The organism is Paenibacillus athensensis, from assembly GCF_004514475.2.
Lineage (GTDB): Bacteria > Bacillota > Bacilli > Paenibacillales > NBRC-103111 > Paenibacillus_AL > Paenibacillus_AL athensensis.
Window position 1 is genome coordinate 173,015 of sequence record NZ_MYFO02000009.1, and the last position, 56,051, is coordinate 229,065.

At 53.2% G+C, this 56,051-nt stretch carries 49 protein-coding genes, 1 pseudogene and 1 riboswitch (1 of these 51 cut by a window edge); of the genes and pseudogenes, 35 read left to right on the plus strand and 15 right to left on the minus strand.

Going from position 1 to position 56,051, the window contains the following annotated elements; all coding sequences use genetic code 11:
• The 10 genes and pseudogenes from B5M42_RS17080 to B5M42_RS17125 form a co-directional block, all read left to right on the plus strand.
• Nucleotides 1-2,888 carry the 3' portion of a CheR family methyltransferase gene (locus B5M42_RS17080; protein WP_134757666.1) on the plus strand. Its footprint begins 739 nt before the window's first position, so 2,888 of the gene's 3,627 nt are visible here — the last part of the coding sequence; its start codon lies off the left edge, out of view; it ends in the stop codon at nt 2,886-2,888.
• 76 nt (nt 2,889-2,964) lie between these two features.
• Nucleotides 2,965-3,063, plus strand: a riboswitch (TPP riboswitch).
• A gap of 110 nt (nt 3,064-3,173) precedes the next feature.
• A complete protein-coding gene (locus B5M42_RS17085; protein ID WP_134757664.1) occupies nt 3,174-3,800 on the plus strand; it encodes a thiamine phosphate synthase in 627 nt (208 codons plus the stop codon).
• Nucleotides 3,797-4,975, plus strand: a complete 1,179-nt coding sequence (thiO, locus tag B5M42_RS17090) for a glycine oxidase ThiO (protein ID WP_134757662.1) — start codon at nt 3,797-3,799, stop codon at nt 4,973-4,975. The genes B5M42_RS17085 and thiO overlap by 4 nt, the downstream gene beginning before the upstream one ends.
• Nucleotides 4,976-5,315: 340 nt before the next feature.
• Nucleotides 5,316-5,504 (plus strand): hypothetical protein, encoded by a 189-nt coding sequence (locus B5M42_RS17095; protein ID WP_134757778.1) that lies wholly within the window; start codon nt 5,316-5,318, stop codon nt 5,502-5,504.
• A 230-nt stretch (nt 5,505-5,734) separates the two neighbouring features.
• Nucleotides 5,735-5,938, plus strand: a complete 204-nt coding sequence (gene thiS, locus B5M42_RS17100) for a sulfur carrier protein ThiS (protein WP_134757776.1) — start codon at nt 5,735-5,737, stop codon at nt 5,936-5,938.
• A 5-nt stretch (nt 5,939-5,943) separates the two neighbouring features.
• Nucleotides 5,944-6,711, plus strand: a complete 768-nt coding sequence (locus B5M42_RS17105) for a thiazole synthase (protein WP_134757774.1) — start codon at nt 5,944-5,946, stop codon at nt 6,709-6,711.
• A gap of 175 nt (nt 6,712-6,886) precedes the next feature.
• Nucleotides 6,887-7,678, plus strand: a pseudogene (gene thiD, locus B5M42_RS17110) (bifunctional hydroxymethylpyrimidine kinase/phosphomethylpyrimidine kinase); the annotation flags it as partial.
• Between the two features lie 293 nt (nt 7,679-7,971).
• Entirely contained in the window at nt 7,972-8,643 is a 672-nt protein-coding gene (thiE, locus tag B5M42_RS17115; RefSeq protein ID WP_134757770.1) for a thiamine phosphate synthase, read from the plus strand.
• A gap of 424 nt (nt 8,644-9,067) precedes the next feature.
• Complete coding sequence (gene thiC, locus B5M42_RS17120) at nt 9,068-10,747, plus strand: phosphomethylpyrimidine synthase ThiC (RefSeq protein ID WP_230632976.1); 1,680 nt, start codon at nt 9,068-9,070, stop codon at nt 10,745-10,747.
• 405 nt (nt 10,748-11,152) lie between these two features.
• Nucleotides 11,153-15,892, plus strand: a complete 4,740-nt coding sequence (locus tag B5M42_RS17125) for a glycoside hydrolase family 9 protein (protein ID WP_230632965.1) — start codon at nt 11,153-11,155, stop codon at nt 15,890-15,892.
• 252 nt (nt 15,893-16,144) lie between these two features.
• On the opposite strand, the gene B5M42_RS17130 is transcribed toward B5M42_RS17125, so the two are convergent.
• Complete coding sequence (locus tag B5M42_RS17130) at nt 16,145-16,834, minus strand: TetR/AcrR family transcriptional regulator (RefSeq protein WP_134756823.1); 690 nt, start codon at nt 16,832-16,834, stop codon at nt 16,145-16,147.
• Between the two features lie 130 nt (nt 16,835-16,964).
• Between B5M42_RS17130 and B5M42_RS17135 the strand changes: the two genes are divergently transcribed.
• The 16 genes from B5M42_RS17135 (at nt 16,965) to B5M42_RS17210 (ending at nt 30,353) form a co-directional block, all read left to right on the plus strand.
• Nucleotides 16,965-18,323, plus strand: coding sequence for an MATE family efflux transporter (locus tag B5M42_RS17135; RefSeq protein ID WP_134756825.1), 1,359 nt, complete (start codon nt 16,965-16,967; stop codon nt 18,321-18,323).
• 352 nt (nt 18,324-18,675) lie between these two features.
• Nucleotides 18,676-19,794, plus strand: coding sequence for an aminopeptidase (locus tag B5M42_RS17140; protein WP_134756827.1), 1,119 nt, complete (start codon nt 18,676-18,678; stop codon nt 19,792-19,794).
• 517 nt (nt 19,795-20,311) lie between these two features.
• Nucleotides 20,312-20,707: a protease inhibitor I9 family protein gene (locus B5M42_RS17145; RefSeq protein WP_134756829.1), complete on the plus strand. Its 396-nt coding sequence runs from the start codon at nt 20,312-20,314 to the stop codon at nt 20,705-20,707.
• A 130-nt stretch (nt 20,708-20,837) separates the two neighbouring features.
• Nucleotides 20,838-21,125, plus strand: a complete 288-nt coding sequence (locus tag B5M42_RS17150) for a hypothetical protein (protein WP_134756831.1) — start codon at nt 20,838-20,840, stop codon at nt 21,123-21,125.
• Between the two features lie 1,269 nt (nt 21,126-22,394).
• Entirely contained in the window at nt 22,395-22,778 is a 384-nt protein-coding gene (locus B5M42_RS17155; RefSeq protein WP_134756833.1) for a hypothetical protein, read from the plus strand.
• A 2-nt stretch (nt 22,779-22,780) separates the two neighbouring features.
• Nucleotides 22,781-23,095 (plus strand): hypothetical protein, encoded by a 315-nt coding sequence (locus B5M42_RS17160; protein WP_134756835.1) that lies wholly within the window; start codon nt 22,781-22,783, stop codon nt 23,093-23,095.
• Nucleotide 23,096: 1 nt separating this feature from the next.
• Nucleotides 23,097-23,396, plus strand: a complete 300-nt coding sequence (locus tag B5M42_RS17165) for a hypothetical protein (RefSeq protein ID WP_134756837.1) — start codon at nt 23,097-23,099, stop codon at nt 23,394-23,396.
• Between the two features lie 300 nt (nt 23,397-23,696).
• On the plus strand, nt 23,697-24,065 hold the full coding sequence (locus B5M42_RS17170; protein WP_134756839.1) for a hypothetical protein: 369 nt from the start codon (nt 23,697-23,699) through the stop codon (nt 24,063-24,065).
• A gap of 63 nt (nt 24,066-24,128) precedes the next feature.
• Entirely contained in the window at nt 24,129-24,482 is a 354-nt protein-coding gene (locus B5M42_RS17175; RefSeq protein ID WP_134756841.1) for a hypothetical protein, read from the plus strand.
• A gap of 58 nt (nt 24,483-24,540) precedes the next feature.
• Nucleotides 24,541-24,888 carry a hypothetical protein gene (locus B5M42_RS17180; RefSeq protein WP_134756843.1) on the plus strand — a complete coding sequence of 116 codons (348 nt, stop codon included), beginning with the start codon at nt 24,541-24,543 and terminating at the stop codon, nt 24,886-24,888.
• 16 nt (nt 24,889-24,904) lie between these two features.
• Nucleotides 24,905-25,273 (plus strand): hypothetical protein, encoded by a 369-nt coding sequence (locus B5M42_RS17185; protein WP_134756845.1) that lies wholly within the window; start codon nt 24,905-24,907, stop codon nt 25,271-25,273.
• 27 nt (nt 25,274-25,300) lie between these two features.
• Nucleotides 25,301-25,810 carry a hypothetical protein gene (locus B5M42_RS17190; protein ID WP_134756847.1) on the plus strand — a complete coding sequence of 170 codons (510 nt, stop codon included), beginning with the start codon at nt 25,301-25,303 and terminating at the stop codon, nt 25,808-25,810.
• A 42-nt stretch (nt 25,811-25,852) separates the two neighbouring features.
• Nucleotides 25,853-26,509: a hypothetical protein gene (locus B5M42_RS17195; RefSeq protein ID WP_230632966.1), complete on the plus strand. Its 657-nt coding sequence runs from the start codon at nt 25,853-25,855 to the stop codon at nt 26,507-26,509.
• 241 nt (nt 26,510-26,750) lie between these two features.
• Nucleotides 26,751-27,491, plus strand: a complete 741-nt coding sequence (locus tag B5M42_RS17200) for a hypothetical protein (RefSeq protein ID WP_134756849.1) — start codon at nt 26,751-26,753, stop codon at nt 27,489-27,491.
• A gap of 12 nt (nt 27,492-27,503) precedes the next feature.
• A complete protein-coding gene (locus tag B5M42_RS17205) occupies nt 27,504-29,192 on the plus strand; it encodes a vWA domain-containing protein (protein ID WP_134756851.1) in 1,689 nt (562 codons plus the stop codon).
• Between the two features lie 21 nt (nt 29,193-29,213).
• Complete coding sequence (locus B5M42_RS17210; RefSeq protein WP_134756853.1) at nt 29,214-30,353, plus strand: toxic anion resistance protein; 1,140 nt, start codon at nt 29,214-29,216, stop codon at nt 30,351-30,353.
• 87 nt (nt 30,354-30,440) lie between these two features.
• Here the strand turns inward: B5M42_RS17210 and B5M42_RS17215 are convergent, their stop codons facing one another.
• Genes B5M42_RS17215 through B5M42_RS17265 form a run of 11 tightly spaced genes read right to left on the minus strand, consistent with a single transcriptional unit; the run spans nt 30,441 to nt 42,918 of the window.
• A complete protein-coding gene (locus B5M42_RS17215; RefSeq protein ID WP_134756855.1) occupies nt 30,441-31,553 on the minus strand; it encodes a histidine decarboxylase in 1,113 nt (370 codons plus the stop codon).
• Complete coding sequence (locus tag B5M42_RS17220; RefSeq protein ID WP_134756857.1) at nt 31,546-32,781, minus strand: type I glutamate--ammonia ligase; 1,236 nt, start codon at nt 32,779-32,781, stop codon at nt 31,546-31,548. The genes B5M42_RS17215 and B5M42_RS17220 overlap by 8 nt, the downstream gene beginning before the upstream one ends.
• Nucleotides 32,774-33,880, minus strand: a complete 1,107-nt coding sequence (locus B5M42_RS17225; protein WP_134756859.1) for a phosphotransferase — start codon at nt 33,878-33,880, stop codon at nt 32,774-32,776. The genes B5M42_RS17220 and B5M42_RS17225 overlap by 8 nt, the downstream gene beginning before the upstream one ends.
• Before the next feature lie 35 nt (nt 33,881-33,915).
• Entirely contained in the window at nt 33,916-35,280 is a 1,365-nt protein-coding gene (locus B5M42_RS17230; RefSeq protein WP_134756861.1) for a serine hydroxymethyltransferase, read from the minus strand.
• 19 nt (nt 35,281-35,299) lie between these two features.
• Nucleotides 35,300-36,511 (minus strand): ATP-grasp domain-containing protein, encoded by a 1,212-nt coding sequence (locus tag B5M42_RS17235; protein ID WP_167690252.1) that lies wholly within the window; start codon nt 36,509-36,511, stop codon nt 35,300-35,302.
• 51 nt (nt 36,512-36,562) lie between these two features.
• On the minus strand, nt 36,563-37,243 hold the full coding sequence (locus B5M42_RS17240; protein ID WP_134756865.1) for a dTMP kinase: 681 nt from the start codon (nt 37,241-37,243) through the stop codon (nt 36,563-36,565).
• Between the two features lie 38 nt (nt 37,244-37,281).
• Complete coding sequence (gene pepV / locus B5M42_RS17245; protein ID WP_134756867.1) at nt 37,282-38,700, minus strand: dipeptidase PepV; 1,419 nt, start codon at nt 38,698-38,700, stop codon at nt 37,282-37,284.
• Nucleotides 38,701-38,741: 41 nt separating this feature from the next.
• A complete protein-coding gene (locus B5M42_RS17250) occupies nt 38,742-39,536 on the minus strand; it encodes an ABC transporter permease (RefSeq protein ID WP_134756869.1) in 795 nt (264 codons plus the stop codon).
• Nucleotides 39,537-39,538: 2 nt separating this feature from the next.
• A complete protein-coding gene (locus B5M42_RS17255) occupies nt 39,539-40,324 on the minus strand; it encodes an ABC transporter permease (protein ID WP_134756871.1) in 786 nt (261 codons plus the stop codon).
• Nucleotides 40,312-41,346 (minus strand): ABC transporter ATP-binding protein, encoded by a 1,035-nt coding sequence (locus B5M42_RS17260; protein WP_167690254.1) that lies wholly within the window; start codon nt 41,344-41,346, stop codon nt 40,312-40,314. Before B5M42_RS17260 ends, B5M42_RS17255 begins: the two co-directional genes overlap by 13 nt.
• Before the next feature lie 30 nt (nt 41,347-41,376).
• Nucleotides 41,377-42,918: a nucleotidyltransferase family protein gene (locus B5M42_RS17265; RefSeq protein ID WP_209280788.1), complete on the minus strand. Its 1,542-nt coding sequence runs from the start codon at nt 42,916-42,918 to the stop codon at nt 41,377-41,379.
• 762 nt (nt 42,919-43,680) lie between these two features.
• Here B5M42_RS17265 and B5M42_RS17270 point away from each other — a divergent pair.
• A complete protein-coding gene (locus tag B5M42_RS17270; RefSeq protein ID WP_134756877.1) occupies nt 43,681-46,668 on the plus strand; it encodes a glycoside hydrolase family 9 protein in 2,988 nt (995 codons plus the stop codon).
• Between the two features lie 487 nt (nt 46,669-47,155).
• Here B5M42_RS17270 and B5M42_RS17275 read toward each other — a convergent pair whose 3' ends face one another.
• Nucleotides 47,156-48,013: a helix-turn-helix domain-containing protein gene (locus B5M42_RS17275; protein WP_167690260.1), complete on the minus strand. Its 858-nt coding sequence runs from the start codon at nt 48,011-48,013 to the stop codon at nt 47,156-47,158.
• Nucleotides 48,014-48,139: 126 nt separating this feature from the next.
• On the opposite strand from B5M42_RS17275, the gene B5M42_RS17280 reads away from it, so the two are divergent.
• From B5M42_RS17280 to B5M42_RS17295, 4 genes are all read left to right on the plus strand, one after another.
• Nucleotides 48,140-48,997 carry a sugar phosphate isomerase/epimerase family protein gene (locus B5M42_RS17280; RefSeq protein WP_134756882.1) on the plus strand — a complete coding sequence of 286 codons (858 nt, stop codon included), beginning with the start codon at nt 48,140-48,142 and terminating at the stop codon, nt 48,995-48,997.
• 185 nt (nt 48,998-49,182) lie between these two features.
• Complete coding sequence (locus tag B5M42_RS17285) at nt 49,183-49,842, plus strand: TVP38/TMEM64 family protein (protein ID WP_134756885.1); 660 nt, start codon at nt 49,183-49,185, stop codon at nt 49,840-49,842.
• A 47-nt stretch (nt 49,843-49,889) separates the two neighbouring features.
• Entirely contained in the window at nt 49,890-50,561 is a 672-nt protein-coding gene (locus B5M42_RS17290; protein WP_167690263.1) for a phosphatase PAP2 family protein, read from the plus strand.
• Nucleotides 50,562-50,649: 88 nt separating this feature from the next.
• A complete protein-coding gene (locus B5M42_RS17295; protein ID WP_167690266.1) occupies nt 50,650-50,937 on the plus strand; it encodes a hypothetical protein in 288 nt (95 codons plus the stop codon).
• Between the two features lie 281 nt (nt 50,938-51,218).
• Here the strand turns inward: B5M42_RS17295 and B5M42_RS17300 are convergent, their stop codons facing one another.
• Nucleotides 51,219-51,533 carry a hypothetical protein gene (locus B5M42_RS17300; protein ID WP_134756891.1) on the minus strand — a complete coding sequence of 105 codons (315 nt, stop codon included), beginning with the start codon at nt 51,531-51,533 and terminating at the stop codon, nt 51,219-51,221.
• A gap of 61 nt (nt 51,534-51,594) precedes the next feature.
• On the opposite strand from B5M42_RS17300, the gene infC reads away from it, so the two are divergent.
• The 4 genes from infC (at nt 51,595) to B5M42_RS17320 (ending at nt 55,846) form a co-directional block, all read left to right on the plus strand.
• The gene (infC, locus tag B5M42_RS17305) at nt 51,595-52,089 is read left to right on the plus strand and encodes a translation initiation factor IF-3 (RefSeq protein WP_134756893.1); all 495 of its coding nucleotides are present in this window, start codon (nt 51,595-51,597) and stop codon (nt 52,087-52,089) included.
• A gap of 479 nt (nt 52,090-52,568) precedes the next feature.
• Complete coding sequence (locus tag B5M42_RS17310; protein WP_134756895.1) at nt 52,569-53,114, plus strand: PadR family transcriptional regulator; 546 nt, start codon at nt 52,569-52,571, stop codon at nt 53,112-53,114.
• Entirely contained in the window at nt 53,111-54,655 is a 1,545-nt protein-coding gene (locus tag B5M42_RS17315; protein ID WP_407946130.1) for an MFS transporter, read from the plus strand. Before B5M42_RS17310 ends, B5M42_RS17315 begins: the two co-directional genes overlap by 4 nt.
• Before the next feature lie 444 nt (nt 54,656-55,099).
• A complete protein-coding gene (locus tag B5M42_RS17320; protein ID WP_134756897.1) occupies nt 55,100-55,846 on the plus strand; it encodes a serine/threonine-protein kinase in 747 nt (248 codons plus the stop codon).
• 13 nt (nt 55,847-55,859) lie between these two features.
• Here the strand turns inward: B5M42_RS17320 and B5M42_RS17325 are convergent.
• On the minus strand, nt 55,860-56,051 hold a 192-nt coding region (locus B5M42_RS17325), incomplete at its 5' end, for an IS3 family transposase (RefSeq protein ID WP_230632848.1).

Below are 56,051 nucleotides of genomic sequence, written 5' to 3' on the forward strand. Positions count from 1 at the left end.
TTAATTATTATAAACGCAATAGCGTATTCCGGCGGATCGAACGGCGCATGATGCTGTGCAACATCGGCACGCTGGCGAGCTATACGGAATTTCTCACGCAAAGCAAAAGCGAGCTCGGCGCGCTGCGCAAGGATCTGCTGATTGGCGTCACGCAGTTTTTCCGCGATGCGGAAGCGTTTGAAATCATCGAAAAAAAAGTGCTTCCGGCACTATTTGAGCAAAAAAAGCACGACCGCGAGATGCGTGTCTGGATTGCCGGCTGTTCAACCGGCGAGGAGGCGTATTCGCTGGCGATTCTGATCAGGGAATATATGGACAAGGTTGGCGAGGAATATACGGTCAAAATGTTTGCCACCGATCTTGACAAGGATTCGGTGGAATTCGCCGGGCATGGCATCTACCCGGAAAGTGCGGTGAAGGGCGTTCCGCCGGTGCTGCTGGAGCGGTATTTCACGAAGGACGAAGAAACGTACCGGATTAGCAAGGAGCTGCGCAAAATGATTGTGTTTGCGCAGCATAACATTACGAAGGACCCGCCGTTCAGCAATCTGGATCTGATTACGTGCCGCAACATGCTGATTTATTTGCAGCCGGACATGCAGCGCAAGGTGCTGTCGCTGTTCCATTTTGTGCTGAATTCGAAGGGCGTGCTGTTTCTCGGTCCGAGCGAAAGCATTGGCCGGCTGACGCACCAGTTTGAGCCGGTGGACCGCAGGTGGAATATTTTCCAGCACAAGCGTTTGAAGGACAGCCATTTGTCCGGCTACATGGACGTGTCGAGTGAAGTGCGAGAGGTGCGGTCGGCGCGACAGCCGGTCAAGGTGTACCCGCATATTCATGACGAGCAGACGTTTCGGCGTGCAGACGATATATATACGGTGTTTGTGGACGAGCATATGCCTCCGTGCATGGTCATCGACGAAAACAATGAAATCATCCATTTGAGCGGCAACGTCAACCCGTATTTGACGCCGGCCCGAGGCAAGCCCAGCTGGAACCTGTATAAAATGGTCGAGCCGCATCTATCGGTTGCGATTGCTACGGCGTTCCAGCGCGTTCGGCGCGACAAGCTGCCGGTCGTCTATAAAGCGATCAAGCTGCATAACCGCGGCGGCGAGGACGCAGCGATCAATCTGACGATCAAGCCGTTCTCTGACCGCAGCAAGGAGCTGGAGAAGCTGGCGCTGGTTATTTTCGAGCCGGTTGCTGTCCCGCCGGCCATTCAGGAAGAGGTCGTACGCGAGACGACCTTCGATATTACCAGCAACGTTAATCAGCGGGTCATTGAGCTGGAGATGGAGCTGCAGCGCGCCGAGGAAACCTTGCAGGCCACGGTCGAGGAGCTGGAGACGTCCAACGAGGAGCTGCAGGCGACAAACGAAGAGCTGGTGGCGGCCAACGAGGAGCTGCAAAGCACCAACGAAGAGCTGCAGTCGGTGAACGAGGAGCTGGTGACGGTCAATACCGAATACCAGTACAAGATTCAAGAGCTGACCGAGCTGAACAACGACATGAACAACTTCCTGGTCAGCACCAAAATCGGCACGATTTTTCTCGATAAAAATATGTGCATCCGCCGCTTTACGCCAGCGATTACGAAGGAAATCAATCTGCTCGACGTCGATTACGGACGTCCGATCAGCCATATCTCGCACAACTTCAAGTCGGAAAATCTGGTCAAGGAAGCAAAAAAAGTGCTGCGGACGCTCACGCCCTTGGAAAAGGAAGTGCAGAGCACCAGCGGCAAGTGGTACAGCATGCGCATCCTGCCTTATCGGACAGCTGACAATTTCATCAGCGGCATCGTTATCACGTTCGTGGACATTACCGAGCTGAAGCGGGCGAACGCCGAGCTGGTCAAGCTCAGCTATGCCATTGAGCAAAGCCCGAGCATTGCGGTCATTAGCGATCTTGAAGGCCGGGTCGAATACGTCAACCCGCATTACTCCAAGCTGACCGGCTATACGCTGGACGAGGTGATGGGCCGCAACCTGCGTTTTCTGAATACGTGGGAGAACGGCGAGGTGTCGTATCAGGAAATCTGGGAAACGGTGAACAACGGGCATATTTGGACGGGCGAGCTGGAAAGCCAGAAGAAAAACGGCGAGGTGTATTGGGAATCCGTCCGTATTCTGCCGATCAAAAATAAAAAGGGCAAAACGATTCAATATCTCAAGGTAGCCGAGGATATTACGGATCGGCGCAATAGCGAGGAGCTGCTGCGCAAATCGGAAATGCTCTCGGCGATCGGACAGCTCGCGGCGGGCATCGCGCACGAAATTCGCAACCCGTTGACGGCGCTCAAGGGCTTTACGAAGCTGCTGACGACCGGCATTCATAATGAAAGCTACATCCGCGTCATGAGCGAGGAGCTGAACCGCATCGAGGAAATCGTCAGCGAGCTGCTGGTGCTCGCCAAGCCGCAGGCGCTGGAGTTTGCCGCAAAGTCCGTGGCTGCGATCTGCCGCGACGTGATTATGCTGCTGGATACGCAGGCGATCATGAACAATATCGAGATTGCATTCGAAGCGCCGGAGACGGGCGTCGAGGTCCATTGCGTCGAAAATCAGCTCAAGCAGGTGTTTATCAACATTCTCAAAAACGCCATTGAAGCGATGCCGGGCGGCGGCCATATTATCGTACGCATCGAGCCGGACAGCCATCGCCAGCTAACGGTATCGATTATCGACCACGGTGTAGGTATCCCGGAGAACAAGCTGCCGCGGCTGGGCGAACCGTTTTACTCGACCAAGGATAAAGGGACGGGGCTGGGCCTTATGGTCAGCTGCAAAATCATCGAGAATCATCAAGGCTCGATCGCCTTTGCCAGCGAGCAGGGCAAGGGGACCACAGTTAGCATAACGCTGCCCTTGTATGCCGGCGGTTAACCGGACCTGGGCGGAAAAAATAGTATTTGCAAGCTGTTGGGATCGTGCTATGATAAGAAGCGAATAGAAGCATATGGAAAATCACTAGGGGCGCCGAAAGGCTGAGACAGAGCAATCTGGACCCTTTGAACCTGAACTGGGTTATACCAGCGGAGGAAAGTGGACTTTCGGCGGCGTGCGTGCACAGGTACGGACGATGTGTTGAAAAGAGAGCGACAACCACTTTTCTTTGGGAAAGTGGTTTTTTTGTTGTTTCGGACCTGCGGTGTGGAGAGGAGGCGGCACATGAGGCAGCGACGAGAATTGCATGCAGTGACTACGGGCCGGCAAGCTATGGAATTACTGACGGCGATTGCAGCAGCTATTCATCCTTATGTGACGGCCATTCATGTGCGGGAAAAGCATTTGAGCGCTGCGGCGCTGCAAGCGTTAGCCGAGCGGCTTCTGGCGGCCGGCGTGCCCGGCGAGCGGCTGTACTTGAACGGCCGGCTGCAGGTTGCGCGGGACATGGGGCTTGGCGGCGTTCAGCTGCCGGGCGATTGGCCAAAGCTGGAACGCGCAGGGCAGACCGATGCGGGCAGCTTGCGCATTGGCGTGTCGGTCCACAGCGTGAAGGAAGCGCTGGAGCGCGAACGGGAAGGCGCCGATTACGTGCTGTACGGCCATATCTATGCGACGGACTCCAAGCTTGGGTTACCGCCGCGCGGGCTGGAGGGCTTGCGTGAGTTGACCTTGCGGACACGAGTGCCGGTGGTCGCTATTGGCGGAATCACGCCGCTGAACGCTGCAGCCGTCTGCGCGGCCGGCGCGGCCGGCGTCGCCGTCATGAGCGGCATCTGGGAGGCGGACGATCCTGTGCAGGCTGCAGAGACTTATGCCCTTGCGCTGCAAGGGACAGGAGGGAGAGGATGAGCAGAATGGACGACGTCATTGTGATCGGCGGCGGCGTGATCGGCTGCTCCATCGCGTATCAGCTGGCCGGACGCGGGCTGGCGGTGACGGTGCTGGAGCGCGGCCGGCTCGGTGGCGAAGCGACGGCCGCTGCCGCGGGAATGCTCGGCGCGCAAGCCGAGATGGACGAAACGGGACCGCTGTTCCAGCTGTCCCGTTGGAGCCGTTCGCTCTTCCCGCAGCTGGCGGAAGAGCTGGGGGCGCTGACGGGCATCGGCATCGGCCTCGTCCGCGAAGGGCTCCTGCACCTCGCCGTAGACGAGGCGCAGGAGCAGGAGCTGCGGGCCCGCGCTGCGCTGCAGCGGGCCGCGGGCGAAACGGCGGCGTGGCTGGACGCCGCCGAAGCCGTCCGGCTGGAGCCTGCGCTCAGCCGGGAGCTGCGCGGGGCGCTCTACCTGCCGTCCGACGGACAGGTAGAGGCCCCGCAGCTGGCGCGCGCGCTGGCTGCGGGAGCCGCGCTGCGCGGAGCGCGCCTGCGCGAGTATGCGCAGGCGCAGGAGCTGCTCGTCGAGCGGGGGCGCGTCGTCGGGGTATTGACCGACGACGGCCCGCGGTACGCCGAGCGGGTGGTGGCGGCCGCAGGCGTGTGGAGCGGCCGGCTGCTTAGCGGCATCGGAGCCGAGCTGCCGCTGGCGCCGGTGAAGGGCGAGTGCTTTTCGGTGCTCGCCTCGCCGGGGCTGCTGCGCCGGACGTTGTTCACGCCCGGCTGCTATATCGTGCCGAAGGCCGGAGGCCGGCTGGTTGTCGGCGCAACGATGCAGCCCGGCAGCTACGACCGCCGGGTGTCGCTCGCCGGGATTGCCGGCTTGATGCAGACGGCACAGCGGCTGCTGCCCGCGATCGGCGAAGCCGAATGGGAGCGGGCATGGTCCGGTCTGCGCCCGCAAAGCGCAGACGGGCTGCCGTACCTCGGCGCTGTGCCGGGGTACGAGGGGCTGTACGTGGCGGCGGGGCATTACCGCAACGGGATTTTGCTGGCGCCGGCCACAGGCGTGTGGCTGGCGGCGCTGGTCGCCGGCGGCCCGGCCGAGGCGGCGGAGCTGCTGGCGCGCGAGGAGCGGCAGCGGCCCGGTGCGGGCAGCTGGGCCGCGGCGTGCCAGGCGGAGCGGTTGGGCGCGGAGGCGGCGCTTGGCTAAGCGGAGCGTCGGAGTGCAACCGTCGAGCCGGTTGTGGCTGGGCGGAGCGTCGGAGGGCGACCGCCGGTCCGGTTGTGGTGGAGCGGAGTGTCGGAGGCCAACGTCGAGCTGGTTGTAGCGGGGCGGAGCGTCAGAGGCCAACGTCGAGCCGGTTGTAGCGGGGCGGAGCGTCGGAGGTCGAGCGCTGGGACGGTTGTAGCGGAGCGGAGCGTCGGAGGGCAACCGCCGAGCTGGTCGTAGCGGGGCGGAGTTCGAGGGCGTGTAGGTTGGACGCGGGCGAAAGTGGCGGGAGTTAGGTGCGATGTAGTGCTGAGTGGAGTGTAAACGGAGCTTGCCCGGTGTGCCGGGCGGAATAACAAGCCGAGACCGCACCGTAGCATGTCTGCACACGACGGAGCGGCCTGGCGTAGAGGGAGTGCAGATTGCATTGGCCGTAGCGGAGCGGACAGAGCAGCTGAGCGCGAACCTGTTCCTGAGCGTAACCGACGCGGAAAGCGGCTTGGCCGCAAGCCGCGCGGGTTGGAGGTGACACGCACCTGCGGACGCTTGCGGCGGGAGAGCAACTAGCGGGAATTGGCGCGGGTCGGCGGTTTATTTTTCACAAAGTAAGGGAGCCGAAGGGGGCGCTGTGCTGGGTACATAATGGATCTATACCGAACCCCGGTATGGTTTCGACAAAAAGCGAGAGTATGCACGGAGCTGAGGTCCGCCCTGTCAGACGGGGAATAACAGCAAACAAAGCAAAAGGAGGCAGCGCTTATGAGGCTGCAGATTAACGGGGACGCGCTGGAGGTGCCGGATCATGTGGCGACGGTGACGGAGCTGCTGGAGCATTTTCAGCTTGGCAACAAGATGCTGGTGGTCGAGCTGGACGGTGTGATTTTGGATAGAAATGTTCACGGGGATACGAGGCTGCCGGCGGGCAGCAAAATCGAAATTGTTCATTTTGTCGGAGGAGGCTGATGGATATGCTGCAAATCGGACCGCATTTATTTTCATCCCGGCTGCTGTTGGGTACGGGGAAGTTTCCGGATTTTCAGGTGCAAAAGCAGGCGGTGGAGGTCAGCGAGGCGCAAATTTTGACCTTTGCAGTGCGCCGGATGAATATTTTTGAAGCGAGTCAGCCGAATTTTTTATCGCTGCTCGATCCGGCGTCGTTTACGCTGCTGCCGAATACGGCGGGAGCCAAAACCGCCGAGGAAGCGGTGCGCATTGCCAAGCTGGCCAAGGCGTCGGGGCTGTGCGACATGATCAAGGTCGAGGTAATCGGCGACGACAAGACGCTGCTGCCCGATCCGTTGGAGACGCTGCGGGCGTCGGAGATGCTTTTGGCGGAAGGGTTTATCGTGCTGCCGTACACGTCGGACGACGTGCTGCTGGCCAAGCGGCTACAGGAGCTGGGCGTTCACGCGATCATGCCGGGCGCGTCGCCGATCGGCTCGGGGCAAGGGATTGTGAATCCGTTGAATTTGAGTTTTATTATCGAGCAGGCGACGGTGCCGGTGATCGTCGATGCGGGCATTGGCGCGCCGTCGGATGCGGCTTTGGCGATGGAGCTGGGATCGGACGGCGTGCTGCTCAATACCGCGGTGTCGGGGGCCAAGGACCCGGTCAAAATGGCGCTGGCGATGAAGCTGGCGATCGAGGCCGGTCGAGCCGGCTTTGAGGCGGGACGTATCCCTAAAAAGCGCTACGCTTCGGCGAGCAGCCCGGTCGAGGGCATGAGCCGGGTGTAGCCGGGAAGAGCCGGGGTCTGCCGGTGGGCAGAGGTGAGAAGATGTGCGGCGTCAGGCAGCCGGGCGTCCGGTCAGTGCGGACGGGTGTCTGATGTGTTTCGTTGGGCTGCGAGCAGGTGCGAGCGGCTGTGGGGGCTGCTTTTTACATGTCAAAGATCAACAGGGAGATGACGTAATGGCTGTGGCAAAAGCGTTGACGATTGCGGGCTCGGACAGCGGCGGCGGCGCGGGGCTGCAGGCTGATCTCAAAACGTTTCAGGAGCTGGGCGTGTACGGCATGTCGGTCGTAACGGCGGTTACCGCGCAAAATACGCTTGGCGTGCATGGGGTGTATCCGCTGTCGGTCGATGCGGTTGAGCGGCAGCTTTGGGCGTTGGGCGAGGATTTGCCGCCGGATGCGCTGAAAACGGGGATGCTGCACGACGGCGATTTGATTCGCGTGACGGCTGAAGCGGTTCGGCGCTACGGCTGGGGGCGGCTGGTGATCGATCCGGTGATGCTGGCCAAGGGCGGTGCGGCGCTGCTGCGTCCGGAGGCTGTGGCTGCGCTGATCGGGTGTCTGCTGCCGCTGGCGGCGCTGGTTACGCCGAATTTGCCGGAAGCGGAGGCGCTTAGCGGGCTGCGGATTACCGACGACGCTTCGCGCCGATCGGCTGCGCTGCGCATACATGCGTATGGCGCTGCCTGTGTGGTGATCAAGGGTGGCCATGACGAAGGGGATGCGGCGCAGTCGACGGATCTTTTGTATGATGGGGAACGTTTTGTGACGTTCACGGGTCCGCGGTTGGCGACGCGGCACACGCACGGGACGGGCTGCACGTTTGCGGCGGCGGCGGCGGCGGGCCTGGCCCGCGGGCAGACGGTGGCGGAAGCGGTCGGGCTGGCGAAGCGTTTTGTGCAGGCGGCGTTGGCGGAGCCGCTTGAGCTGGGCGGCGGTCACGGGCCGACGAATCACTGGGCGTACCGGTGGCAGGCTGCGGCGCGAAGCGACGGGTTTGGCGTGGATGGCGGCGGGGCGGCCGGGCGTAATGGGGCGCAGGCGTATGGGAGCGCTGAAGCAGATGCCGATGCAAGTGCTTGGGCCGGGCGAGTAGAGGCGGCGGCTGGTACGGGTGCGGTTAGGAGCGCAGGCGTGAGTGCAAGTGCGAGTGCAGGCGCAGGCGCAGCAAGTGCAGGCATGAGCCGTAATGTAGACGAACGTGCGGACGCCGATGCGAACCCCGCTAGCGCGGCCGGTTACTCCAGCCGTGAGGGGTTGTCATGAGCCCCGGGCAGCTGCGCGCAGCGTTGCGCTTGTATGTGGTGCTGGGCAGTCCGAACTGCGCGGGACGGGACCCCGTGCAGGTGCTGGCGGCTGCGCTGGACGGCGGCGTCACGATGGTGCAATTCCGCGAAAAAGGCCCCGGGGCGCTGCAAGGCGCGGCCCGGCGGGCCTTAGGCGGCGAGCTGCGCCGCCTGTGCGATCAGCGCGGCGTCCCGTTCATCGTCAACGACGATGTGGGGCTCGCGCTGGAGCTGGGGGCCGATGGGGTGCACATCGGCCAAGAAGACGAAGCCGCCGTGCAGGTGCGGCGGCGGACGTCCGGCCTGATCGTGGGCGTGTCTGCCCACAATCAGGCCGAGGCGGAATCGGCGTTGGCCGCAGGCGCCGATTATTTGGGCGTCGGGCCCATGTACGCCACGCGCACGAAGCTTGATGCGCGTGAGGTGCAAGGGCCCGCAGGGCTGGCGCGGATGCGGGCTGCCGGCATCCGCGCGCCTTTGGTCGGCATCGGGGGCATCGATGCCGGGAACGCCGCCGCCGTGCTGGCGGCGGGAGCCGACGGCGCAGCCGTGGTGAGCGCGATCGCGGCAGCGCGCGATCCGCGGGCGGCGGCAGCGGAGCTGAGCCGCGCGACGGCGGCGGTGCTGGGCGCGTTGCGCCAGCGGTGACGCTGCGCGGAGCGCGCGTCCGGCGTCCTGTTAGTGCCTGTCACAATAGGAGTTGGTCAGTTGTACCGGCCGACAGCCGCCCGCTGCAGGCCCTATCCGTTGCAGGCGCTCTGCCCTCCTGCCCAAGTCTGACTGCCGCTGTACAGCCAGCGCCGGGGGGCGGGCATGTTGTGGAATCACTAAGCCTCACTTTCCCTTGGTTGTAGCTGTCATCATGCTTCCTTCACGGAACACCTTACTTTCCAACAAAGTAGTTCTTAACAATACTACTACAAAACAAGCCGCAGTTTGGCTGCAATTTCATGAACGATACGGAGGGATTTCCTTGACAACGAATCAGCAAACGCAAGAAGTGCAAACCTCGTCTTTTCCCGGCAGCCGCAAGGTTTATGTGGAGGGCTCGCGGCCGGATATCCGCGTGCCGATGCGCGAAATCGCTTTGAGTCCGTCGACGAACCTGATGGGCGAGGAGGAAGTGAACGAGCCGGTGCGCGTGTACGATACGAGCGGCTTATATACGGATCAGGAGCAAGCAACGGATATCCGCAAAGGGCTGCCGGCGAATCGGCTGGCCTGGATTATTGAGCGTGGCGATGTGGAGAACTACGAAGGCCGCGAGGTGAAGCCGGAAGACAACGGCTTGTCCGGCCCGGGAGCGAAAGGAGCCGCCGAGGTGTTCCCCGGTCTGCACCGCCATCCGCTGCGGGCCAAGTCTGGGCGCAACGTGACGCAAATGCACTATGCCCGCAACGGCATCATTACGCCGGAGATGGAATACATCGCAATCCGCGAGAATGTGCAGCCGGAGTTTGTGCGTGACGAGGTGGCGCGGGGCCGGGCGATCATTCCGTCGAACATCAATCACCCGGAAAGCGAACCGATGATTATCGGCCGCAACTTTTTGGTCAAAATCAATGCCAATATCGGCAATTCCGCCGTGGCTTCCTCCATTGAGGAAGAGGTGGAAAAAATGACGTGGGCGACCCGCTGGGGCGCAGACACGATTATGGACCTGTCGACGGGCAAAAACATCCACACCACCCGCGAATGGATCATCCGCAACTCGCCGGTGCCTGTCGGTACGGTGCCTTTATATCAGGCGCTGGAGAAGGTCAACGGCAAAGCCGAGGACCTGACCTGGGAGGTCTATCGCGATACGCTGATTGAGCAGGCCGAGCAGGGCGTCAGTTATTTTACGATTCATGCCGGGGTGCTGCTGCGTTATGTGCCTTTGACGGCGAAGCGGGTGACGGGGATCGTGTCGCGTGGCGGCTCGATTATGGCGGCTTGGTGTCTGGCGCATCATAAGGAAAATTTTCTGTACACGCATTTCGAGGACATTTGCGAAATTATGAAGGCGTACGATGTGGCGTTTTCGCTGGGTGACGGCTTGCGTCCGGGTTCGATTGCCGATGCGAATGACGAAGCGCAGTTTGCCGAGCTTGCGACGTTGGGCGAGCTGACGCAAATCGCTTGGAAGCACGATGTGCAGGTGATGATCGAGGGGCCGGGCCATGTGCCGATGCATATGATCAAGGAAAATATGGACCGCCAGCTGGAGGTGTGTCAGGAAGCGCCGTTTTACACGCTCGGGCCGCTGACGACCGATATTGCCCCGGGCTACGACCACATTACGTCGGCGATTGGCGCAGCGATGATCGGCTGGTTCGGTACGGCGATGCTATGTTACGTGACGCCAAAGGAGCATCTGGGCTTGCCGAACAAAAACGACGTGCGCGAAGGCGTCATCACCTACAAAATCGCCGCCCATGCCGCTGACCTCGCCAAAGGCCATCCGGGCGCGCAGGTGCGTGACAATGCCTTGTCCAAGGCGCGGTTTGAGTTTCGCTGGCGCGATCAGTTCAATCTGTCGCTTGATCCCGAGCGGGCGATCGAATACCATGACGAGACGCTGCCGGCCGAAGGCGCGAAAACGGCGCATTTTTGCTCGATGTGCGGACCGAAGTTTTGCAGCATGCGCATTACGCAGGATATTCGCCAATACGCGCACCAGCAGGGACTGGAAGAAGAAAAGGCGCTGCAAAGCGGCATGGAGGAGAAGGCCCGCGAGTTCCGCGAGGCGGGGAGCCAAATTTATAGCTAGGCCGGAGCGACTGCTCCCGGTACCGATAAAGCGTCTTTGCCGATTGCGGCAGGGGCGCTTTTGTTTGTTTCACTACTCCCTGCCGGCAAGCTTCATCAGATGCAGAGGCGGACAAGGGGGGCGGAACGCAGGTGATATTTTTTCACCCTACCCACGATGGTGACAACTGGATATGATGGATAGGAAAACGTTTTCCTATCTTTTATTTTCCAAGAGAAGTATGCTGCAAAAGCTTATGTTCACATGGTGCTTTCACGTTTATTCATGAGTTTTTGTACATACGAGATCAAGCTTGGGGAGGTGACGGTTATCGGGGCATGACGGCGCGAGAGTGTGAGGCAGGCTTGTGGGGGAACCTTTTCTGAAGGCAAGAGGAATCATTTCATTTAAAAGGAGAGATCATTGATGAAAGCTTCATGGACCCGACCGCGCGGCATCTGGCGCAAAGGATGGGGGACAAAGGGGTTGGCGCTTGTGCTGATGCTGGTGTTGGCGCTGCCTTTTGCAGTCGCGGGCACGGCTTCTGCGGATTTTGGTACGAGCAAGGTACTGGTGAACCAGATCGGCTATTTGCCGCTGGCCAACAAGGTAGCGACGATTGTCACGCCTGCGACGATGACGTCGGGCACAACCTTTAAGGTCATTAACACGACCACGAATCTGGCGGTCAAAACAGGAACAACGACGGTAAAAGGGCTGGACAACGCTTCCGGCGACTTCGTGCACAAAGCGGATTTCTCGGATGTCACGGCGCTGGGCACGTATCGCGTCGAGGTTCCGGCGCTGACTACGGGCGGCGTTAGCGTTAATTTTGTCGTGGCTAACGACATTTATCCGAATTTGCCTAAGGATGCGATGGGGTATTTTTATTTTCATCGTCTCGGTGCGGACCTGGACGGCTTCTCCGGCACGCCTTATTACCGCAAAGCGATTCACGATTGGAATACGGCGATTTCCTGCTATTATCCGCGCGGAAACGATAGCTTTGACGGACCGATTTACCCGTCTACGATTCCGGCTGACTGGTGCGGCGGCGAGAAGCTGAATGTGAAAAACGCTTGGGCCGATGCGGGCGATTTCGGTACGTATCCGGTCAATCACGCGATTTCGGCTTGGACGTTGCTGAATTTGTATGAAGTGGACCCGACGGTGCTTCCGAACAACTCCTTAAACGTGTCTCCTGCGGAGAAAACGAACGGCGTGTCGGACTTGCTGGATGAAGTCAACTTCGGTTCGACTTATTTGCGGGGGATGCTGCCGACGAATACGTCGCTGCTTGCTTCCCATAAAATCACCAACGACGACTTCGGCATTCGCCCGGGCATTGACCCGTGGTGGCAGGATTCCTGGTCGGTGAAGAAGGATACGTTCTACAACTGGAATGTAGCCAATGGCACCGGCAATCCATCGCAGATTTTTGCTTCGAATATCGAGGGACTCGTCCATTTTGAAAATAAAATGAATGATTACATCCTGAACGGCGCGCTGCCGATCGGACAAACCCGAAATACGCTGCGTTACGCCCAGCCGCCTTCCACTGCAGCGACCTATGCGGTAGCGCGCGTTGCCGCTCAATTGGCGCGGACGCTTTCTGCCAGCACCGATGCTACGACGCAATTGGATGCGCAAAAATATTGGGCCACGGCCAAGGATGCTTGGCAGCGCGCTACGACGTTGCCGACGATCATCCGCAATCAGGTCGATCATCCGGCCGGAGATCCGAATTCGCGGCAATTTGAATCGCCCGGTGGCGGCGACTACCCGGATGCCGTCATTACAGACGATAAGTACGCAGCGGCGGTTGAAATGTATTTGACCGCACATAAGCTCGGCGATGCCAACAAAGCTACCTACAAGAGCGCTGTCACCGGCGCGGGCTCGGAGTATAAAAAGGTGGCGCTGTTCGACTGGCAATCCAGCGGTCCGTCCGGCTCCTTGTCCCTGATCACCGTGCCAAACGATTTGCCGGCTGCTGACATTACATCGATTGAAAATAACGTATTGAGCTTTGCCGACACGCAATTGACGACGATTGCCAGCGAAGGCTACCCGACGCCGCTTGCGCCGATCTGGAATGCCGGGGCTAACCGTTACGAATACGACTGGGGCTCCAATGCGCTGGTGGTCAACAAAATGATCATGCTGGGCCATGCGTTCGAAATTACCAAAAAACGCGGAACGCCGGACCTGAAATACCTCAAGGGTATGTATCAGGCGATGGATTACCTGATGGGTACGAACGCATTGAATATTTCCTTCATTACAGGCTACGGCCAATTCTATGAAAAAGTAACGCATGACCGCTTAGCTTACAATCTGTATCACTTCGATAATATTCCTTATCCGAAGGGTTGGTTGGCCGGCGGTCCGAACAATGCTTCCAATGGCGACGGCGTAACGCCTTCAGGTCTGCCTCCAGCCAAAACGTATGCCGGCTACGGCACGGACGGCAACGTTCAAGCGTTTGCTTCCAAGGAAAATACGATTAACTGGAACGCGCCGCTGGCTTGGGTGGCTACCTACATGAATGCCAACAAAAGCTATCTGACCGGCTCTACGCTCGGCACGAGCACGCTGAGCGCAACGGCAGGCAACGCCTCGGCCAGCATCAGCTGGACGGCAGCGACGGGAGCCACAAGCTATACGCTGCAAACGTCGCCGACATCGACAGGCACTTTCTCGAATGTGACGGGCGCAGTCGGCACAACGTCGTTGAGCTTCAACGCAAGCGGCTTGACGAACGGCACGACGTATTGCTATCGCGTTGTCGCGACGAACGGCTCGTCCACGACGACCTCGAACGTCGTCTGCGTGACGCCGACGGTGTCGTTGGGCACAAGCACGCTGAGCGCAACGGCAGGCAACGCCTCGGCCAGCATTAGCTGGACGGCAGCGACGGGAGCCACGAGCTATACGCTGCAAACGTCGCCGACATCGACAGGCACTTTCTCGAATGTATCGGGCGCAGTCGGCACAACGTCGCTGAGCTTTAACGCTAGCGGCCTGACGAACGGCACGACGTATTGCTACCGCGTTGTCGCAACGAACGGTTCGTCCACGACGACCTCGAACGTCGTCTGCGTGACGCCGACAGTGTCGCTGGGCACAAGCACGTTGAGCGCAACGGCAGGCAATGCCTCGGCCAGCATCAGCTGGACGGCAGCGACGGGAGCTACAAGCTATACGCTGCAAACGTCGCCGACCTCGACAGGCACCTTCTCGAATGTGACGGGCGCAGTCGGCACAACGTCGCTGAGCTTTAACGCAAGCGGCCTGACGAACGGCACGACGTATTGCTATCGCGTTATCGCGACGAACGGCTCGTCCACGACGACCTCGAACGTCGTCTGCGTGACGCCGACGGCACCGCTCGGCACAAGCACGTTGAGTGCAACGGCAGGCAACGCTTCGGCCAGCATCAGCTGGACGGCAGCGACGGGAGCCACAAGCTACACGCTGCAAACGTCGCCGACCTCGACAGGCACTTTCTCGAATGTGACGGGCGCAGTCGGCACAACGTCGTTGAGCTTCAACGCAAGCGGCCTAACGAACGGCACGACGTATTGCTACCGCGTTGTCGCGACGAACGGCTCGTCCACGACGACCTCGAACGTCGTCTGCGTGACGCCGACGGCACCGCTCGGCACAAGCACGTTGAGTGCAACGGCAGGCAATGCCTCGGCCAGCATCAGCTGGACGGCAGCGACGGGAGCCACGAGCTATACGCTGCAAACGTCGCCGACCTCGACAGGCACCTTCTCGAATGTGACGGGCGCAGTCGGCACAACATCGCTGAGCTTTAACGCTAGCGGCCTGACGAACGGCACGACGTATTGCTATCGCGTTGTCGCGACGAACGGCTCGTCCACGACGACCTCGAACGTTGTCTGCGTGACGCCGGCAGGCGGCTCCACACCTACGTTTACGCTGGAATACCACCGCGATACGGACGGTAATGCCACGGATAATAAGGTACACGCCTTCTTCCGCATTACCAATACAAGTGCAGCAGGTTCACCGGCCGTTAACTATTCCGATCTGAAGATCCGCTACTGGTACACCAAGGGCACGACGACGGCGGAGACTTTTACAAGCGACTATGCTCCTGTAGTCAATACGAGCAATGTGCTTGGCGCAACGTACCCGTGGAGTCCATCCGTCACAGGAGCCGACACCTATATGGAAATTGGCTTCAAACCGGGACCCACGCTGGCTGCAGGCGCAAACAGCGGTGAAATTCAGGGCCGCGTCAACAAAGTCGATTGGACGAATTACAGTGAAGCCGACGACTACTCGTACCTGCCGAATCAATACAGCTTTGCTGCGAATAACAAGGTAGCTTTGTATTATCAAGGACAACTGGTTTGGGGAACCGAACCGAGCACGCCAAGCATTCCAGCCGCTCCTGCTTCTCTTACAGCAACAGGCGGCAACGGCAGCGTGGCCTTGAGCTGGCCGGCTTCTACCAATGCTACCAGCTACACGGTTTACCGGAGTACAACCAACGGCAGCGGTTATACTGCGCTTTCGGCTGGCACAGGTATATCGGCAACGTCGTTTACCGATACGACTGTAACGAATGGAGTCACTTACTATTATGTAGTAAAAGCAACGAATAGCGCCGGCTCCAGCGGCAACTCGCCACAAGCGAGCGCTACGCCGAATGCGACTGCAACCAGCCTGGCTGTACAATACCGGGCGATGGATACCATTTCGGTTAACAACCAGATTCAATTTGTGGTATCGATCAAAAACAACGGCACTGCTCCTGTGAACTTCAGCGATTACAAAATCCGCTACTACTTTACAAGTGACGGCGCCACAACCTTTAATCTTTTCTGCGACTGGGCTTCGGACAGCAGCACCAACCAATGCGGAAATGTCACACGGCAAGTTGTGGCGTTAGCTACGCCGGTGTCGGGTGCAACCCATTACGTGGAGATCGGTTTTGCCTCCGGTATGGGTCAGGTTCCTGCCGGCACGGTTAGCGGCAATGTTCAAATCCGCCTGCATAAAGGCGATTGGTCGAACTTCACGGAAGCGGGAGATTACTCCTTCGATCCATCCAAAACAACGCTGACGGACTGGAATAAGGTCACGCTGCTGAATGCGTCCAATGTCATTCTTTGGGGCACGGCTCCTTAATTCAGAAGCAAAGCGATTATAGGTAACTAAAAAAAGCGGGGTTTTTCCTTGCAGACGGTGTAAACGGTCTGTTGGAGAAGCCTCGCTTTTTCATGCCCGAACAGGCTGTTCCGGCACAAAAGCTGCATGGGGGCTGATCGGAAGCCGTTTGATGACAGGACGAGATGGCTCTGCGAAACCACTTCGGCTTATTTGGCGGTTTTGGGCGTCTTTTAACATGCAGGGGGCTGGCAGCGGCCTTTTAAAGCGGTGTTACTCTTCCTGTTTTTCCTGCTCCTTGATCACTTGCTCGATGCCCAGCAAAATTACCTTCAAGCCGAATTCAAACGCTGTATCGCTGCCCATCAGCTCGAACAGATTGTTGGTGAACATTCTTCGGAAGAGCCCGGCATCCGCTTCGCTCATGGCGTCGAGAACCTGAAGCAGCCCCTCGCCCGGCAGCGCCTCTTGCGCCTCCAGCACCGCCGACACATTACGCTCATGCTGATAGTCGTCGAGAACGAAGTAGAAAACAAAGTTCACCAGTGTGGTCACCACCTGCATCTTCTGATCCTGCTCCAGCGGCGTCTCTTCCACACAGAGCAGCATGCGGTTGGTAAACCGGATAATGTCCGGCTCGTGGGGCAGGGTCATCATCATCAACTGCGTAGAGCAGGGATAGCGGCGCAGCACGTTCCGCACGGTTGCCGCCAGCACGGCCAGTTGCTCCTTCCAGTCGCCGTCGGCATGGAATTCCTCCAGGATAATTTTTGACACCTGATTGGCCAGGCGCTGATAGAGGTGCTGCTTGCTTTTGAAATACCAATAGAGGGAGGGGGCTTGAATACCAAGCCGGTCGGCCAAGCGCCGCAGGCTGAATTTCTCGATGCCTTCCTCGCCGAGTAGCGCCCACGAAGCCTCCAAAATCGTATCCTCTGAAATTTGCGGTTGTTGCTTTTTCATCCGTATCCGCCCTTTTATCTAACAGTGTAAGTTTTTGCTTTACAGGTCCATGTATTCATGATATCATCTTACACTGTAAGGTTCAATCTTACACTGTTAGTTTAAAACGAAAAGGAAAGAAGGGAACCGCATGGAAAACGCCAATCTCCATTACTTTGAAAAAGCGTCGATTGCCAAAGCTGTAGCGCATTTTGCGGTGCCGATGATGTTGGGCACATCGATGAGCGTGATTTATTCCATTTTGAATGCTTACTTTCTTGGCACTTTGAACAATACAGCGATGCTGTCTGCGCTTGCGTTGACCTTGCCGCTATTTGCCGGCATTATGGCGCTCGGCAATCTGATCGGCATTGGCGGGGGTGCGTTTATCTCCCGTTTGCTGGGAGAGAAAAACTACGATGAGGTCAAGCACGTGTCCTCGTTTGCTTTTTACAGCAGTCTCGTATTAGGCGTAGTGGTGATGGCCGTGGGCCTGCCCTTAATTGATCCGATTGTGCATGGACTGGGGGCTACGCCGGAATCGTTCGGATTCACGAAGGACTATGTCACGGTCATGTTGATCGGCTCGCCGGTGGTCGTTTTGTTTTTTACCTTGGAAAATATCGTGCGCGCCGAAGGCTCGGCCGTAACGTCCATGCTCGGCATGATGCTGAGCGTGATCGTCAATATTGCGCTGGATGCGCTGGTGATTTTCGTGTTTCATTGGGGCGTGATTGGTGTGGCGTCGGCGACCGTGGTCGCGAATCTGGTTGCGTGTGCCTTCTACGCCTTCCATTTGGGCGTGAAGAGTCCTTTTTTGACCGTCTCCGTCACTTGGTTCAAGATCAGTAAAGCTATTGTGAGTAATGTTTTCAAAATCGGCGTTCCCGTTTTTATTATGAGCATCTTTCTGGGAGCGATGTCGCTTATTTTTAACCATTTTCTTGTCGAATATGGCGAGCAGGCGGTGGCGGGGTACGGGATTTCATCGCGGCTGCTGCAATTTCCCGAATTTGTGCTGATGGGGCTGTGCGAAGGCGTCGTGCCGTTGATTGCGTTCTCGTTTACGGCGAATAAATTGCGCATGAAGATGACGATTTCGTTTACGATCAAAACGATTGTGGCGTTAGCCGTCGTGTTCGGCATCGTTGTGTATCTCATTTCGGACCGATTGATCGGGCTGTTTACGAACGACCCGCAATTGATTGAAATGGGCAGCTATATTTTGCATGTGACGTTCCTGTCCTTGTTTATTACAGGGATGACGTCGTTGTTTACGGGGATTTTTCAAGCGACGGCGCAAGGGACTGCCGCGTTTATTATGTCCGTTATTCAAGGAATTACGCTGATTCCGGTGCTTTTTATCGCCAATCGGCTGCATGGCTTCCACGGGGTGGTGTGGTCGCTCGTCATTGCCGACGCTGTTGCGTTTCTGGTCGGGGCCGTGATGCTGTACGTGCTGCGCACCCGGCTGCAGCCGGATCTGGAGAGCTTGCTGCAGCCGGATTGAGCAGAGGGAAGGGCGAATCGCCTGCGGCTGGGCGAATTTGACATCTTAGGCCCCTCGCCGTATGATACGGGTAAAATGACCGGGCCGCCGCGTCCGCGCCCTATGGCGGTGCAGAGTGGAGCAAGGCTGAATGGACGGGGACGGAAGCTGGCCAAATGGGGGGCCGGAAGGCTGGGAGACCGGAAGACCGGAAGACCGGAGGACCAGAACGCCGGATGATCTGGAAGGCCAGATGACCGGAGGACCCGGAAGGCCGGAAGGCCGGATGATCTGGAGGGCCAGATGACCGGAAGACCGGAGGACCCGGAAGCCCCGACCCGACGGCGTGGCCCGGAAAGAGGAGGATATCCCGATGTTGGACCCAAGACAAACAAAGCTGGCCGACGTGCTGGTCAATTATTCCGTGAAGGCGAAGCCGGGCGAGAACATCCTGATCGAAGCTTTTGGCATCGATGCGATTTTCGTCAAGGAGCTGGTGAAGAAAGTACATGCCGCGGGCGCGCATCCGTTTGTGCAACTGCGCGATCATACCGTGCTGCGCCAGCTGGTGATGGAAGGAACGGAAGCGCAAATTCAGGCGTGGGCCGATATCGACGCTTACCAGATGCGGAAGATGCAGGGTTATATCGGCGTGCGCGGCGGCGCGAATATCAACGAGATGTCGGATATTCCGGCCGATCGGATGAAGCTGTACAACTCGATTTACAGCCGACAGGTGCATTTTGATATCCGCGTCAAGGATACGCGCTGGGTCGTGCTGCGCTACCCGACGCCGTCGATGGCCCAACTGGCCGGGATGAGCACGGAGGCGTTCGAGGCGTTTTATTTTCAGGTGTGTACGATGGATTACAGCAAAATGTCGCGGGCAATGGACGCGCTCAAGGCGCTTATGGACCGCACCGACCGCGTGCGGCTCGTCGGGCCGGGCACGGACCTGCGTTTTTCGATCAAGGGCATCGGCAGTGTTAAATGCGACGGCGAGCTGAACATTCCGGACGGCGAAGTGTATTCGGCTCCGGTGCGCGATTCGGTGAATGGCGTGATCAGCTTCAATACGCCGACGCCACACGACGGCTTCACGTTCGAGAACATCCGCTTCGAGTTTGAAAACGGCAAAATCGTCCAAGCGACCGCTAACGATACCGAGCGGATCAACGAAATCCTCGATATCGACGAAGGCGCGCGTTATGTCGGCGAATTCGCGATTGGCGTCAATCCGTACATTCAGCATCCGATGAAGGATACGCTGTTTGACGAGAAAATCGACGGCAGCTTCCATTTTACCCCGGGCAATTGCTATGACGACGCCTACAACGGCAACCGCTCGTCGCTGCATTGGGATATCGTCAATATTCAGCGCCCGGACTACGGCGGCGGCGAAATCTGGTTCGACGACGTGCTGATCCGCAAGGACGGCCGCTTTGTCGTGCCGGAGCTGGAGCTGCTGAATCCGGAGCATTTGAAGGCTTAATTGGATATGGATGCGTATGAATGCCATGTGCGGGGAGCTGCATGTGGCATTTTGTGCAGTTTTTTGGTGGGAGGCGGCAATATGGAGTCGGAAAAGTCCGGTATGATGACGTATTATGATATTTTGAAGATAGGCTTGAAATTGTTTGGCATTTATTTAGTGCTTAGAGGCGTATACAATTCTTTCACTTGGGGCGAACCATTTTTTACTATTTGAAATAATATTTTTCATGATTATTTTCATGGTTTTAAAGCTGTTACTTTTGTGCAAAAAAATTAACAAATGCGCAAAGAAAAATTTGCATGTTTGCGAAAATTATTTTCATTTAATTCTAAAAATGGAAGCTGTATGATGGTTTTAGCTATCAGCAGCTTCTATTTTTTGTGCTCGCAGATGGTGAGACCGGGCTGTATGTTTTACAGCAAAAGCTCGAAATATTTTACTGGGAATTCCAAATCTTTGAAATACTGCTCCGGAGGCTGTATTTCGACTAAAAATTGCGTAGGGGAAGGGAAACATGCTCATGAAACGAACGATGTTGGCTGGTCTCGTATTTGCTTTACTTACTCTCGGGCTACTGCCTGCCGAACATATACAGGCTGCTACTGCGAATCCAAAAGGCAATGAACGGACCCAACCCGCTGCCTCTTCTGGCGACGAGGAGCAGCAGGTCGTGGTCACTTTTAAGAATAAAGTTGATAAAACGCTGCTGAAGGGAAAAATCAAACGCGAGCAAAAGCGCCGTCCTACGGTCGCGGTGAAGATGTCGAAAAAAGAGATCGAAAAGTTGAAGAAGGATGCCTCTGTCTTGTCGGTTGAGCCGGATATCGTCATGGAAGCTGCGGCACAAACGACGGACTGGGGAACCTCCGACATACAAGCGCCGGCAGTCTGGCTAGAATCATCTCTATAGAATTGCCCACAAGCTCATTAAGTAAATTACATTTTGAGAATTCAAGATTAGATGGCATAGCGAACGCATACTATGCAGAAACAGACTTGCTTAACTCAATATTTATTAAAGTTACGGTGGTGAAATAAATTTGTCCAAACATGTTAAAGTTAAAATTACATGGGTATCCGAAGAAATGAATGGGAAAAAGATTGTACCCGTTGGAAAGTATTCAACTGCTGCTCGATTTAGAGATTTTCCTGTCGATGAAACTTGGAGTGTTATAGTAATATCAGAATCTGAAATTGATGCTTCAAGAACAGGGATTTATGACCTTTGTTTTCTTTTCGGAGAAGATGCCCCAGAGCATCTATTATATTCAGGTCATTCATTCTATTTAATTGAGGGCAGAAAAGTAGCGGAAGGTGTGGTTATTTAGTTAGTTACTCCAGAAAAAGTGGGAGTACAATAAGCAAAATAAAAGGAATTCGATGCCTCAAAATGGAAGTTGCTATTGTCCAGATAATAATCCACGAGGGGGTCGAATTCCTACAGGACATGAATTCGACAGAGCCCCTCAAAATCTTTTGAAGGGCTGGGAAAATTCTAGCTCTCAATCCAGCTAAGAAAGTTAGTTGTCCTCAATGTGATAGTAGTTACTTGCAAGTAAACGATGTGAGAAACGAAAATAATCGTTCTCAGCTTGAACGGATTTTGACATGCCCTTCTTGCTTAGCTACAAATATACTTAGATTAACCAGACCTATTGTAGAATAAGTGACCTGAGGTTACCGCCTTGCGAACAACGCTTGGCGGTTTCTTTTTGCCGTGGCTACGATAACGGCAAAAAATCGTTCTTGGAGCTTCATGGCATCCAAGCGCCAGAGAAAGCCGACTGCCTTCGGCAGCCAGCTATGGCCTCACCGGCCTTCAGCGGGGTCGGCGGCCTGCCTCCAGTGGCTTCCCCGCAGGGAGCGCTGTCGACCTTCCAACCTTGAAGGAACAGGCTGCGCCGTGCGCTTTAGTTGGGAAGTCGGCCAGCGCCGTTTATTTGCATCATGCGGCGGCTGGTGAACATTATATGGAATAATCAAAAACAAGACGCCGTACCGCTTGCCGGAGCCAGTGAAGAAAGAAAAGTAAGCATAATTTGACGCAAAAGTAACGATTAGTAAACAAAAGTGAATGTGACGAGCTTTCTTTTATATGTGTGGAGAACACAGCCCAAGCGAAGGCGTGGGAGCATTCTTGGTTTGAAGGGCTGGAGCTCTCCCGTTGGCTGGCGGGAAGCTCATCTGCTTAAATCGAAAAAAATACAATCAATTAAAAATTGTTCGTAGCAGGTAACTATACAAGTCAGCAATTACAAGATGAGATAACAGACTGGTCTCATGTAACCTCTAACGGTAAAAGAGCTATTTCACTGGGTCCTTACAGCCGAAGAATGGATGAGTGGCAAATGTTTGTCTATGGAGATTACAAACGGGAATGGATTACTAAATTGCCGAAAGGGAAAAAATAAAACTCTTTGAAGGAGATCAAGTGTAAGATGAAAATACTCATTTGCCTATTAATAATTTTCTCAACAATCTGATCCACAGGATGCAGTAACGGTATTCGTACAGAGCCCAATACCTTAACTCAACCGATGGAAAGTCCATTACCTGCCAATGGAGAAAAAAGTAATTCATTTTACGGAACCTGAATCGTGAAAAAATTACTTGCTAGCACACAGACTACAACTCATAGTGAGGAAGACATACAGTATTTGTTAAATAAAGAGATAACCTATGCTGCTGATTTGGTGACTTTATATTTTGGTGCCGTCTTAAACAATCCATATTATAAAGTGTATTCAGTCGGTGAAGAAAAATTTTTGAGTGATAATGATAGTGAGATTACCTTTAAGCAATTAGGCATTGAGACAAAGTCGGTTACTGAAATTCTAGTCTATGAAAATGAACAATCGAAATCACCGTGGATTGGATACGAGACTGAGAAAAATAAAATGGGTTGGTCCTTTATAATTAAAGACAAAGATACATTAATTATGGGAAGTGGTGGGGATTACTTCGAACTCGTGAGGAAATAGTAATGATAGAAGAGCATTTCGGGATTTTTTATATAAGCTTTGTGAACACCGCCTTGCTTTCATCGTTAGCGAAAACAAAGGCTTTTGATGGTGGCTATAATATGTCTGGTAAGTGGATTGCAGATAATCTGTCCGATGCCGAAACTTGGCTAACATTGCCGCAAATGAAAGGCAAAACTAGAATAATATCTGTTGCTTTGCCAAATGTGGTGAATGAGGCGTATTATAGTACAAAATTAGATGGTGTTGGACCTGCACATTATTTCGAAAGTGACGTTCTTAGTTCGTCGCATATTACGGTAAAGGTGGTGAAGTAGCTTGTTTGGTAAGTTGACCGCCAGAATAAACTGGATTCCAACTGAACAAGGTGGGAAAAATAGATTCCCGATTAGAGATTACTCAACCGTCGCTCATTTTTTAGAGGATGACCCAGAACAAGGCTGGAGCGTTGTATTGAAAATAGACGCGAATCCTGAATCATACATGAGTATTTGTGACCTTTCATTTTTATTTCCAGAAAGAATACCGAAAAATCTTATACACGTCGGAAGTAAATTCATGCTTTTTGAATCAAAGAAGGTTGCAGATGGGGAGATTATAGACATTTTTTCAAATTAAAGAGGCACCACAATGCGACTAATCCTTGCGTTGTGGTTTTTCATTTATCCCTTTATGCGGTTTCTTTTTTTGCCGTAGCTATGATAATGGCAAAACAATTGCTCGCGGCGCTTCACGACTCTAAGCCCCGCGATCTCGAAGGATCAAAGCCGATTGGCCTTCGGCAGCCAGCCAAGTCCCCACCGCACCTTCGACGGGATCAGCCATTATCATGTCGAGAGTGGCGATGATTGATTTTTGGAAAATGTTAAATGGAGATAAGACTATTAAGGTTTTTAATCCAGTCGATGGGGGTTAAGTATGGATTACGTGGCGGTTCTGGAAAGGGTAAGTCAGGTAATTGAAGAGGAAGTTTTGATTAATATTAATGGTATCACTTTTACTGGTTTCTCTACTCTGTGCCCGTATCCAGTTGTTGAGGGCAAACAGTACAAAGTTAAATTGGGTTTGACTATATTAGACGATGTTATAATAAAGCAATTAGATCAACCACACGAGAAATTAATCCAAATAGGTGAGGGGTTTTCTTACCTTATTAGGGGTAGAGTAAAGGACAATACATTGGAGTCGATCGTATCGTTTGAAGACGATTTCCTGTTAGACTTTGCGTATCTGAATGGAGAGTTTATAGAATTATATGTAGACCGAATCAGTGTTGAGTTCCTATAATGCGTATTTAAGCGACGGGAAATTCGCTTCAAGATCAGAACTATTAGCAAGGAGCTGATGTCAATGGAACTTGGCAACATCGATCCAGAATTACTCAAATTGGCGAGACGTTTAAACTTAAAGGATACTCTTCCCCAAACAGCACTGGAAAGAAATTCGCTATTTTATCCGCTAGTCACTTACGTTAATCACACAATTGCGCTTTCTTTAAGTGGTTCCTATGATGCCGTAGCGCTATTCATCTCAAGAGCAGATAAGGAGTTAAACATTTTAATTGGCAAAAATAAAGCAGACGAAGTTTACCTGCCATTATGCCAAAAGTACTTGTCTATGCTCTCTAATCATTTAATAAAGCATGCTCTTTTAGGGGAGCAAGGTGTTTCGATGTTACCGGATAAGTACCTTGATGAATTATGATTGTGGAGTTTACTTTGAATCCTTCGATTATCGTGTTCAATAAGGAGACCGATAGTAAATGAAAAAAATAATCAGTATAAGTATTACTTTGATTGCTGTAATTGTCATCCTCTGGGGAGGAAAGGGGTACGTAGCAGGTTATCATATTACAGTGTTATTTAAAAAAGGAGCAACCATTGAGATAGCGGAAGATACAGTAAAAATGTTAAAGGGCAATTCAAAGTGTAGTAACGCCGGAAAGCTGGATGCAAACAATAATAAGGATATAGTAGTTGTTTGTTATATTGAAAAAAAGGGAGCATATTTCCAAGTCGTATCTCTGATGAATAAGGTCAGAGAAGATAATCTTTGGGTTGATCAAATAGGTTTTGATAAAGATTTTAGAGATAAAGAAAGAGAGAATTAAACATGGAGGAGACGCCTTGCGAACCCACAGGGCATTTTTTTCATTATTGTATAAAATAGGTGCTAATGTCAGTGAAGCGATTTTCCCGGAGGATTCAATGAAAAATAGAATAATACTGATACTTATATCCGTACTTGTTGGAGTCGGTTATCTTCCTCTCATGCAATCTAATATGTTTAATAGTTACAGAAAATTATTCTCCAAAAATTTCCAATTGCTATTGGAATTGCTTCCACTTTTAGTAATAATATTTATTATCAGCTTAGTGATGCAAAAAGGAAAAGTAAGGTTATTATTTATATTTGGAGTTGGAATAAGCTGTTCATTAGTTTCCATGCTTGCCTATTTAGCAGTAAAGATGTTCTTCTCATTAAAAGATTTCTAATTTTTGAATTTGTAAGGAGCGTACTTCATGAATGACAACGAATTGAGGAATATCCTCCTCTCCATGCATCACTTGTTTATTTATGTGCGTGCTCATATGCGTGAACAGCTTAGTTTGCATATTTTAAATAAATGTAGAATAGCGATGCGTTCTCTGGAACAGGGGGAATGCCATTCGTTGGACTCCTTTTATACCATCATAACATCTGACCTGACAGCTCAGGAAAGCCTGCAAATCAGCTATGCGTTCAACAGTAACGATCTGCATGCACCCGGTGGGCCAGCCATACAAAAAGGTTTCTTGTCGTTTATGACCGAAGCGCTGGATATCACTTGCACGAAAATAGATGAAAAGGATTATGATTGTGCATACAGGTTAATAGATGCTCTTCATGCGTTACCTGAAATGTTGGCAAAAGGAAAGCTTCATGCCTCCTCCTACTGGAACGTTTTTATTAAAGGAAACGATCTGGAGGACCTATTTCTCGTGACATGGAGACGGCATTTTAAACCTTCAATTAGGAAACGTAATTTTTAAAATTTTCACATACTACAATTCAGATCGCGGGGTCTACCCAGTATGGTACAGATCTTTCATTCGGTTCAATTAAAAAGAATAACCGTCGTATGCGATCCCCAATTACGTAATTACGGACAAATGCGAGATGGCTGTCAGGACTTCAACGCCATTTTTAGTAGTGGGAATGCCTACGGACTCATTGGTGAGTGCGGCATGGGCGGTTGGGCGCTGTCGTATGTACTAAGTGGAAAAGCAGAGATCCAAAGTGGGGAGATCTTTTTGGACCAGACTCCAGCAACCTCTTCATGTTTGTCGAAGGTCGGCTGTTATGTGGGGGAGGGTTATTTGAACAAACGCTTTTTGGGCGAGAAGACGATTCGTCAACAGATCATGCAAGGTCTAAAAGAGAATAGAAGTAGCTTCTCATTACAAGAAATCCTTGATTTGTTCGAACTTTCATCATCCAGACTGGACAGGAAGCTGGACCAAATCAGTAATGAAAGATGGAATGCTTCAGCAGCGATTGGTTTTGCACATGGAAAGCGCATCTATAGCTTCCCTTGGCTAAATACGGCTTGGATCCATCGGTTGAACCAACGTATAGAACATTGTGTAACGGTTCTTAAACAGTATGGAGCCATTGTTCTTATTCCAACATCCCATGCCGCTTCATTGAGTGAGATCGTAGACAGCAGCATTCCAATCTCTAACAGATAATGATGAAAATTGTGGTTACCGCCCGCCTTGCGATCATCGCTGGGCGGTTTCTTTTTGCCAGTACTAGGAGCAGATCTAATCGATTCCGAGCGCTTCGCTTTGTCAGAAATCAACCATCACCTCCGTTTCCTCCGCCTCCACCCGATTTCCCTCCAACAAATTCACGCAAAACGACCCCGCAGGCCCAATAATGGTGTAAAATAGGAGAAACACAGGAAACTCAACACGAGGAGGCAGGAACGTGCCGGATGGCAAGTATGTAAAGCTGACAGCCCTGACTCTGGGAGTCGCGGTTTTGAATATTGCGTTGTTTTCTCCCGGCATGATCGGCATCCGCATCGGTCAGCATCCGCTTTCTTCGGCGGTAGGCGTGACGGTGCTCTGCGGCAGCGTGCTGGCGCTGGCCTATGGCAGTTATACGCTGCTGTTTGCGCCGCGCGCCGCCGCCGGAGCGGTCAAGCAAATCAGGACGCAGGAGGAGCTTGTTGAAGCCTGGTCCCGCTACAAGCGCGTTCGGGCTTTGTCGGGCTACGTGGACACGGGGCTTGGTCAGTGGGAGCGCTTCAGGAAGAAAAAAGACGCGTTGCTGGACGCGCTGAAGCAGCGATTCGATCTGGCGGGGCTTAGCTACAGGAAGTTCGCTGCAGTGATTCTGGAAGCGGAAAAGCTGTTTGAGCTGAATTTCAAAAGCATGCTGGGCCGGCTGCAAACCTTCGACGAAAAGGAGTTCGAGAGCGTGACGGCCAAGCGCGGGCCGGCGCTGCCGCAAGGGCTGCTACAGGAGCGGGCCAACGTGTATAACGAATATCTTTCGTTCACGGAGAGCTCGCTTGCCGCCAACGAGGAGCTGCTGCTCAAGCTGGATAAGCTGCTGCTGGAGCTTTCGCGTCTAGACAGTCTGGAGCTGAGCGACATCGAGAATATGCCGGGCATGCGGGAATTGGATACGTTAATCCGGCAAACTCCACATTACAGGAAATAAGAGGGGGTACATATGTCAACCAAGAGCAAGTTTCTTCTGGTATCTGTGACGCTGCTGGTCGTGGTGTTCGGCCTGGTCTACGCGGGAATCAGTTGGACCTCCAATTGGGGCAAGTCGACGGCGCAGGTGACGACCGAAGACGCGAATAAGCATTTGAATAAGCTGTTCGCCGATATTGCTCCGGACACCGAGACGCCGACCAAGGGCCAGATTGATCTCGACCCGGTCGATGTAGCGGCGGCGCTGCCGGATATTAATAAGTTTACAGTTACGGTGCCGAATACGAGCAATGATTTTGTGGAGATTTTCTCCTCGACCGAAAAATCGGGCACAGGCGTAGACGGCTGGCTGGCCGACGTAGCGACGGAATTCAATAAGGCCAACGTTTCGGTGGACGGAAAGGCCGTTTCGGTCAAAATCCGCAATATCGCCTCGGGGACAGCAGCCGATTATATCCAGTCCGGCAAATACGTGCCGGATGCCTACACGCCGTCCAATGAATTATGGGGCGAAATAGTCAAGGCCAGCGGCGTCAAGATCGACATGGTCGCTCCGCGCCTCACCGGCAATGTGCCCGGCATCGTGATCGCCAAAGCGAAATACGACGCTCTGATCGGCAAATACGGCGCAGTCAACGTCCAGACGGTGACGGACGCGATTGCAGCCAATGAGCTTTCGATGGGCTATACCGATCCTTTTGCCAGCTCAACTGGGTTAAATTTCCTGGTGACTGCGCTGTATACGTTCGACAGCAGCAATCCGTTAAGCGACAAGGCCGTGCAGGGCTTTGCCAAGTTCCAAGCCAACGTGCCGTTCATTGCGTCGACGACGATTCAAATGCGCGATGCGGCCAAGTCGGGTGCGCTGGACGGATTTGTGCTGGAATACCAGACGTTCGTCAATGCGCCGGATTTGAAAAACGGTTATGTGTTTACGCCATTCGGGGCGCGGCACGACAGTCCGCTGTATGCGCTGGGAGACCTGCCGACGTGGAAGCTTGACACGTTGAAGAAGTTTGCGCAGTTCGTCACGCAGGAGAAGTACGTAAAGTCCGCTCAGGACAAAGGATTTAATGGATTGGAGTCGTATCGGTCCGAGCTGGCTCCGGTGGACGGCAAGCTGTTGTCGGCTGCGCAAAAAGTATGGAAAGAGAAAAAGAACGGCTCCAAGCCGATCGCCGCCGTATTCGTGGCCGATATTTCCGGCAGCATGAACGGCGAGCCGATTAACCGCTTGAAGGAGTCGCTGCTCAAGGGGCAGAAGTTCCTCGGCAGAGACAACAGCATCGGTCTGGTGGCGTATTCGGACGATGTAACCATTAAACTGCCGATTGCCAAATTCGATACGAATCAGCAATCGATGTTTGTCGGCGCCGTCAACAGTTTGCAGGCCGGAGGCGGCACAGCGACGTTTAATGGCGTTGTCGTTGCTTTGAAAATGCTGGAGGATCAGTTGGCGGCGAATCCTGATATGAAGCCGCTGATTTTCGTGCTGAGCGACGGCGAGACGAATAAAGGTTATTCGCTGAAAGACATTAAAGGGCTTGTTGAAACGTATAAAGTACCGATCTACACCGTAGGCTACAATGCCAACGTTCAGGCGCTTCAAAGCATTTCCAGCATCAACGAGGCTGCGAGCATTAACGCGGATACGGATGATGTGGTCTATAAGCTCGGCAATTTATTTAACGTCCAAATGTAGCGCACGCGAAGGGGGATTTCAATGTCATTTTCTATGGAAGTGTCAAGCCCGGAACAAATTCAGGCCGTGATTGAAGAGACGGTGAAGCCGGTGCCGGAGGAGGTCGCCAAGCTGAAGGAAGCGGCGGAGGCGAATGTCGCGGCGATTTGGTCGCTGGATGTAGAGTCGCTTGATAAGCGAAAGGAGATTTTGCAATCCATCGACACGTTTGGTCTGCGTACAATGAAATCGTCCTCGGACAAAAACGCACTGCTGCAAGTGTCCGTCGGTCAGCTCTCCAAGGTCGGAGACGAGGGTGGACCTGTTGCCAGGGACCTGGCTGAGCTGCATATGCAGCTCAAGGATTTGGACCCAAGCGTGATTGATTTTGCCAAGAGGGGCTTTCTCGGCAAGCTGTTGAACCCGTTACGGTCTTATTTTGTGAAATTTGAAAAAGCAGATGTCGTCATCGCCGATATTGTGGCATCGCTCGACAAGGGCCGGGCGGGTTTGAAAAATGACAATACCACGCTGGAGCTGGAGCAGCAGGCGCTACGCGATTTGACCAAAACGTTAAAGAAGGAAATCCAGCTCGGCATGTTTATGGACGAATCGATTTCCGCCCAGCTTGAGCTCGCCCGGCAACGGGGGGAGGACCCGGAGAAGGTCCGGTTCATTACCGAGGAAGTGCTGTTTCCGATGCGTCAGCGCGTCATGGATTTGCAGCAGATGCTCGTGGTCAACCAGCAGGGCATTATTGCCTTCGAGGTGGTCATCCGCAACAACCGGGAGCTGATGCGCGGAGTGGACCGGGCGAAAACGGTGACGATTTCCGCATTGAAAATCGCCGTTACGGTCGCTGCCGCTTTGTATAATCAGGGAATCGTGCTGAAAAAAATCGTTTTGCTCAATCAAACGACGACCGATTTCATTGCCGCGACCTCGCGCATGCTGAACACGCAAGGCGTGGAGATTCAGAAGCAGGCGATGGAAACGGGCGTTTCGGCCGATACGCTGAAGCAGGCGTTTGCCGATGCGCTGGCTGCTTTTGATTCCATCAGCACCTACAAGCAGCAAGCGCTGCCGAAAATGCGCGACACGATCCAGCAGTTCCAGACGTTGGCTGACGAGGGCGAAAAGCAGATCGTGCGTATTGAGAAGGGCCGGGCGTTAGATCTCTGAAAAAATTTGCAACCAAAAAGCGCGAATGAGAAGGCTTTATGCCTTTCCATTCGCGCTTTTTCAATATTAAGCAGCTTCAGTAACGGTTCAACTTGTCACAGTGTCTAACTGCTCATGCGCACGCAGCACGACTTCGGCTACTAACCTGTCTACTTGTGCCAAACTGTGCTGAGGCATAATCGCCGCTTTGGCTTGCTGGCCGATACAGGAAAGCTGCCACTTATGAACCATATCCGGCGCAGGTCGTTGAAAAACAACCAGATTGGAATATGGATTCACAAAGCTTGTTATCCCGGCTTCATTTAACGTACGCGACATATAGGCGGCATTGTCGATGCATTGATTGATTTTAAACGTCCATTGCTCTCTTGTAAGATCCGTTAGAGCGTGATAGAACAGAACAGCGGCTAATCCGTTACGCGAGCCGTTCAATGTGGTGTCCTTGGAGTTGAGATACTCAATTTCTTTTTCCATATTGCGCATGATCGATTTTTTCGTCAGAATGATACCGCAGGGGACAGGGACTCCAGGCATTTTGTGACCGGATACAGACACACTGTCAAAGCTTTCCCCGTTAATTCCATAATCGCTTTGCAAGTTGGGGATAAAGGGGAGCATCATGCCGCCCAGCGCACCATCCCCATGCACATAGACGTGTTCGCGGGATATCCCCTTCCTGTTGAACACCTCCAAAGCCTGATTGGCGGAATCATAGGCGCCTTTGAAAGTTGTGGACAGGTTGCAGATCACAATGGCATCTCGATGCTGATCGATCACGGCTTCCAGATGCGTATAATCCATTTCTCCATGAGGCTGAGACCGAACGACGACGGATTCCAGTGAAAAGGCCAGGCACCCTTTGGCTATGGAGTAATGGGTATCCTCCGAGTAATAGACGACAGGATTCTTTAACGAAAGCTTCCCGTATAAAAGAGCGGCCAGATTGCCTTCAGTTCCGCTGGAGGTCAAGTAACCCCAGGACTCCTCCATGTTCCACAGTGCTGAAAAATAATTTACAATTTCAATTTCATATTCACGGCTATCCAGCCCGTAGTTAGAGGGAATAAACGGATCACCAATATTATTGATGAAATAATCCAATAACCAGCCGAATTGCGAATAGGAACGATCTGCGTTGTATTGGAATCCGAACTGATGGAGCTTCAGCTGCTGGAGTTTGTTTTGGTAGAGATTAAGCATGTTTGAGATACCTCCGCAATTCTACATCCGAGATATAGTTATTGAACGACAGGAGTTCATTTTTGAAAAATTGACTGTAATGCGCGTGCGCCGTTGTGCCTAATTGCTCCAGCACTTCACCAGAGCTGCGGAAAAAATCGACAGCCTCGGAGAAGGAGGGGAGACCGCGTACAGCTTCGAAGGCTTGCCGCGCAGCATTGTTTTGCAAGCCGGAAATGCCGGAATAAATAAGCGCTGCAATCGTCAGATAAATATTGGTGTCGGAACCGGGCAGCCTGAACTCGAAATGTCCCTTGGCGTCGTGAATGATGCGGATCGTACTCGTTCGATTGTCCATTCCGATGGAATGATCAACAGGAACCCAGGAATTGGAACGCAATCTTTTATACGAATTGTGATTGGGTGCGTAGAAGCACATCCAGTCCGACAAGCGGCTGAGTATGCCTGCGATAAAATTCTGCGCTTGCGGAGAAGTGCAAGGAACGGGCTGGCCGTCCTGCCCGGCATGTAAGCTGACGTGCAAATGGAAACCGGAGCTTGCGTCATCGATCGAGGGCTTGGCCATGAATGAGGCAAGAAGTCCTCTGCCGGCAAAAAAGGTTTTGATGATTTGTTTGGCCACCAGTACCTGGTCGGCAACAGTAAGCGCGTCCGTGTATGCGAGTGTAATTTCCATTTGCCCTTTCCCGGCTTCGCATTTGAGGCCTTCGCAGGAAATGGGGGAGGCTTCTAGCAGCTCCTTGAGCTCACTCCATTGATTCAAATGTCCGAAGGTGCTGACAAAATCATAGTCGGTGTCGTAATCGACTATCGGGTCAAGGCGGCCTTCCGTTTCTTTAAATAGGTAAAATTCCATTTCAATGCCAATTTTGATGTGCAAATGCTGATCGTCCAAGCGGCGGAGCGCTTGATGCAAGACCCGTCTCGGGCACACAGCTACAGGTTCCCCATCGGGATGGAGGGGACTTCCCAACAGCAATTTTGTGGATTCAACAACGAATTCTTTAAGCAAGGAATCTGCTGCCCGCTGATGCAAGAATACATCGCCGAACCCGCTTTCCCAGTTGAAGTCGGGAAGGTTGGGCCACGTAGTCATACTGTAGTCGGTTACGTATAGATAATTACAAAAGCCAACAGCGGTATGAACGTTCAAGAATTGCGAATTCATCGCTTTTACTTTCAATCTGCCCACACAGTCTACAATCCCGAAAAGTGTAGTTTCACTCATATGATCCTCCGATGCCAGATTGCCCTTTAGCTACTGCGAAATGTAAAAATAAATACACATAAACGTACATGGTAATCAATTTGTGTATATTCGGAGCCCATGTGATGTACCGCATCGTACCGCTCAAGCTGCAGGCCACATACACGATGAAGCGTACGAGCTCGTCGGGCTGAGGCTCTCTGCCCAGATACGTCTGTAATACCCATAAACTGCGGTTCAAATACAATTCAAATTTGTGCAGCGCTTGGTCTGCGACATGAATAACCTGATTGGCAGCATCAATATCATGGTAAATTTCATAGCCGATATGATCGTTGGATATAAACGAATGGCAAATCGAAGCGATGTCGTACAACGGATCAAAATACCCCGTCTTCGTATTGCTTTTATTATCCCAGGTGCAACGCGGATCAATAAATATCAAATCCTGATTGACTTGATCCCAGATAATGTTGCCGAAGTGCGGGTCGCCGTGAATCAGGGACTCCATTAACGGTGCATTTCGCTCGTAAAGCTGGACGGCCGCATCGTACAAATTCCGGCTGGTGGGATGCGTCTCATTGTTAAACAGGAGGTTGAAGTGCTGCAATTGCTCGAAACGGAACTGACGGAGTTCGTCGGTTTGAGAGGCCAATCTGGTTTCAATATGATGAATGATCATCGGACAGGTTAAGATGATTTCAAGCCTTCTTTGAACGATGACTTTGTGATAGTCGGACGAATATCTGTCCGTAGAAACGGCATGCAGCAGTTTTATTTTTTTTACAGCTTCCAGCGTCAATCGGGTCATTTGTTCATCCAGCATCGGATTGATGAGACTTTGAAAGTACTGTTCCAGCGTCTCCCCTTGTATGTATGCCATCGTATAGGATGAAATCTTGCCCAGCTTCATTTCTGCGATTTCCGGAAAAATCGGCTTGGCTTGTACGCTTTTCTTCAGCAACTGATTGCTTTTGATGATGAGCGAAGCTTCTTCGTAGGCTCTGTGCTCATCAATCGTTTTAATTACCCAACAACGCCCGTCTGTATCCGTAATGACCTTCAGGGAAGTCGCTTCCAGCCCTGGAGCGAGCTCATGTAATTCTTCTTGAATCATCATCTTCAAGCAACACCTTTCCAATAAACCTGCGGTCCTTATAAATATTTGGGGATGGGCCGATATTCGGCAAGGGTGTGTACGCGGCTTCTCACGTGCGTCTTGACATGATGCTCAAGCATGTAGGTAGATGAGGTCAACAGACGGGTGGAGCGGAGTACTTGATCAATAAGGTCTGCACATTCGACCAGATCAGCGTCTGTTATTCCGCGCATGGCCGTGTTGTTGGTGCCGATCCGCAGCCCGCTTGTAATGGTCGGGGGTTCTGTGTCTCCCGGAATAATGTTTTTGTTCACGATCAGGCCGCAGCTTTCAAGGGCTCGCTCGGCGACAACGCCGGTAAGTCCCATCTCTTTGACGTTAATTAAAAATAGATGATTGTCCGTACCGCCGGTCAGGATCGAATAGCCTTTCTTCAGGAACAGGTTGCAAAGCTTGGCTGCCTGGTGGACAATGTTGTTGGCATACTCGACGAATGCTGGTGTGGACGCGTAATCCAAAGCGCGAGCCTTGGCCGCGATACCAGCCAGGTCCGGCGTACCCTGAAATCCGGGGAAGGTACCGCGATCGATGATTTGTTTGAGATTTTTGTTCGAATCGCTGGTACACATGTAGTCTTTGCCCATCATAATGAGGCCGCCGCGTGGACCGAGTAGCTGCTTGTAGGTGCTTGTCGTTGTAAAATGAGCATGGTCGATCGGGCTTTCGTGAAGGCGCGCTGCGACCAGACCGGCAATGTGCGAGATGTCGGCCAACAGAAAAGCGCCGACGGAATCGCTGATTTCCCGGAATTTGGCGAAGTCAATCGCTCTTGGATAGGCACTGGCGCCGCATATGATCAGCTTCGGTCGGTGCTGCTGCGCCAGACGATAGATGTCATCGTAATCGAGGATGCCTTGTTCCGTTAATCCGTAATTAATACAATTAAAATATTTGCTGATCGTGGATGCCTTGGCCCCGTGGCTCAGGTGTCCGCCTGCGTTAATGTGCAAGCCAAGAATCGTATCGCCAGGGTTCAGCAGGTTGAAAATGACAATTTCGTTAGCAGACGTTCCGGAGTGTGGCTGTACATTAACGTATTGGGCGTTAAACAGCTTCTTGGCCCGTTCAATCGCCAACAATTCGATTTGGTCGGCAATTTCACAACCGCCATGATAGCGCGCTCCGGGATATCCTTCTGTCGTCAGATTGGATAATACGCTGCCGGATGCGGCCAAAACAGAAGGGTGTTGCGTACTGGAGGCAGCCACTAACGATAATGTGGACATTTGTCTGGCGTATTCCTCAGATAATAAATCCGCTAGCTTGGGATCGTTTTCCACCAGCAGCTCGGCTGCATATTTGGAGAATACGGGTAAAGCAACGCTGCGAGTACGATTTTCTTGCAAGGCTGGAATGTTCATCCTACATCTCCTTTATTGGTTAAGAAATGATTACAAATGTATTGTTTTTGACATGCTTGATGGCCGCATCTAGTTCATCAGGGGTATCGGCGGCAATGGCGGCTGTAAAAATCGTATCAGCGGAGTAACGCACTTGACCTACTTGTTGTCCATTCTCTACGTGTTGGGTGACGCTTTTTACCAGCGGGTTACTCAGCAGGGGCGCCGCATCGAAGTTAGAGACAACGCCGGAGCGGGAAGGGAGATATAGCATATTTCCTGCGTATTTAACCGGAAAAACCTTGTCGCTCTCAAATCGGGCAGCCAATTGAAGCTGGAGGCGGACATGCTCTTCGAACAGGTGCACCCCCCACGTCTGGTAGATTGCTTCCGGAATACCGCCGCCTGCGGGACGAGCGGCAATTTCGCCAAAGTACACCTCTTGGTCGTCGGCAAAAACCTCCATATGGAATACACCGTCCCGAACGCCGTAGCTGTCGATGACCTTGAGCAGCATCTCACTGGTTTTCAAGTAAAGCTCGGTAGGCTCATTGCTGATTGTTGTGATCAGCCAATCGAAATCCGAGTAGTTGAGCGGCGGGTGATCATATCTGCCGATGGTCGCAAACATCATTTTTCCGTCTCTTACCAATGCGTCAAAATGATAGATCGGCATGTCTAAAAATTGCTCAATGAAGAAACCGGACTGCTGACCCTGCACCGTATGCAGGACCTGTTCAAGCTCCTCCAGGTTGTGAATGACATAGCAATCCTGTGAGCCCGTACCCCGTTTGGGCTTCATGATGATTTTTTTATACGTTTGAAAAAAATTCCGGATCTCATTGAATTCATGGGTGTCGATAAAATCCGGAAAAGGCACCTTGCCGATCAGCCCGTTTTTCATCGCCACTTTGTCTCTGAAATACTCCGATTGCTGGACAGTGAGTCCGGGCAGACCAAGTCTTTCTCTGGCGTATGCGGAAGGCAATAAATCTTGCTCCGAGGTGCTGACAATGTAAGAGAGCTTGTTGTTGTTGTTGATTAATTCGATTAATGAGGCAATATATTCTTCGTTGCCCTTCAGCTCGATGACATGCAGTTCCTTGACGGCTGATTTGGGCGGAAGATGGCTGGAGCGGAGCGAGAACATATAAAACACATCATAATCAGCCAAAACATCGAGGATTTGATCATCTTTTTTTAATACATCAAAGCTTGCTCTGGAGAGCAAAACAATATTTTCTTTTGCCATTGCTGAACCTCCGGTACGCATATATGGTTTATGATGTTGAATACGGTTGGATTAGCGGGAATCCAATCGTTCGAGATGGCCTTTGACCTGTTCAAAAGTCGCTTCCGGATCTGTCACGCCGGTATTCACAATAATATGGTTGTAGTCGTTTACAGCAACAAGCTGCAGCAAGCGCTCTCTGGTGAGGTTCGCTACCCGCTCGTCGTCGGGATGCTCGGTTTCATAGGTTCGTTGACGCACGCGCTCCATCGCCAAGGCAGGCGGCACATCCACGAGGATGCTGAGATCGGGCTTGATGAGCAGCTCGCCGATTTTTTGATGGACGATGCCCGATTCGAACGCCAAGGATGAGATCAAATAACGGTCTGTCAGTACCCAAACGTTGTTTTGCAAATTCGCTTCCACCACACTTCGTTGATGTACGAGCCGATCACCCAGTGCAATGACCGTCAAACCATATTCATGGATACGTTCGCGATCGACGCCCAAGGTATCGTCATGCCAAGCGCGCCATAAGTGCATTTCTCTCACCTCCTCCGAAGGCGTTTTGGTAACGACATGTGGTTGGTTAAGGTTCGACAGGAAGCTGCTGATCCGGTTCAGCAGTGTCGATTTGCCGCTGCCGTCAATTCCATCGAGTACGATCAGTTTTCCGGGATAAGGATTGGCTTGCATCTCGACCTGTAGCGGTTTCCATGCCTCTCCGTCGTTGGGACGAACTTTCAGTGTCACTATAAAGCACCTCACATAGATTTGTTTGAAATTTCAAACTATAACTCCTTTGACAACGCATAGATTGCCTGGCTGTATAAGACTAGCCATTCATGTAAGTCGCTTAACTCAATGTATTCGTCCGCTTTGTGAGCCATCAGTTCCCGACCGGGGAAGACCGGGCCAAAGGCTACGCCGTACTTCATGACGCGGGCCAAGGTCGCTCCTCCGGAGAATGCCGCTTGAGCGACCTGTCCGTGGCGCGCTTCATAAATCGCTTTCAGACTTGTAACGATAGCATGGTTACTGTCTACAAAGTGCGACGCCGTTATTTTGTGCCTGTCAATTCTCCACAGAGGGTCTTCCGTTCGTGCGGCAATCGTATTAAATATCTCTTGAATGTTGGCGCTGACCGGCAATCGTATATTGATCTTGATTTCCGGCATCGTACTGCTGGTGAAGCGGACCACACCTACATTTACTGTAGATTGTCCGCTAATAGCATCAGCGCATGCGATTCCAAGCCGTACTCCTGAATAATCGTCTCTAAAGTACTGATTCATAAAAGTAATGAACGCCTCGGCGTCGTGCTGGAACGAGTAGCCTCGCAAGAAAACCAGCAAAAATAAAGCAGCGTTCCGGCCTTTCTCCGGCTCGGAGGCGTGCGCGGATACCCCTTGCAGCTTGAGAACAAGCTTATTGCTCTCTGAGTGGACGTCTCCTTGCAGCTGATTTTGTTGACAGAAGGCTTGAAAATCCCGCTGAAGCTCATTTCTTCTCAACGTGCTTTCATGTCGTATGGTCGCTGAGGCTAAGTCGGGGACGACATTGATTTTGGAGCCGCCTTCGAAATCCAGCAGCCAATACTCCTCATGTTTACCTGTATGCAAGGCTCGCAGCGAAAAGATGACGTTCAGTTGTCCTTTCTCGGCATGGACCAGAGGGAAAAGCAGGTCGGGCGTAAATCCGACCAAAGGGACTTCCTCTCTAGCCTTGTAATGATTCATGCACTCCCAACCGCTCTCTTCATCCGTACTGACAACAATTCGAATACGTCTGGAGATCGGAAGGCCGCTGTCTTTGAGCATTTTCAGGGCGAACAATACCGTCATGGCTGGACCTTTATTATCGAGCGCCCCGCGCGCATACAGCTTATTGTCGCGTATTTCTGGACTGAAGGCGGGATGGCTCCAGCCCTCGCCCGCAGGCACGACATCGACATGCACAAAAATGCCGAGCAGTTCGCCTTCTCCATATTCAATGTACCCGTAGTACCCGTCTACGCAGGTGGTCTGGAAGCCGAGCGTTTCTGCGACGGCAAGATAAAAGGTCAAGGCATCGTGAATGCCTTTGCCGAAGGGCATGTCCGGCAGCTGTGGCGCAGCTGCATGCTTGAAGCTTGGAATGGACAGAAATTCAAGAAGCTGTTCCAGCAAATTGCCCTCATAATGGCCAGCATGATCTTCCCAGTCGACCATATCAGGAATCCCCCTTTCTATAGGTATAGTCAGGTCAACGGTTAACCGCCTACACCTTCATATTTGCGCAATCCGAAAGACCAGAGAACAACGGCAAGGGCAAACACGGCAGGCCCAATCAGTGGAGCGATCAGACCTAAGCCCTCATGGAGTGGTGTTGTCTCTTTTGCGAGCAGGTACAGCCCCGGATAGTAGTTAATGAACCCGAGAGGGACAAGCGTAGTAAGAAGCAGTTGAACGATCGAGCCATACAGCGATAGCGGATAGGAAATAAATTCCTTTAATTGGAAATACAAGCTGAACAAGTACTGGGAGCGAATAAAAAGAAATCCCCAGGCTCCGATGAGGACGAGCACAGCAGCATGAAGGAAAGCTCCGCTAACAAGAAGAGCGATCAGATACAGCACCTTAAGCGGACTCCATTCTATGTGCACTTGTATCATTGACCACGCCATCACAAGTCCTGAAATCAGAATATGAGCTACATACCCGACATTAAACTTCTCCGCAATCAGGAACATAAAAGCATGCAGCGGCTTGACCATATAACGATCCAGTTGTCCATTGAGAAGCAACGATTCCAGCTCCGTCATGGGACTGAACGTAAAAGAAGCGCCCAGCGCGTAGGTAAGCAGGTTCAGACTGTAGAGGAGTGCCAATTCAGGCCAATCCCAGCCTTGGATGGAATGAAATTGCTTGAGCAGCAAGTAGACAATCAGGTAGTTGGCTCCATAGCCAACAATTTGACCGCCGATGCCCAAGAGAAAAGCGCCGCGGTACTCCAGGCGAATTTTCATTTTTAATTGCACGAATCGCAGGAATAATGAAAAAGACATCGTCAACCCCCTTGCACAATGAGCCTGCGGATTGCTGTCCACCACAACAGAGCAATCAGACCGTAGAGTATGACTACCCAAACCATCCCGTAGAGGATCGTCTGTAAGGCTTCTCCGTAAACAATTTTACCGCTGTATATGCCTGCCGGAATAAAACCCAAATAGCGGAAGGGCAACAAGTCCGCGACCATGCGCCAATGCCCGGAGAAAAACCAAAGGGGTAAGAAAGAACCCGAAAATACGAGAATTAATGCCTTGATCGTCCATTCCAGAGCAAAGGTGGATAAAAACCAAAAAGCAATCAAAGCAATCATGTAGCCTAACGCAAAGGAAATCAGCATGGCCAGCCCAATGCTCAAGACAAACAGCAGTACTTGCCGGACGGTGCCCGGAACATGAATGCCAAACAACAACCACGCCAGCAGGGTGCTGGGCACAACCGTGTAGCAAAACTGAAACATAATCGTGCCGAGCTGTTCGAAAAACAAAATGAGCGGGTAGCGGGTCGGTTTCAATAAATCAATTGCGATATTGCCTGAATTGATTTTCTGATCCACACTCTGAAAAACTTGAACCATGAGGAGGTTGGCAACCAGCGTAGAGATGATGGAATAGGTGATCATATCTTGCAGGTTAATGCCGCTTGCCGAGCTTGTCCCCATAATCGCTTTCCAAATGGAAGTTTGAATCAGAATAGCAGCCAAATTGCCGAGAATGCGCAGCCAAACTTCCGAGCGGTAAGCCATATTTTTGGCAAAAGATTTCAACGCTACAGCTACATAGACCATGATACCGCGCTCTCCCGCTCTGAAGAGTAAGAAGACAGATCCTCTGCCAAACGGTTATACAAAATCCGGATCACTTGTTCAATGTCAGGCTCCTGGATGGAAATATCTTCGATATCGTATTGTTGATTAAGCTCGCTGAGCAGTGTCATGATGGAACGTTCGGCTCGGTTGATCGTGAAGGTTTTGAGGGTGCCTTCATCTTTATGAAGAATGGAGTTCGACAACGAGAAAGGACCGGGATCTCGGCTAAATTTGATGGTGAGCGTCTTCTCTTGCCCCAATTGCTGCTTTAATTGCTCCACGAGTCCGTCGAAAACGATGTTCCCTCTGTTGACAATAATCATGCGAGGGCAAATTTCCTCAATGTCCTTGAGATCGTGTGTCGTCAATAAAATGGTCGTTTTTCGATCTATATTGACTGTTCTAAGAAATGTTCGAATTTTATCTTTGGCAATGACGTCCAATCCAATCGTAGGCTCATCCAAAAATAAGATATCGGGCTCGTGAAGGAGCGCGATGGCGATTTCAGCGCGCATGCGTTGACCTAGACTCAATTGACGCACCGGTTTATGAATAAACTCCTTCATGTCAAGCAGCTCTACGCAGAAATCAAAGTTTTGACGATACGTAGCTACAGGCAGCTTGTAAATATGCTTGCTCAGCTCGAAGGAATCTTGTACGGGCAAATCCCACCATAGCTGGCTGCGCTGGCCGAATACTACACCGATCTTTTTGGCGTTCTCCCGCCGGGCTCTGTAAGGAATGTGGCCTTTGACGGTCAAGTGGCCGGAGGTTGGCACCAAAATCCCGGTAAGCATTTTGATCATCGTCGATTTCCCTGCACCGTTCGGTCCCAGATAACCAACAGCTTCACCTTTTTCAATGGAAAACGTGATGTCGTCAACCGCCTTGTGCGTTGTGTACGAGGTAGTGATCAAACTGCGAAGCGCGCCGAACAAACCGGCGTAGCGCTTGTATTGCTTATATTCTTTCGATAAACCTACCGCTTCAATAATCGGCATGATGATGTATCGCCTCCCCTATAATCCGCTTTAAAGAAACGGCCGATTGATCCAGAAATGCCTGCCGCCAGTATGTAGCGTATGGGTAACATTTTTGTGAATGTTTTCAATCAGACTCATATTGAATGTAACTTTGCGGGCATTGGCAGCCACAAGAGGCACATAGAAAGCCACATCGTTAGAATAGGGGACGGACTCGAGCGCATCGCTTGAGGTCTCGCAGGTTCTGATGAACTGGTTGTCTGTTCTGATCACTGCAACGGTCTCACTGGTTAAATCAGGATGGAAGATGGAGATAGAGACGGTAAAGCGTTCGAACTGATCGTAAAGCGTTTTCGGAATAATCACAAAAAGCCCTCGCGTAAGCTGATCCGTTACAGCAGCGTACTTTAACTCAAAACCGTATTTTAAATCCTGAATGATTGAATAGGCTTCGTCGGGGAGGGAATGCGCTTCCGATAAGGAATGCAAATCGCTGGAACGTGTGTAATAGGGGTTTTCCCGGGTAAAGCTTTTTTCCATTAGCATGCGGGCGTTAGTGACCAGCTTCTTTTGGTCGGGGTCAAAAAGTCTGTGAATGATGCTGTTCTGCCACGGCAGAACAATCCGGCTGTTTTCGGTATAGGGGATGGGGCTTGGATCAAAAAGAGTGACAATCTGCTCGTCTACGACAGCATGGAAGATTTCATTGACCTGCTCCAGCACAAGCTTCACGATATCAAGCAGGGCGTATTTGGAAGCAAGCGCGGAAATATGGGACCATTGCAGGTCTTGCTTGTATTTGACCAGAAAGGATAACAAGTCGAAATAATCCTTGAGCCGCGGTCCTTCGTTAGACCACTCTGAATTCTCATAAGTATTCTCGCAGATCGAGAGGAACGTATGGTTGAGATCCAGCGTTTTCATTTCCATATCCTCGATTTGAATATCCTGGGACGATTGTAAGAAGTCAAAGATCAGCGGCTCTTGAACAGCTCCGTGCAGATAGCGTTGAAGCTCCAGCGCGACAAATACATCAGGCTGCACTTGCTTGTAATATTCAAAGTATTCGTGGTGATCGTATTGCTTCAATGTAGGGAAGGGAAGTCGTTCATATTGATGGTTAATGATTTCAAAAGGATTTTCGGTTCCGCAAGCGTGGAAATACAGATTTTCTTTGAGAATCAGGTCGAAGCGAGCTACTTCGCTATCCCGTAATAACGTATCGATGTCTCCTGTAGAGCGCGAATACAGGTTATCATAAAGGATTTTGGATAAAACGATGCCTTTCAGGAATACCAGATCGACTTTGTGTTTCTTTGCAATGGCGGCTATGTTCTTGGTTTCGGCAATAAAACAGGCTATTTTTTTCAGGTGTTTTTCCCAAGCGTCGGAAAATATCGGGACTTGAGAGGAGGGCAAATAAGGGGAGATCAAGGTGTAGACTTGAGGGAATATCTTGTGTCTCGAGGCCAATGTGTAGAGCTCATCCCATTCAACAGCTCTTGATCGTTCATGGAATTGAAAGCTCGACTGTGTTGCCGCCGCTTCCAGCAGATCCAGTAGAAATTGTTGCGTGGGTGTGAAAGCCATCGTGTGTGAATTCATTTTCTTTCGCAGTCCCTTCATTGGCGTTTTGGATTTTTATAAAAAAATAAAAAAATAAAAAAGCTCCTTCGGCAGGAGCTTTTTGAAGTTATAGTAAACAAGCCATTCTGACATTGTCAAAAATAGTCAAGTTCCCTATAATGTAAATAAGAATATATGTCAGAAATAGGTCTGCACATATATTTCGAGGATCGTACCATGACTCCCGCCAAGTTGACATGGTACGATTTTTTATTTGCGTCATGAATGCAATTATAGTGGCAAAATATTGAAAAAATCAACATATTTTTAATAAATTTTATTTTAATTCAAAAGATGATAATAATGACAAATATATAGTAAAATATTGAAAACTAAATTTAAAAATGGCTAATTTTTCGGTTGAACAGTTTTCTATTTGTTAGCTTTTTATTGGCGCAGGGGGACGATTTTTCACCCTAGACGGGTTATGGAGCCGGGGATATAGTAGGGATATCCCCTTTCGTCTATTCGGTAAGTAAGTGAAAGCGTTTCAAAGCTGAAGCGCCAAGCCTGCCGGCCGAAAGACGTTTTTTTTACCGGAGGCGGAAGGGCCGGCAGCCGTTGTCCGGCAGGCGCAAAGCGTCTGACGCGAGCGGTCCGGAGCGGGAATGGAGAAAAGAAGGAGGTGCCTTTTACGCTGGAATAAACGCGCGTTCACGAAATCGTAGGAAGCCAGATGTATAACCGTACAAGCATGATGATTTCAAACAAGGAGATGATTCATTCGTGAAACAGAACAGATGGGTCCGCAAGCTGGTGATGCTGTGGGTGGCGGTGCTGATGGTGGTGCCGTATTTTGCTTCGGTATCGTATGCGGATTTCGATACGGGAAATATTCGGGTCAACCAGATCGGCTATGCGCCGGACGGGGACAAAATCGCTACGGTCATTATTCCGCCGGCGAGCGCTTCGCCGTCCACGCCGCTGAGCTGGCAGCTGCTCGATTATTATAATCATGTCGTAATGTCCGGCATGACGACGAATGTCGGCTTGGATGCGGCTTCGGGCGATTATGTGCACAAGCTTGATTTTTCGGCGTTCAAGGCGGTGGGTACGGATTACAAGCTGGCCGTTGATACGCTGGGGACAAGCGTCAATTTCGACATTCAGCCGGATTTGTATGCAACGCTGCCGGCGGATGCGATGAACTATTTTTACTTTCACCGCATGGGTGAAGCGACGGTTGCACAATATTTGCCGTCTGCGGTGTATGCGCGCGCGGCGCTGCATCCCGGCGATTCGGCGGTTGCGTGTCTGACGATTACCGATAGCACAACGCAAAAGGGCTGCGTCGGCACGTTGAATGTGAAAAATTCCTGGGCCGATGCCGGTGACTACGGCATTTATCCGGTGAACCACGCGATTTCGGCGTGGACGCTGATGAACTTTTATGAGCGGTATCCGTCATCGTTCCCTGACAGCTCGTTGAATCTGCCGGAGCGGGGCAACGGGATTCCGGATATTCTGGACGAGGTTGCGTTCGGCTCGACCTATATGTACGGCATGCTGCCGGCGTCGGGGCTGGCTTCCCACAAGGTGACGAACGTGCAGTGGGGCGACGGCTTCAACCAGACGACGGCCGGTTTCGTCAACTACGAGAATACGAGCTCGGCGCTGGGCGGCCGCAAGGCGCAGCCGACCTCGACCGCGGCGACGTATGCGGTGGCGCGCACGCTGGCCCAGCTGTCCCGCGTGATCAAGCCGTATAACGCTACGCTGGCGGCGAGCTACTGGACGAAGGCGAAGGACGCGTTCTCGCGGGCGACGTCGCTGCCGATTATCTATTACTCCGGCACGACGACCGACTCGGTGGGCGGCGGAGATTACGACGATGTGAAAATTACCGACGACCGCTACGCAGCGGCGGTGGAAATGTATTTGACGGCCTACAAAAATGCCGACGCCAATCTGGCGACATACCGCACCGAGGTGCGCAACGCCGTGGATTTCAAAAAGGTCGGGCAATTTGACTGGCAGGAGGTCGGTACGACCGGCACGCTGTCGCTGCTGTCTGTACCCAACGATCTGACGGCAACCGAGCTGAACGACATGAAAGCGAACGTGGCTACCTATGCCAACTCGCTGGTTGCGATTCAAAATGCCGAAGGCTACCCGGCTTTGATCAGCCCCGGCGCTTCAAACAAATATCCGTGGGGCTCGAATTCCTTTATCGTCAACCGGATGATGGTGCTCGGCTACGCGTACGACTTGTCCAAAGTGGGCGGGACGCCGAATCTGAGCTATCTCAAAGCGATCAATCGCGGCATGGACTATTTGATGGGCACGAACGCGATGAAGCTGTCTTACATTACCGGCTATGGCGAATATTATGAAGCCGATACGCACGATCGGTTCGCTTGGGTCGCTTCGGGCAAAAGAACGCGCACGACGCCGTATCCGCGCGGCTGGTTGTCCGGCGGTCCGAACAACGACGTGATCAACGACGGCATCGCCGGAGGCACCGGGCGTCCGGGTACGCCAACGGGCGTGGCGCCGGCCAAAAGCTACGCCGGTCCGAACTCCGCTCCCGAGGCGTGGGCTTCGAAGGAGAATACGATCAACTGGAACGCTCCGCTCGTCTGGGCGGCGCAATATATCCGCAACAATCAGAACGATTTGTACACCGGCTTCACCCTGTCGTCTTCCAACGGGCCGTCTTCGGCGATTCGGCTGACTTGGCCGTCCCAAGGCACGGGCTATACGTACGATGTGTACGTCTCCGATCCGACCACAGGCGCCATGATGCTGGAGACCAATGTCGGAGCGGCAACGACGGTCGATATTTTCCGTCCGGCCTTCGCGCCTTACTACTTTAAGGTAGTGGCGGTCAACGCCAACCCGGCGCTGAATAAAACAAGCCGGACGATTCAAGCCAGCGGCTATCCGACACCGGCGCAGCCGAACATTCAAATTCTGCCGGGCAGCGGATCGATTGGCTTGACCTTTGATATGACCGGCTCGACGAACGTGGTGATGCGCTCCGAAAATAACAGCACCTGGACCTATCTCGGCGACGGCGTGTACGGACCGAGCGGCGGCGGTTATTATTTGGACAGCACGGTGCAGCCGAACAAAACCTACTATTATAAGGTTGTTGCCACAGCCTACCGCTACGGCAGTACGGACAGTGCGGTAGTGTCGGGCCGAACGGTGACGACGGCGACCAGCTACTTTACCACTTCGCTGGAAAGCGGCCAAACGCCAACGACGTGGGGCGATTCCGTCGAAGCAAGCGCCAATATTGGCGGATACTTGCCGACCATTCAGCCGGAAGCGTCTGTGCGCACCAACGAGCAAGCCAAGACGGGCACGGCGGCGCTGATGTTCTCCGGAAAAGACAACAGCACGAGCAGCTCGTATATTCGCTTCAAATCGTTTGACGTCAACATCCCGGTCAACGATCCGAATTTGAAGCTGAACTACTGGTTCTATCCGCAAACAGCGCTGGCCAAAAACGTCATTGTCGATCTGCTCTTTACCGACGGCACGCTGATGAGCGATTGCTACGGCTTGAGCGATACGCAGGGCAACGGCGTTGACCCGAGCTCCGGACGCGGCACGATCAATACATGGACGCAGGTGCAGTTCAATTTTGCGCCTTATGCGATCGGCAAAACGGTCGATAAAATTCTGATCCACTACAAGGATTGGGACTACGGCGGCACGACCGGCCAGTTCCGCGGTTATGTCGACGACATCAAGATTACGAACTAAAGCACTTGTATGGCGAAAAAAAGCAGCGGCCCAGCCGCCTTGTCCCGGATGCTCCGGGATGGGGCGGCTTTGGCCGTATCGGGGGTACGCGCCGGGCAGTCCGGGCGAAGTACGAGAGCCGGAGAAGCAGCGGAGAGCAGCAGACGGGAACCGCCTGCGTCATGCAGACGAGGAGAGCGGTTGCGTCTGTCACACGAGAGGAGCGGTTGCGTATGTCAGACGAGAGGAGCGGTTGCGTCGGTCAGACGGGGAGAGCGTCTGCGTCGGTCAGACGGGGAGAGCAGTTGCGTCGGTCAGACGGGGAGAGCGGTTACGTCTGTCAGACGAGAGGAGCGGTTGCGTCTGTCAGACGAGAGGAGCGGTTGCGTCCGTCAGACGAGAGGAGCGGTTGCGTCCGTCAGACGAGAGGAGCGTCTGCGTCTGTCAGACGAGAGGAGCGGTTGCGTCTGGCAGACGAGGTAAGCAGCTGCGCTGGCGCGGCGGCCGCTCAGCTGCGTGTGCTGCCGTTCAGCGCCTGATATTGGCGGGGCGGGAGGCCGACGGCCTTTTTGAACGTGCGGATGAAGTTGGAATAGTCGTTGAAGCCGGACAGCTGGCAGGCGTCGGTGACAGTGCTGCCTTCGCGCAGCAGGCTTTTGGCCCGGGCGATCCGTTTGAACAGAATGTGCTCGTGGATCGTGCTGCCGGTATGCTTTTTGAACAGACGGCACAGGTAGGAACGGTTCATGAAAAACGTCGATTCCAGCGTTTCCAGCGACAGGTCCTGATCGAGATGCCCGTCGATGTAAGCGAGCAAAGCGCTGAGCTTTTCGGGAATGTGCGCGTTTTTTTGCGGCTCGTCCTGCCGGCTGAACGCTTGGTTGATGAACACCAGCAGCTCGATGAATGCGGTGACGTAGAGGATGTCTGCGCCTGGGGCGGCATCGGGCTGGGCGCAAGCTTTCATGCGTTCGTAAAGCCGCAGGATGTCTTCGATTTGATGGGGATTCAGGCGAAGCCGGTTATTCTCGCCCGGTGGCCGCTGGGTGAAGCAATGGAGCAGGTCGAAATGCGGCGAGCTGAATCGGGCCGCCTGCCGGGGATCGAAATGGATCACCAGTACTTCATAGCGCTGGCGGGGCGTGCGGAAGTTCGGACGGTGCAGCTCATTGCTGTTCATGACGAGCAGGTCGCCGTGCTGCAGCGGGTACACCTGTTTTTCGATAAAATAATGGACGTCGCCGCTGAGGAAGAAATAGATTTCGTACAAGTCCTGATGCAGATGAAAATCAAAGGGCTGGGGCTCCAGCGTTCGGTTATGATATAAGGTAATGGCGTGCTCGTGGTTGGGATAGGGCGCATGCATGCGGGGCCTCCTGCAATCGAAATCAACTAGGTCAACAAAAGCCATCTTTTGCCCAATAATTGCAATGAATACGGTTTTATTATACTGCAAGATAGAGGTAGAGCAAAACCAGGGAGGGATTGGGCAATGAAGTTATCGGTGTTTACGGTGGCAACCCCGGAGCTGATGCCGGAGGAGTTGGCTGCAGCGGCGCGAGAGGCGGGGCTGGACGGCATTGAGTGGCGGTACAAGGAGATTCCGGCGGATGCGCTGCAGGAGGCGCCGTCGTTCTGGCGGCACAATCTGTGCTCGATCGATCCGGCGACGGACGAGGCGGGGCTGGCGCGTTTCCGTCACGCCGCAGAGGCGCACGGGCTGCGTTCGATCAGCGTGACGCCGTATTTGGCCTGCGGCGATATCGCTGGCACGGAGCGGGTGATGCAGGCGGCGCGGGCTTTGGGCGCGAGCTTCATCCGCGTCGGCGTGCCGTGGTATGACGGCAGCCGCTCTTACGGCGACTTGTACAAGGAAGCGGTCGCCTATCTGGGCGAGGTGCAGGAGCTGGCGCGGCAATACGGCGTGAGGGGGCTGGTGGAGACGCATCACCAGACGATTACGCCAAGCGCCGGGCTGGCGCACCGGCTGGTCGCGGCGTTTGACCCGGCGCTGATCGGCGTGCTGCACGACGCGGGCAACATGGTCCATGAGGGCTTCGAGCATTACCGCATGGGGCTAGAGCTGCTGGGCCCGCATCTGGCCCACGTGCATGTGAAGAACGCCGCGTGGGTGCAGGACGGCGTACGCGCGGACGGCTCGCCGCAATGGCGCGCCGTCTGGACGCCGATCCGCGAAGGCGTCGTCGATTGGCCGCAGCTGCTGGGCGTGCTGCGGGACATCGGCTACGACGGCTATCTCGGCGTCGAGGATTTCAGCGGGCGGCTGCCAGCCCGCGAGATGTTGCGCCAATATGCCGATTCGATGCGCGAGTGGCTCGCGCTGGCGTAGCGGCAGGTTGGCGGTGAAAAAGGCGGCGGGGATGCGATCCCGCCGACAGAGGCTGCACCCGCGTTGGGGGACGCGCGGGTGCGGTTTTTTTGCATGAAAAGGGGGCGGCGAATTGGAGTTTATCGGGAAAAACGGGTAAGATGATAGGGATAGACAGAGGCAAGATTGTTGAGAGGGGTCTACCAATGAAGCTGTCCAAATCCGTCAAGCTGTTGATCCTGTGGTTTGCCCTTGCGCTGTGCGGGCTGCTGCTTTGGAAGTTTACGAATATCGGCAAGAGCATTCACATGGATGCCATTAGCGTGTGGCTGCGCGAGCTGGGCTTTGTCGGCGGCCTGCTGTACATTCTCGCTTATACGCTGCGGCCGCTGGTGCTGTTCCCGGCGATTCCGCTGACGGTGTTCGGCGGGTATACGTTTGGCGCTTTTTGGGGGACGGTGTACGATGTGATCGGGGCCGGCGCTGGGGCGGTGCTGTCGTTTCAGATTGCCCGCAGATGGGGCCGCGGCAGCTTCGAAAGGCTGATTCGCGGCAAAAAGCTGCAGACGTTTGACGAAAAGGCCGAGAAGAACGGCTTTATGGTCGTGTTGTATATGCGTTTGCTGCCTTTTTTTCCGTTTGACGGGGTCAGCTACGGCGCAGGGCTGTCGAAAATCCGCACAGGCGACTATACGTGGGCTACGTTCATCGGGATCATTCCCGGCGCTGTCGTGTACAACGTGCTGGGGGATTCGCTGCAGGAAATCGGCTCGATGAAATTTTATTTGGCGGTGGCGTTGTATGTGGCGTTTGCGCTGATTCCGCTGGTGGTGCGTCGTCGGCAGAAGGCGCGGGCCGAAGTCTGACCGTTTTGCGGCTGAATGGTGAAGTGAGGAGAGGAGAGCGGATGTCATTGAACCGGAAATTGTATATGGAGCTGGCTGCTGCCGTGGCCGTTGCGCTAGCGCTGCTGGTTGGTTTTATTGTGGTGTCGCAAAGCTTGCAGGCGGCTTGGGTCGATCACTTTGACCGCACGGTGGGAGAGGCCGTTCGCGGTATGCGCAGCGATGGGTTGACGCCGGTGGCGAAGTTTTTTACGTCGCTGGGCACAAGTAAGGTGGAGGGAGCGGTATGTCTGGCAATTGCGCTCCTGCTGATGTTCCGCTTGAAGCATCGCTGGGAAACGCTGATTCTGATCGTGGGGGTGCTGGGCACGTGGGGGTTGAATACGTTGCTGAAAAGTGTGTTCGGTCGCGCGCGCCCCGAGCTGGCGCTTCGGCTTGTCGAAGAGACCGGCTTTAGCTTCCCCAGCGGCCATTCGATGGTGTCGATGCTGTTCTACGGGTTGGCCGGTTATTTGCTCTGGTACGAGGCGCGCGGCGTATGGCGGGCCGCTTGGCTGATTCCGCTGGTTACGATGCTGGTCGTGCTGTGCATCGGCTGCAGCCGGATTTATCTGGGCGTCCATTATCCGAGCGATGTGCTGGCCGGCTTTGCTGCCGGGGGCGCTTGTCTGGCCGCTTGCATCATGGCCGTGCGCGCTGTGCGATATCGGCGGGGAGTGAAGAGCGGAGTCGGGAAGTAGGATGGCAGAGGGGAGAGCTGACTGATGCAGGAGTGGATCGGGATAGCGGCGGTGGCGGCGTTGATTACGTTTTTTATTTTTCTGGGCAATGAGCAGAAAAAAAGCCGGCGCCGGAGCGGGCGATCCAGCGTGGATGGCGGCGGTGGCGATAGCAGCGATGTCGGCGGAAGCCATGACAACGGCTGGTGGTTCGGCAGCGGCCGTCACAACGGTGGGCATGATGGTGGACACGGCGGAGGGCATGGCAGCGGCGGGCATGGCGATGCGGGGCACGGTGGCAGGCATGACGGAGGCCATAGCGGCGATGGACATGGCGGGGATAGCAGCGACAGTGGAGATGGCGGCGGCGGGGACGGCGGGGATTAGCCCGCGATAGCTTGCGGGCAGATCACGCTGCGTGCTTGTTGGGGCAGGTGTCGGCGTAGAGGCCTCGCCGCCAGCATTCGCGCCGCGCGGGATTGCTGGAGCAGGTGCCGGCCGTCCCGGCCGTGCCGGGGGCATTCGCGCCGCGCGGGATTGCCGGGTCAGGTGCCGGCCGTCCCGGCTGCGCCGGGGGCATTCGTGCCGCGCGGGATTGCCGGGTCAGGTGCCGGCCGTCCCGGCCGTGCCGCCAGCATTCGCCCGCGCTGGACCTGCCGGACTATTAGCCCTGTGCGGCTATTCGCGGCGGCGGCTGCGCTTGCGGCGGTCGATTTCGCTGGTGACGACGAAGGCGAGCTCCTCGTTGCCGAACAGCGACAGCACGCCGAGCAGCGTCTCGTCTGGCACCTCGCCGGCTTCATCTTTAGGCACGGTCAGGGCAATCGCCTGCTCCAGCGCCGCGTTGGCTGTCTGCTGCGGATAGGCGGCATGGTACAGCTCGGCCGGGTTCAGGTCGTGATTGACGCACCACTGGGCAAAAACGAGAATCATCATTTGCTCGTCGCGCTGATAATTGCGGATAATATGTTCTTCCAGTTCTTTATTACTCATCGGGCCAAGCTCCTTGACGTTATTGTTGCGTTCATTATACGAAAGTTCAGGCAGGTGTACAATGATTTTGAATGAAAAAATTAAAGCGTCGGCGGTAGAATTGACCGGCGTGGACGGCGAAGACCTGGGCGTCGTGCCAACGGCGGAGGCGCTAAGCTTAGCCAAAAAGCTGAAGGTCGACCTCGTCTGTCTGTCGCTGATGAGCAGCCCGCCGCCCTGCCGGCTGATGCCGCGCGGAACGGCCCGTCAGGAAGCCGACGCGATCAAGCAGCAGGCCCGCAAACGCGAGCAGTCGCCCAAGGTCAAGGAAATCCGGCTGACGCCGCAGATTGAGGATCACGATTACGAGACGAAAAGGAATCAGGCCCAGCGTTGCTTACAGGCCGGCGATGCCGTGCTGCTCGTCGTCAAGACGCACGGCAGCAAGGAAGCTCCGCAGGCGAAGGCGCTGCTGGAGCGGCTTTGCGGCGAGCTCAAGCCGTACGGCGCGAAGCTGACGGGCATTCAATCGAGCGGCAAAGGCGCGCAGGTGCAGCTTCAGCCGTTGCAGCCGTAGGGCGGGTCGGGACAGGCTGGGCCGGGCCGACGAGAGGGCGTGCTGCGCGAGCTTGCACGACACGGCGCGAGCCGGATACGCGGGCCGGATGAGCGAGCCGGGTAGGAGCTGAGTATGAGCCGGGTACAAGCCGGATGAGCGAGTCGCGTATGCGCTATTACGCGCGCCCCGCTTACGGGGAATGCTGCGCAAATTATCAATGCCCGAGGTATGCATCGGGCTGGCGTTGCGCTCCGCGGAGAGCGCGTTATCGGCAAAAGGCCGCGGGTTGGCGCAGCCCGCGCGGTCTCCGCACTATTTTACAATGGCATAAAAAAGATCAATCAGCTCCGTTTGCTGGCCGTTATGGCGGCAGCCGGGGCTTATTATATGGGAATAGGAAATTTTAATTATATAGGACGAGTATATATAGAATTAATATATGTTGACTCGATATATGTGTTTGTGGTAAATTCATGAAGACAGATCAATGAGGGGAGGTGGCCGATCTGAACAGTCAGGATGTCATTTTGGGCATTTTGATGAAGGGCCGTTATTCGGGCTACGAGATCAAGCAATTGTTCGAGGATGTGTATGCGCACTTTTATAATGCCAGCTTTGGGACGATTTATCCGACGTTGACGCGGATGGAGAAGATGGGCTTGATTACGAAGCAATCGGTCATTCAGGAGGGCAAGCCGAACAAGAACGTGTTTACGATTACGGAGGCGGGCAAGCAAGCTTTTCTGGCTTATATGGACAGTGAGGTGCAGGAGAACGAATGGAAGTCGGATTTCATGGTGCGGCTGTTTCTCGGGGAGTTTGCCGAGCCGGAGCGGGTGGCGTCGTGGATGGAGATGAGCATTGCCATGATGGAAGAGAAGCTGGCGAAGCTGCTGGCCGAGCGGTGCAGCTATGAAGGGGTCATGTCGCCGACGCAGGCGATTTGCCTCAAGCTGGGGATTGAAAAATTTGAAGGGCAGCTGCGCGTGCTGCGCGCCGAGCTGGAAGCGTTCCGCCAGCTGTCCGCTACGAAGGAGTCGTGAAGCATTTGGCCAAGCAACGAACAGGGTTGATTTTATTGGCAATGGCCTTGGGGCTATTGATGGCGGCGCTCGACAATACGATTACGTCGGCGGCGATCAGCCACATTATTCAGGATATTAACGGGTTCGACAAGATCAGTTGGGTATTTACTGCGTATATGCTGGCGTCGACCAGCACGATGCTCGTCTTCGGCAAGCTGTCGGATATGTTCGGGCGCAAACGGTTTTATTTGATCGGGATTGCGATTTTCCTGATCGGTTCGGCGCTGTGCGGGATGGCGCAGGATATGACGCAGCTGATTATTTTCCGGGCGATTCAGGGGATTGGCTCGGGCGCGTTGTTTCCGATCAGTTTTACGATTATTTTTACGATGTTCAGCGATCCGCGGCAGGCGGCGAAGCTGTCGGGCGTGTTCGCGGGGATTTTTGGCCTGTCGTCGGTGGCCGGGCCGCAGATCGGGACGTTTCTCGCCGAGCATTGGGGCTGGCGCTGGTGTTTTTACGTTAACGTGCCGCTGGGCGTGCTGTCCTTCCTGACACTGGTGATTGCTTTGAAGGAAACGCGCTCGGAGCGCCGTCCAAAAATCGATTACCTCGGCACATTCACGCTGATTGTGACGACGGTATCGCTGATGCTCGCGCTGGAATGGGGCGGCAAGGAATACGCTTGGGGCTCTTGGCAGGTGATCGGCCTGTTCGCGCTGGCGCTGGTGTTCGGCGTGTTGTTCTATCTGATCGAACGGCGGGCTCAGGAGCCGGTGCTGCCTTTGCCTTTGTTCAAAAACCGCATGGTTATCGGCATCACGCTCGCTTGCTTGTGCCAGGGCGCGGTGATGTTTGCAGCGATTACGTATTTGCCGATTTTCTCGACGGCGGTGCTCGGGCAAGCCAACTCCAACGGCCTGCTGACGCCGATGATGTTCTCGCTGATGCTTGGCGCGATTACGTTTGGCTTTCTGCAGCGGTTTTTCAGCTTCCGCACGTTGATTGCGTTCTCGATGATCGCGGGCATCGTCGTTTCCTCGCTGCTGAGCGTGGTCAGCCATGACGCCGGCAAATGGTATATGGTGCTGCTCATGGTCATTCTCGGCCTCGGCGCGATCGGGCCGCTGATGAGCGTCGCCCAAAACGCCGTCGCGGTCAGCGTCGATCGCAAATATATCGGCGTCAGCAGCTCGATTGTCGGCTTTTGGCGGAATATCGGCGGCGTACTCGGGGCGTCGATCATGGCGACGGTCGTCAACAACAACCTGAAAAGCATGGTCGACAACTGGGCGGCGGAGCGCCACATTCCAGCGGCGCAGGCCAGCCAGCTCGCCGATCCGCAGATGCTGGTGCGGGCCAGCGACAAGGTGCCGCAGGACGTGCTCGTGTTCCTGCGCGATGCGCTCGGCACAGCGATCAATCACGGATTTATTTTATGCATCGTGTTTGCGGCTGTGGGCGTGCTCGCTGCGGTCATTGCCGGACCGGGCCGTTATGTGGCGCCAAAGCAGGGCGGGCCGGGTGGAGAAGCGCAGCCGGCGGCGGCGCATATGTAGGCGGATGTGGAGTAGACGGATGTAAGAGGATAGAGAAAGCCGGGCGTTTTGGCCGGGGGGAACGTCGGGGCGGGGGCTCCGGCGTTTTTGTTGAGTTTGGTGTTTGTGTGGCGGTATGTGATAGGGTTAAGATTAATCGGGGGAACCGTAGCATAATTGATGGCGAAAAATGCTAGCTATTAACTTATTGAACGGGATATCAAAGAGGGTTTTCTTAGTTGCTAGTTAGAATCAATGCAGGGATAGCTTATATCATTGTTGACAACATATGTATTGTTATACAATATAAAGGAGTAAAGGGTTGGATGCGGCGTGCCAAGTTAATGTGGCTTGCACGAAATCTTGCTATGTATTTAATAAGGGTGACGTTATATTTTATAAATACAAACCTGTCATCCTTACTTTTTAAATTACAAATTATGGGAATTAAGGGGTGGAAATGCGATGGTTGCACCTGGAATGACTGTGTTTGATGGATCAGGTAACGAATACTCTGTAGGTAAGATATTAGGACATGGAGGCTTTGGGTTTGTCTATGAAATTCAAAGGAAACAAGACAACATGGTATTTGCTCTAAAAACCCTTCCATCAGATTTTGCAAGTATCGAGGCGTATCAAAGTTTTATTAATGAGAGTCAAATGGCTATGAAGGTGTCACATTCGAATACTATTAACTACATATATGTTCACGATGGGAAAGAACTATCTAATTTACCACCATATATAATTATGGAATATGCGAATCAAGGTACTCTCTTAGATATGATTAATAATCAAAAAAATACTGGTGAATTTTTTACTAATGAATTGTTGAAAATGTACTTTAGTCAGCTTATAGATGGGATGGAGCATATTAATAGTGTTGTTGTGCATAGAGACATTAAACCTGATAATATACTCGTTCATGATGGAGTTTTAAAAGTGGCCGACTTCGGATTATCTAAAGTTTCAAATGAACATACTCGTCAGTTGACGTTCAAAGGTATCGGACATATCAAGTACATGGCACCTGAAAGATGGAGACAGGAAAAAAACACTATACAAAATGATATTTATTCAATGGGTATAGTGTTTTATGAGCTAGCTACACTCCGGCATCCATATAACGTTAAAAACGAAACAGATATGAGGCAATGGGAAGATGCGCATTGGAGTTGTCAACAAAAGTGCAGTTTGAAAACACACTCATAGAGAAATCTCGTTTCTACGCTGCCATTGACAGCATTCTTTCGCGATAAATGGCGGGGGGCCAGCCACCTGGATTAGAGGTATAGATCCGTCGCCTGTTGTAGTAGACCATAATATATCGGAAGATGATCGATTTCATCGCGGCCATCGGATAGCGCTCCGTGCGGATCTTGTACAGCTTCTCTTTCTTTAGCGTAGCAAAAAAGCT

Excerpts from the sequence above, each read along its gene's own strand:
- B5M42_RS17175 (WP_134756841.1), top strand. The coding sequence starts at position 24,129 with ATGGAACTTGGCAACATCGATCCAGAATTACTCAAATTGGCGAGACGT.
- B5M42_RS17125 (WP_230632965.1), top strand. The coding sequence starts at position 11,153 with ATGAAAGCTTCATGGACCCGACCGCGCGGCATCTGGCGCAAAGGATGG.
- B5M42_RS17265 (WP_209280788.1), bottom strand. The coding sequence starts at position 42,918 with ATGGCTTTCACACCCACGCAACAATTTCTACTGGATCTGCTGGAAGCG.
- B5M42_RS17255 (WP_134756871.1), bottom strand. The coding sequence starts at position 40,324 with ATGGTCTATGTAGCTGTAGCGTTGAAATCTTTTGCCAAAAATATGGCT.
- thiE (WP_134757770.1), top strand. The coding sequence starts at position 7,972 with ATGAGCCCCGGGCAGCTGCGCGCAGCGTTGCGCTTGTATGTGGTGCTG.
- B5M42_RS17300 (WP_134756891.1), bottom strand. The coding sequence starts at position 51,533 with ATGAGTAATAAAGAACTGGAAGAACATATTATCCGCAATTATCAGCGC.
- thiO (WP_134757662.1), top strand. The coding sequence starts at position 3,797 with ATGAGCAGAATGGACGACGTCATTGTGATCGGCGGCGGCGTGATCGGC.
- B5M42_RS17280 (WP_134756882.1), top strand. The coding sequence starts at position 48,140 with ATGAAGTTATCGGTGTTTACGGTGGCAACCCCGGAGCTGATGCCGGAG.
- pepV (WP_134756867.1), bottom strand. The coding sequence starts at position 38,700 with ATGGTCGACTGGGAAGATCATGCTGGCCATTATGAGGGCAATTTGCTG.
- B5M42_RS17225 (WP_134756859.1), bottom strand. The coding sequence starts at position 33,880 with ATGATGATTCAAGAAGAATTACATGAGCTCGCTCCAGGGCTGGAAGCG.
- thiC (WP_230632976.1), top strand. The coding sequence starts at position 9,068 with ATGCGCGAAATCGCTTTGAGTCCGTCGACGAACCTGATGGGCGAGGAG.
- B5M42_RS17250 (WP_134756869.1), bottom strand. The coding sequence starts at position 39,536 with ATGTCTTTTTCATTATTCCTGCGATTCGTGCAATTAAAAATGAAAATT.
- B5M42_RS17220 (WP_134756857.1), bottom strand. The coding sequence starts at position 32,781 with ATGAGTGAAACTACACTTTTCGGGATTGTAGACTGTGTGGGCAGATTG.
- B5M42_RS17170 (WP_134756839.1), top strand. The coding sequence starts at position 23,697 with ATGGATTACGTGGCGGTTCTGGAAAGGGTAAGTCAGGTAATTGAAGAG.
- B5M42_RS17215 (WP_134756855.1), bottom strand. The coding sequence starts at position 31,553 with ATGCTTAATCTCTACCAAAACAAACTCCAGCAGCTGAAGCTCCATCAG.
- B5M42_RS17210 (WP_134756853.1), top strand. The coding sequence starts at position 29,214 with ATGTCATTTTCTATGGAAGTGTCAAGCCCGGAACAAATTCAGGCCGTG.
- B5M42_RS17130 (WP_134756823.1), bottom strand. The coding sequence starts at position 16,834 with ATGAAAAAGCAACAACCGCAAATTTCAGAGGATACGATTTTGGAGGCT.
- B5M42_RS17160 (WP_134756835.1), top strand. The coding sequence starts at position 22,781 with ATGATAGAAGAGCATTTCGGGATTTTTTATATAAGCTTTGTGAACACC.
- B5M42_RS17135 (WP_134756825.1), top strand. The coding sequence starts at position 16,965 with ATGGAAAACGCCAATCTCCATTACTTTGAAAAAGCGTCGATTGCCAAA.
- B5M42_RS17145 (WP_134756829.1), top strand. The coding sequence starts at position 20,312 with ATGCTCATGAAACGAACGATGTTGGCTGGTCTCGTATTTGCTTTACTT.
- B5M42_RS17105 (WP_134757774.1), top strand. The coding sequence starts at position 5,944 with ATGCTGCAAATCGGACCGCATTTATTTTCATCCCGGCTGCTGTTGGGT.
- B5M42_RS17180 (WP_134756843.1), top strand. The coding sequence starts at position 24,541 with ATGAAAAAAATAATCAGTATAAGTATTACTTTGATTGCTGTAATTGTC.
- B5M42_RS17085 (WP_134757664.1), top strand. The coding sequence starts at position 3,174 with ATGAGGCAGCGACGAGAATTGCATGCAGTGACTACGGGCCGGCAAGCT.
- B5M42_RS17230 (WP_134756861.1), bottom strand. The coding sequence starts at position 35,280 with ATGAACATTCCAGCCTTGCAAGAAAATCGTACTCGCAGCGTTGCTTTA.
- B5M42_RS17190 (WP_134756847.1), top strand. The coding sequence starts at position 25,301 with ATGAATGACAACGAATTGAGGAATATCCTCCTCTCCATGCATCACTTG.
- B5M42_RS17320 (WP_134756897.1), top strand. The coding sequence starts at position 55,100 with ATGGTTGCACCTGGAATGACTGTGTTTGATGGATCAGGTAACGAATAC.
- thiS (WP_134757776.1), top strand. The coding sequence starts at position 5,735 with ATGAGGCTGCAGATTAACGGGGACGCGCTGGAGGTGCCGGATCATGTG.
- B5M42_RS17205 (WP_134756851.1), top strand. The coding sequence starts at position 27,504 with ATGTCAACCAAGAGCAAGTTTCTTCTGGTATCTGTGACGCTGCTGGTC.
- B5M42_RS17195 (WP_230632966.1), top strand. The coding sequence starts at position 25,853 with ATGGTACAGATCTTTCATTCGGTTCAATTAAAAAGAATAACCGTCGTA.
- B5M42_RS17275 (WP_167690260.1), bottom strand. The coding sequence starts at position 48,013 with ATGCATGCGCCCTATCCCAACCACGAGCACGCCATTACCTTATATCAT.
- B5M42_RS17140 (WP_134756827.1), top strand. The coding sequence starts at position 18,676 with ATGTTGGACCCAAGACAAACAAAGCTGGCCGACGTGCTGGTCAATTAT.
- B5M42_RS17295 (WP_167690266.1), top strand. The coding sequence starts at position 50,650 with ATGAGCAGAAAAAAAGCCGGCGCCGGAGCGGGCGATCCAGCGTGGATG.
- B5M42_RS17260 (WP_167690254.1), bottom strand. The coding sequence starts at position 41,346 with ATGCCGATTATTGAAGCGGTAGGTTTATCGAAAGAATATAAGCAATAC.
- B5M42_RS17285 (WP_134756885.1), top strand. The coding sequence starts at position 49,183 with ATGAAGCTGTCCAAATCCGTCAAGCTGTTGATCCTGTGGTTTGCCCTT.
- infC (WP_134756893.1), top strand. The coding sequence starts at position 51,595 with ATGATTTTGAATGAAAAAATTAAAGCGTCGGCGGTAGAATTGACCGGC.
- B5M42_RS17235 (WP_167690252.1), bottom strand. The coding sequence starts at position 36,511 with ATGGCAAAAGAAAATATTGTTTTGCTCTCCAGAGCAAGCTTTGATGTA.